Here is a 56136-nt window from a genome sequence, read left to right as displayed (position 1 = left end):
ACAAGTTTTATCTTAGACCGATAGTTTGAACAGTTAGTGTTAATTATCCTTATTGGACATTTAATATTGACGAAATATCTTTTACTTAACAAAGAAAAAACCTCTTAAGTGCTACCAACACGAAAGAGGCTTAATAAAAACAGGTGAGTCTAGAGGAAAAGTTTAAAAACATTGAATATCACAGTAAAGGTCACATTAAATACGAATGACAAAACAGCAAATAAAACTTGAATCTTTTCATGTGTTTTCATGTTTATCTCACCACCGATCTTATGAAGTTTACCATCTAGCCCATGGTAAACTTTTTTGTCGTTCTATTATGTCTGATGTTAACAATCAATTTGAATGACCGCCATATTAAATCAGATTAATAGAATTTGTTGCATGTTGTATTGATTCTAGTAAGTAGTTTCTCCATATATTGTATTACGTTTCAAAATACGACACAAGATATATGTATAAATTCTTTCTTTTTTTAACTTTTACTTTTCGACATGATAGCCGCTTTTTTTCAATACAATGCTTATGAAACAACATTCTAAAACTCATGTCAATAAAGTGCTTTTCAAAAAAGTTTTCAACGAAATTAACCTTATTTTCAAAAGAATAGTCGCTATTTTTTGTCATAAAATGGTAGATGGTGGAAAAAGTTTTTAGTCTATCAAATAGCATAAAAAGCCCTAGTTTTTTTTACACCAGGGCTTTTTATGCTGATATAAACTCTTTTTATTGCTGTTTATTCCAGAATTGAACGTATCTATGCAGGGCCTCAACGCTTTTTAATCCCAAAAATGCTTTAATTTCAATGGGTTTCATGCCATTCTGTAGTGCATTTAATATAAAACGGTTCCTTAGCATAGTAGGCGTTATATGGATTTCAGCGCGTTTCGCTTCTTTCTGTAACATGCGTTGTACAGCGATTCGAGTTAAAGCAGCAGGTTGATCGTTTTCATAGTCCCAGCGGAACGTTTGCGGGCCGAAATCAAAAGCCACAAAAAAGGGGTCGCCCGTTTGTGGGCGCGGTCTTACAAGGTTAGGAATCTTGTTGTAATAAGATAAGGCAAGTTTTACATGCTCTTTTGAAAGGGTAATAGATCGTTTGTGGGCGTGTAACCCTCCTGGGGTAATCGTATTTGTCCCAAAGTGTACATCATGCATAGAAAGCGTGAGTATGTCCTGGATGGATAGTCCGTAATCTAACATCAAATGGATCAATAAAAGGTTACGTTCTAGAATAAACTTTCTTCCTGACGCCTGGTAGTCGGTTAATCCGTTATAACTACGCATGACGCGGAATAGCTTTTTTATTTCTTGATCCGATGCAAAGTGTTTAGAAGTTAGTCCAGGAGGGGAGACATCACTTTTTAAATCCTGGGCCGCGCCATGAAATTGTAAAAAGTTAATCAGAATACCTCGTACACGCTTGATGTTAGAAGTTGACGCTCCACGTTCCTTTTTAAGAGCTTTTAAGTATCTTTCCAATACATTTGCATCAAATGAATAAAAAAATGATTCTGGAGGTAATTTGACGTGTATCTGAATCCATGATGTAAAAAGGGTGAGATCGTAGCGGTATTGTTTAACGGTGGAAGATTTACGGCCATGTTTTAACAGATCAGCAAGGAAAACATCAACGGAAAGTTCCCAAGTCATGTCTATATACTCCTTCGTCCTAAAAATTGTGTACCGCAATTATATACGAGAACCATACAAACAAGCAATAGGGGATTCTAGCTCGAGATGTTTTCTTTGGGGCTTGTGGGATTCCAGAGCCAGGACATTGCGGGGATATGCGGAGACATATGGGCGTGGCTAGACAGGGCGTAGAGTTGTGATATAGGTGGATATATAGATGTGTAGGAATGAGTGGAAGGCGAATGATGGGCCGATGTTGAAGGAGGACGATATGTGAGGAATGGGAATGGCCGCCGCCCCGTCTACGTAGTTTTTTGAAAATCTGCCTGGCAACGGAATCTGATTCATAGCTGAATCAAGATACCCTTACCAGGAGAGCTTCAAGATAAATCTAAGTTTCTAAATATCCCGCGGAACCTAGTTCTATCAATGAGTTTAAGATAAGAATAAGTTCAGAATAACCTAAGTATGTTGTCGCAACTAATTCTGTAGATTTATCTCATATTATTCTGAATTAATTCTGAGGTTATTCTTTTTACTGAAATGCTCATAATGAACAGAAATGATCGTTTGTTTTTAAAGTGCTGTACTATATATTTAAGGTAAAAATCACGAATATTAGTATTTATACTATCTACAGATATTCGGTGTTCCGTAGATTTGCATATTAAGTGATAAGAAGAGTTCTATTTTGATATTTAGTTTGATCTGGGGTTTATGTTTAAAAATCTAGAAAAATATAGTTCCCAATATGGGATACTTTTTATAATAAATCTTGTTTTAAAAAAAATTAAAACAATTAAATACATTAGGATTTATTTTTGCTCAATAAGCCTTACTCTCACAAGGGATTAGAAAATTCTTCTTATTTAATTACTGATTTAAAAGCAGGTTTAATTCGAGTTTAAATTCATAGTGGATTTGTTGTGAAGAACATCCATGATTTATAAAAATATAATAGATTGATAATATGTTTAATCTATTAAAATAAAGAATGGCATGACAAAAAGCCTTGTTAGGGATGAATTTTTTGAACAAGGCTATAAAATAACTATTTTTTTGTGAAAAATACGATTTAAGCGTTTGGATCAAGCATCTTTTTGAATAAATCGAATGGGATTGTACTCTTATTTGATTTTCTCAATCCTATATTTCTTATGTTTTCTCTCGATTGTTGCTGTCTACGCTTCCTATTTGCAGTTAACTGTTTTGTATAGATTGTTACGAAATGTGCAGGCGTACTTTCTTGTGATTTGTTTATCTCAAAAAACTGTACACAATCCTCAAAAGTCTTTCTTGCTTCCCAATCTACGTCTGGCGGCATACGCAATGCGATTGTATAAGCATCTTTTTCAGTAATATTTGTATCTTTACTTATGATATACATATAGAGTTTCTTTTGATCTTCACTCATAAACTCATCCATTTCGCGGAATCGTAGTTCTAACTTTTCAACCAAATCAGGGGCATTCATTGGCTGTTTTTCTTCTACTTCTTCATTTAAAGGAGCAACAGAATCTAATATATCTATTCCCTGGCATGTAGGCACAGTTGGTTTTTCGGCTTGTTCTGTAGATTTCTCCTGTTTTTTACTTAGTTTTTTAGATAGAAACTTTGTAAATGTAGAAAAAATATCAATTGAAAACGCCCATTTTTGCTTAAAATATTCAATGATTTTTAAATAATTGGTATTGAGGCTTAATATGTAAATAGATGGTGCAATCTTACCATGACGTCTTGTTTTGATTTGATGACATACTTCAAGGTCCTCTAACCAATTCAGAATAAAGTTGATGATCGGCACAGAAATACCCGATTTTTCACTGATTTGATTTTGTCTCATTTGAGAGTACCCTTCTTGTACTAGGTAAGATAAAACAACTTCTAATGCCTTATAGCGGCGTGGCGTTTGTATGAAGAAATCTTTAGTGGTTTTACCTTCTGTCTCTAAAAGAATTGTATCGATAGCCTTAATTACTTTTTGTACTGTTTTATTGATAGCACCTTGAGGAACATGAACCAGGTGTGGGCTTAATTCTCGTTTTGCTGTACTTAGTAAAAAGTTATTTAGTAGCATAAAAAAACCTCCTATTTTTCCACCACAAATAAACAGGAAAAACAGAGGTTTTATATTCACAATAGATATACGTTATGGTATAATTTTAGTATCAAGTTTGATACTAAAGAAAAACACATATACCTATAGTGTGAATTAAAGCCCCTATCTCTTGGAGTTTTTAATTGGATTCTAGTTTGGCGACCGGGAACCAATTAAAAACGATGCGGTGGGGTTTTATTTTTTTTATTTATATCCAGCGTACTTTCTGGAAAATTAATGATACGAGTAAGTTATTTTTATTTTACAATTCTATTTGAATAATATCAACACTATAAGTTCATATTTGACTATAAAATATGAATTTAAATGTCTAAACATGTCTACGTCTAAAATTTTTTGAATATTCTGAAATAAGTTGAGAAAAACAGAGGTTCGCTCAATATGGTATAATTTTCTTACTTACATGTACGTTTCTGAATATTCTTAAAACAAGAAGAGGTGACAATATATGAAGAAGTTATCTAAGGAAATCGACAATTATTTATCGTCTAAAAATAAGACATATACAGATTTAGCAAAAGAAATTGGAGTTGCCAAATCTACAGTTTCAAACTGGATTAATAAAGATAAAGAGTTATCTGTATATACTTTTTCTAAAATTACAAATGTGGTTTTTACAAACGATAAAGATAAACAAGAACAGAAAATTATAGAGTATTTAAAGACTTTAGATGATAGGTTAAATATTAATGTAAAAGTAGCGTTTGCACTGGCTCATTTAAACGATCATTCTACACTAATGGAACAGATTTATGAGATGTGTAAAGAAAACAATGATCTGGAAATGAAACGATTAGCAAATGTTTTTAATTTATATATTGAGCGTTTAAATGGAAAGAATGTTAGAGAAGTGTATTTAAATATTGAAAAGGCACGAGCTAAAAATAATAAGAAGAATTACGATATAGAAATTTTTTGTGACATACTTAGTATGTTGATTTTATGTGATTTGGGCGATTTTGGATTAATGGAAGGTTATAAAATTAGGATTGAGGATAATATTAGGTTTGTGACTAATGTTTACTTGAAACAATTATATGGATTTTGGGTAAAAGAACTTTGGAGTTATGCAGTATTAAGGAAAGATAAAAATTTAGAGTTTGAAAGAGAAAATAGACAACTAAGAACATCTAAGGATTTGAACTTTTTCCCTGTTATGGAGGCTTTGTTGAATATTAGAAGTGGGGAAAATGTTATGTTTTCCGATTACAAAAAAGCTTTATATTTCTTCCAAGAAGCATTGTATGTATTAAATGGTGCGAAAAGTAGTTTGAAATACAACATTGCATTAAATGATATTAATTTCATTAGGATAGTTTGGTGGAAAGATTTAGACAAAATTGATTTTGAAAAACTTCATCTTGCAGAATATGCATTATACTTGATTAAATTAGGGAAATTCCAACAAGCAATATACATATTGGAGCAAATAAGGCTGAAAAATGGTGAACTAACACCACTTCAAACATGTTATATGGGTATGGCTAAAAAAGATGTACAGTTAATAAAAAAGTCTATTGATATGTTCAAAGCGAATAACGATTTTTTATATGTAAAATTTGCAGAAGGAATATACAATGAATATGCAGAAAGTATAATATAAGATTAAGGGGAGGAGAGAACCAAGTGAAAAAGTTATATGCATTGATGGTAGTTACTTTGCTGTTATTACCCATAGCAAATAGTTCACCAAGTAAAGTGGATGCGAAACAATATTACGCTAAAGTTGAAAACTTAGAAAATCAAAAACAATTTTATAGAATGATGGTCGATCCAGGTGGTGGAGGCTGATTCTTAATTTAAAATTTAATTTATATTTTTCAAAAGACATCGTTTAAGCGGTGTCTTTTGTGATTTTATAAACAGTTTTACAAATTCCTGGATAGGATTTTGTGAAACTATTGTATGTTTTTTCACAATATAATACTAAAAGCGGAGGGTTAGTTATGGGGACAAAAGGATTAGGTGTAAATGAGTTGATTGAAATTGTAAAAGAAATAGACTTACAAACTTTTAGTGAAATTATAGAATTATGCGCAAGCTATGAAAATGAAGAATAAGAGAGTCTCATTATTGAGGCTCTCTTATTCTTTTTGTTCAACTTCCATTTTTAATTTAGTCGCGTATTTCAATAATTCTCTCTCGATCTGGGGCTTATATTCATCTGGCACACTCATGTATTTTTCGTGAAGAAGTCGTGCTAAACGCTCAACAGGATCTTCACCTTTTACTGTTTTTAATATTTCGGCATCTGGAATTTCACTTTGTAACAGTGATGCAGTGTTTACTCCTAGATAGCTTGCGATTTCTTCTAATTTATTAAGGCGAGGCTTCTTTTCACCAGTTATCCAACTAGAAACGGTTCTGTAAGTTGTTCCTAAATCTTTCGCCATTTGTTTGCGATCTACACCTTTTATTGCTATTAATTTCTTTATGTTTTTCCCTAAAACATTCTCTGTAATTTCCATTTTATATCACTCCATTTTTAGACGTTTAACATAACAAGAAAAAATTATCACTTAAAGTGATAAAAATATGAACTTTAAGTGTTGACTTTCGGCTTAAAGCCGAATACAATGTAATTAAGGGAAGGGAGGGTGAAAAAATGCTAGCGTCACATGAAAACAAAACCGTTGTACGAGAATACAGGGAATCCAAAGGTTTAAGTATTAAGGAAGTTTCCAAAGGCGCTAAAATTCCGATCGGCACATTATATGATGTTGAAATTGGAAGAAGGAGTCTGAAAGACAATAAAGCTAAAAAAATAGCTGATTTCCTTGAAGTTCCGATCGAGAAACTTTTCAGACCAACATATTATCGTGCAATACCCATCACAGAATGAATAAACCTCATGTTATTGATTACATCTATCTAAGTGTATTGTAAATGAAATTCGGCTAAAAGACGAAATAATTATGACTAAAGTATATTGTTCTATATTTAGAAAGATAAAATTCTAAATATTCTGTCCTTTGAAAACTGAATAATCCTAAAGGAGCTGTAAAAAATGGTTTTGAAACGATCGTATCAAACGCTACTACTCTTTACGAGTGTACTTTTATTCATTATGAGCTTCTTGATTCCACTGAATCAAGCCAGTGCGGAGGTTATCAATCGAGAAAGGTATCAGATGGATTGGGCCTATAGTCCGCAGTATGGGAAAGATGTTCGTACAGAGCTTCTAAAGAACGCTAGTGGTCAAATTGCGTATTGTCTGGTATACGGTTTAAAATCCCCAAATGGAGAGGATTTACCCGAAGCGGGCAAAACAGATGATGTATCCTATCGTGTCTTAATGAATGGGTACCCACAGAAAACACCAGAAAATTTAGGAGTTTCCAATTGGAAAGAAGCCCATTACGCAACCCAATTAGCTCTTTGGAATGCACTTGGCCAGATTTCTGTTGATGAATTACAGTTCAAAAATGCAGCTGTTCAAAAAGCGGCAAAGAACATCATTCATGCGGCAAATCAAAGCCAGGATACACAAGATGTCTGGATGAATGTTATTCCAACAGATAAACAAGAAGCACAATTAAACGGTGAATATTTTGAAACAACAACATATAACGTTCAAACAAATGCGAAAAAAGGTACATTTCAAGTACAAATGAACAATGCGCCACAAGGCACACGTATTGTCACAGAACAAGGTGAAGTGAAAGAAACATTCCAACTAGGAGAAAAGTTCCGTATTCAAGTACCAAAATCCTCTAAGAGTAGTGAACTATCTCTAAAAGTCGTTTCAAATCTAACGAATGTTCATGCAATCGTATATAAAGGAACAAGTACGATTCAGGACGCAACTGTATTGTTAGAGCGTAGCACAGAACAAGTAAGCACAGACTTGCAAGTAATCTGGAAAGCAAATGGCGCCTTAAAAGTCATGAAAGTGGACGAAAACAAAAAGCCGCTATCAGGCGCAGTATTTGAAATCGCAAACAGCAATCAACAAGTTATGGGAACGATTACAGCTGACGAAAACGGTATCGCTGAAATGGGTAACTTAGAACTTGGCACATACACTGTAAAAGAAGTGAAAGCACCTGTTGGATATGTGTTAGATGCTACACCAAAGCCTTTTGAAGTAAAAACAGGTGAAGTTGCTGTTATTGAAATGAAAAATGTACAAATTAAAGGCAATATTGAGATCAAAAAGGTAAGTGATACAGGCAAGATTCTCCCAGGCGTTGAGTTTAGTGTATTTACGCCAGAAGGAAAAGCAGTCACAAAAGTAACAACAAATCAAGAAGGGATTGCGAAAGTACATTCTCTTCCGTTTGGAAAGTATTACTTCCAGGAAACGAAAGGATTAGAAGGTTACTTATTAAATCAAACAAAGTATCCATTTGAAGTAAAAGAACATAATCAAACACTTACGTATGAAGTGAAAAACGATCAAGTAAAAGGAAATGTACAGCTCTTAAAAGTAGATGAAGATGGAAAAACGAAATTAGAAGGTGCTGTTTTTATCCTAGCTGATGAAAAAGGTAAGAAGATCAGTGAGCATAAGACAGACAAAAACGGGTTAATCAAAATTGATAACATCCCATTCGGAAAGTACCAATTCATTGAAAAGACATCACCAGCGGGCTATGTGCTGGTAAAAGAGCCGATTCCGTTTAGCATCACTGAAAATGGGAAAACAATTGAGCTAGTTGCAAAGAATACGAAGATTAGAGGATCAATTGAAATTACAAAAGTAGACGTAGCCGATGGAAACAACAAGTTACCAGGTGCAGAGTTTACGATTTATAACGAGCAAGGCCAGGAAGTCGTGAAAGGAAAAACGAACGAACAAGGCATTGCGAAGTTCGATAAACTCCCAGCAGGAAAGTACACATACAAAGAAACACTTGCACCACAAGGTTATGTGTCGCATGAAGAAACATTCTCCTTTGAAATTAAAACAGATGGTGAAATTATTAAACACACCGTAAAAAACAAAAAGATTGAGGGTAGCTTAGAAATTACAAAAGTAGACGTAGCTGATGGAAACAATAAGTTACCAGGTGCAGAGTTTACAATTTATAACGAGCAAGGCCAGGAAGTTGTAAAAGGAAAAACAAACGAACAAGGCATTGCAAAGTTTGAGAAATTACCAGCTGGTAAATACACTTATAAAGAGACATTCGCACCAGAGGGATTTTTAATCAATGAAGAATCATTCTCTTTTGAAATTAAAACAGATGGTGAGATTATCAAATATGTTGTAGCAGATCAGAAAAAAGAAGTTCCACCAACACCAGAAACTCCACAACCAGAGGAACCGGAACAACCACAGCCAGAACACCCAAAACCACAACCAGAGAAGCCACAAACACCACAGGTCATTGAAAAACCTGTACCAACACCAGAGAAACCACAAAACATTGTAAAACAACCACAACTGATGAAAGAGCAACCTAAGAAAGTAGAAAGCCATTTACCAACAACAGGCGGCAAAGCTGAAAATCCATATTGGAAATGGATTGGTGTTACATTTGTCGTTCTTGGTAGCATCCTAGCTGTTTACGTAATTAGAAAACGTAAGAATCAAGAAGTGTAAAACACTCTCAACTGATAAGGGAGGGCGGGATTCAATGTGCATATTAGATGTACATTATCAGATGGATGGGACCAAATACCAAAAGTCGTATTTGCTAGCATTACCTGAAGATGGGTTTCAGTTGCGAAAAAATATCCAACATGTTCTGTTTCAAGAGCACCAACAAGAAATTAAGATTCTTTCTACAGATTTAGAGGAATTAGATTTAGTAGCTCCATAAAAACTGATACGAATGGAAAGGTGAGATTGCTATGTGTGGAACATTTATTGGAAGAAGTGCACAAATCCCAGCATTTATAAAACCAAAATGGTATGACATGAGTAAGTCAAATTCCATTGTCATAGAGAATGAAGGGAATAAAATGAATCCTCAATTTGTATTTGAAGAAGAAAATAGAAATATCCTGGTACGAGGTGGAACAGGAAAAGGAAAAACAGGTTTGATGAAGCAACTCCTTAACCTTGTCATAGCAGATCATCAACAAGCGACTGTCTTAGATGGGGATGGAGAATATAAAGAATACGAAAAAATGGGTACTCACATTATCACCTTTACATCAAAAGATTCTTTTCTAAGCCAAACAGAAATAGAAACATGCAAACAATCGGATGTCGTTATTATAGATGAAGGATTAAGGTTGTATTCCAATAATCCAGGCGGATTCATTGATCTTTTAGAAGAACTAGAAGAACTGAATGTAAGAGTTTTTGTAAGTTTTCAAGCGATACCAGAAGAGTTATTGCACAGATTTGATGTGTATTTAGAATTGGACCCACTCATCGCTTAAAACTATACAATATTTCTATTTAGCAATATAGAAAGATAAAACAATATAGGAGGTTTTCTTATGAAACCAATTAAGCATATGCGAAGTAAACGTGGGTTTTATATTGGTCGAGTTCCACATACAACACATACACCTTCAACAAATAAGCGTACAGAAGAATGGACGGGAAGAATGGGGAAGAGCATGATTTTCTCTTCTCTCTTAGTCACGCTAGACCCCTATTCTAAAGCTCATAAATTTTATAAATAAACAACCTTAAAGGAGTGAAGAGTGCTTTTTCTAAGAGCATTCTTCACAAAAACAATCTAAAAATGAGAGGGGTAAATATGATGATGCAAAACGAAAAGAGCGTTGCAGATAAGGTATTAGAACAATTAGAAAGGAGAATTGATTTAATTGCCACAAAATTTATGAACGGGAAAAGTGATAGATTAGAAAGTCAAAAAGAATTAGAAGGTATCGAAGGAATCTGTAGAGATATTCTAAATACACTTTATCCGATTGCTGAAGAAAAAACGAAATCCATACATGGGCTGTTTATGAAAACATCGGAATTACTGAAGTGATGAAGGTAAAATCGATTTAATTGATAGCTCAGTAGTTTCACAACAATATTACTTTGAATGGAAAGGTGGAAAAGCAGATGCATACGAACCGTCATGATTGCTGGGAAACGTTCTGGAAAGAACAAGTAATGGTAGATGGTGAATTAGATATCGAACAAGTAAAGCAAGAACTCTTCAATTATAAAACACTCTTAGATCAAATTAATCAACCTCAAAACGGGATCATGCAACCTCAAATTTTGATTCAACTAGCCGCAGAAGAACGAACAGAAAAGCATCGTGAAAAACGATTCGCCCTTGCATAAGGCCATTTCAAGGATAGAAAGGAAGTGAAGAAGTGGCGCACAGCAAGCTCGACAAAGAAATTGAAAACTTCATAGAAAAGAACTGGAAAATGCTTTTAGGTATAGGAGCTGTCGCATTTGTCTGGTTTTCTAAAGAAAAAATCCTCACAGAATTGATGAAGCTGGTGCCAACTGTAGTCGGTGTGTTTCGTGGGATTGCCTTATTGATCCTGTTAGGAATTGTCATACGAATTGTCTTACATGGCATCTATTTATACCTAGAAAAGAAGCGGTATCGATATGTATTATTCATCCCTCACATAGATGATGAAGTTACACCAGATAAGCTAGGGCAAATGATTCGGCATGTACATGGTTCAGGGCGAAAGCCTTTAGAACGCCTGTTAAAAGGGCGCGATTGGTACCGCATGACGATGTATCGTCCAGAGGGAGAAAATGAGCGTGTTCGCTTTTATGTAGGTGGTCCAGAAGATAAAATCAAACAGGTTGTGCAAGCCATACAAAGCGCCTATACCCACAGTGAAATTTATACCGTCCCAAAGGAAGAAATGCCATTTCCAACAAGGAAAGCGGTAGGAGGACGGATGGTATTAAAGAGAAAGCGGCTAGATGCCACGTTATCACTCGCACGCTATACACGTGATGTATTACCGATGTTAGGAAGTGCAATGGAGGAAAAAACATGGATAGACATTACTTTCTCACCAGATAACGGGTATCAGCTGACAAAAGGGATTCGAAAAGCAGAAAAGGCCATTCGAAAGAAGAAAAAGCATGGGCTAGATGCCTTTGAAAAAGAAGAAATTCGCGCATTAAATAAGCGATTTGCCAAAAATGAAGTGGCATTTCAAGTATCTGTTTCATTCGCAAGTGACTATTATCCTGGTGTACCTGTTATTAAGAATTTAGGGCATATGGTAGCAAGTATTATGGCTGATGTGAATGAGCTTAGATACAGAAGGCTTAGACGCAGTATGCCAGCTGTACCACATCCCGTATATGGAAAAATGATATGGACGGGATCAGAGCTATTAAATTTGTTCCATCTTCCCAACGTAACAGGGGATAAAAATAGCAAGACAGAGCGCAACATTTTGTATCTAGATAAAGGGGAAAACATGATACCAAATGATTTATTAGCCGAAGGCATTTCAATTGGTCATGTGATGCATCCCTACATCAAGGATCGATTAGTAAAAATTCGAGAAGACTTTTTCAAGAATCATGGTTACATTACGGGGAAAGTTGGGTCTGGTAAAAGCACCATTGCCATGAGGTTGATGCAAAGTGTCATTGATAAATGGCTAGAAAATCCGACTGAAGCGGGTGGATTGTCTCTATTTGATCCAACCGAAGATTTGGCATATGTAGCAATGAATCGACTCTTGAAAGCGGAAAAGGATGGGAAAGAAGTGGATTGGAGTAAGGTTCACTTTATCCGTTTTCGAAACACAGATCATCCACCAGCTTTGAACTTGTTTCATCGTTTTCCAAATGAAGATATCCAAACAGTGGTTGAATCCATTATGGAAATGATTAAGTTAATGATTCAAGGGCAAGCACAACAAACAGAACGATTACTAAGGGCCATTATTGGTACGTTGCTTTGTGATAAGAGTCAAATTCATACGATTTTAAGTATCCCACTCTTTATTAGTGATGAACTGTTTCGAGCAAATGTAATCGCCAATTTACAAGGGCCAGAACAAAAATATTACTCTCACTTTTGGAAATATGAAGTAGGAAGCGCATTAGAAGACAGCACACAAGCAATTTTAAACCGATTAGATATCTTCCGTAATACGCTGTATTTAAAGCGTATGTACGGGCAAACAGGCTTTTCCTTAGAAATTCGGAAGTGGATGGATGAAGGCCACCTGATCTTTTATGATTTAGCGGGCATGGGAAAAGAAGATACATTACTAACAGTCGGTTACATTTGTAATCAATATCACCGTATCGCCCAACAGCGGCCGCATGGTTCTAAACTACATTTAGGTGTGATCGATGAAGCGCATGACGTGCCAGTACCCGTTCTTCCGAAAATCATTGCGAAGGATCGAAAGCATGGATTTGGATTATGGGTGATTACCCAGCAAGTTTCGGGACAATTAGACAGAGAGCTAACAGACATGTTAACAGAAGCGGGCGGAAATTACTTTGTATGTAGGCAAGGCCATAATTCCGCGAAAACGTTAGAGGGCATCATGCAAAAGCAATTCCGTACAGAGTATTTGCAAAACCTTCCTAACTTAGTTGTAGCGATTCAAACACAAGATTATATCAGAGGTGAGGCAAAAAATGTGTGGTGTACCATACGTGTTCCACCATTAGACCGATACCTACCAAATGGGAAAGCAGCAAATTATAAAAACGAAAAAGAAATCCATGCATCAAATGAATGGACCAGAGCAAAGATACAGTCTTTAGAGCAACAAAATGGGAAAGCAGGATCAGAAATCGACAAGGAAATTGATGAGTTTCTATATGGAAAAGGCAAGTATCTACAAGCTGAAAAAGTCGATTTAACTAAAGAAGAACCTGTTGTGACATCGGGGCTAGATGAATTAGAAGAGAAACTATCTTCTCATGAAGAAGTGAAAGAACCTGTTTTAGAAACAGAGTCAGTCGAACCCACACATCAAGCACAAATTATTCCATTCCGAAAACAAGTTAACACAGCGGTAAAAGTGAAAGAAGAAAAAGAAGAAGTAAAACAGCAAGAAACAAAAGAAATAGAGCTTCCAGAAGACACACCAATCATCGAATCACCAGAGGTTAAAGGCGAAATGGAGGAAGATAAGAAAGGAGAAACAAGCATTTTCGATATGTGGGAAAAGGAGTAGAGACTATGTGCAGTATGTTGTTATTGGAAGAAGACCAAAACTTACTCATGGATATACACAATCACATCTATGTTGATATGGAGTATATAACAGAAAAAGTATATCCGAACCATAAGAAAAAATCAGTATACTACCGTTTGAATCGCTTAGTACAAGAGAAATACTTGAAAAATGAATTACTTCCCCTACCTGTTTCACGAAGCCAGGTTCGTAAATCTGGCCGACCGCAAAATGTATATACACTTGCGGCAAAGGGGGTAGAAATGGTTCGTGGATTAAGAGGGAGTGTGCATTGGAAAAATAGTTGGTCCCAGCGTTCGGCATCATTTGTGTATCACAGTTTAATGTTAGCAAAGATTGAATGTGCCATGACATTAATATCGAAACGAGAAGAAAGATTGGAACTAAAGGAATGGATCAATGAACCGCGGGCAACGTTTCAATACGCAAAAGGGAAAAGTCGTGTTATACGACCAGATGGGGTTGCGGTAATTGGTTTAAAAGAAGCGGTTGATAAAAATATTGGTGTATATATGGAAATGGAGCGTTCTTACGGATCGAAAGAAGTATTGGAAAAAAAGATTATCCGTTATAACGACTTTATGACGCAAGAAGGGAAAGAGACAGACTATCGGACGCATATGGGCATGGGATATGGAGTATTGGAATGGCGTCTTGTATTTATTGCGGGTAGTGAAAGTAGAGAAAAAGAATTGATTCGCTATTTAAAAGGGGTAAGTAGTCCAGCAATTCCAGTGTTTATCACACTGTTTGAAGATATCTTACGAGATCCATTTGGGAATATTTATCGGAATATTCGGAATCCTGAAATGAAAGTGAGGCTGTAAAAATGTGTTTCGATTTATTTTATCGATAAGCGCCAGTATTTTTCTGTTAGTAGTCTTTTCAGATTGGTTATTTGAAAGAGTACCAGGATCAAGAGAAGCCTGGGAAGCAGTGAAAAGTAAAGTGGTGGAAATTTACTATACGCAAGGATGGGAAGGTGTCTTGCTTTTCTTCCTGGTCGTAGTGGGAATATGGAAGATGGCGGATAGTCGATCATAAGGGGGAGATAAACGATGTTTACACATAAAAACACTTATGAAAGAGGAAATGTGGGAGAAGTTGAAGCTCAATTTCTAGTGGAAATCTATGAGGGAATAGGTTGTGAGGAAGTACATGAGATTTGTTTATCTCAAACAGATGTATATATGCAGAAATTTTATCTGATGGAAAACGGAAAAATTATCGAAATAGAAATCGGATTAGATACAGATGAACTGGAATGGAAGTGTGATGGAGTAGAAGTTACAAAAGACAAAGCCATGTTAGAAATTGAGCGTGAAATCAGCTGTTATGACATGTTCGAGCAAGCAAGGATAGACAAAGGATGGATGTTCAAAGAAAAGGCACAAAAGTTCCTTACAGCTTTAAGAGAAAGGGAGAGTGCATGATGGACGCATTGGAAGGTTTGGATTTTGTAAGAGAATTTCGGGCTACAGATGGAGCGTCCTTTGAGGTGGGGAGGGATGGAGACAAACGGTATGTGGTTCATGCTAGATTCCCATATATTACAGGCAGTCAAACGAAACTTAATAATTTTATCAATTATGCAAGAAACGAAATAAAAGATGAATCAACCGCAGTTGGCATGGCTTCATTCGCTCGTGATTGCTACGAACGATCTTTACGCCAGTACCGAAATTGAAAGGGGGATGCATATGTTTCAAAAGGTGAAACAGTGGTTTGCAAAAACATTTGAAAGTAAACAAGGGAAGGCAAGGAAAGCCACAAGGATTCCTTCTTATAAAGGTCGCTTAATTGGAAAATGGGCCTTTTGGCTCCTGTTTTGTTGGATGCTGATTGTATCCATTACAACCGTAGTAAAAGGAAAGGGAGATACGCAAGCAAAGGCCAGCACCACTCCAAAGGAAGTCACACAAAAACAAAACCTTGCCTCACGTCCAGAAGCGATTGAATTTGCGCGTGGATTCGTAAAAGAATACTTTACATGGCAAAGAGGGGATGAAGGCAAGAAGAAGCGTTCAGAGCACTTGCAGCTCTATATACCGAAAACACTTGATCCACAAGTTGGTTTGGATTTTGCAAGTATTCAATGGGATTCTAATTTTCTATACGCAACTGTATTAAAAGTAGATGAGGTCACAGATAAAGAAGCAAACGTAATTTTTAAAGTGAGATACAAATTAAGCCGCATGAAAGCAGATAATAGCGGTCCAGAGGATAAGGAGGTGATCCAGCAAGTGTCGGTTCCTGTTCAATCAGATGGAAAGGCTTTTGTTATTAGTGGATTCCCTCAAATCGTGAAGGTGAATGAAAAAGCAGAAGTACCAGAAGGGAAAGAAGAGAAAGACCGAGAGGAAGTCCATGAACTCACTGTAAAAGAAGACATTCGAGAATTTTTGCCAACCTTTTTCAAATCCTATACAACCGCAACACAAAAAGAACTCGCGTATGTGCTAGCTAATACGGATATTAAAGGGTTAGAAGGAGCCATGAAATTTGAAAATGTACTTTCCTCTAAGATTTATCCAGGAAAAACAAAAGGCACATATGAGGTGCAAACAGAGGTATCTATGATTGATCCACATTCTGAAACAAAAATGAAAACTGGTTATACGTTGTTTGTCAAACAAGATGGAAAGCAATGGGTTGTAAAAGACTTAAAAACAAAATAGGAGAGGGGCATGTATATGTTCAATATAAATCATTTTGTGTTAGGAATCGGGCTGGAAGGATTTTTCGAAATGATGAAGACACAAGGAACATACGCGTTATATTGCGCGTTTATCATTGTTATCTTGATTGTAGCGGCAAAGCGCGCATGGGGAAAAGCGATCACGTTAATTGTTGGCGGTGGGATTGTTGCATTCTTCATTAATAAACCAGATGCATTAAAAACAATCGGAACGTGGCTAGGCGGATTGTTTGGCGTCTAAGTAAGGGATGGAAAGGAAGAGGGCTACATGAAGGAAAAAGAATCAAAATCTATCATTGTCTATTGTTTCGGAAGCTATATGAACTATATGCGAAGACAGTACGAAATTATGGGGTATCGTCTTCCGCGTGCGGTTACATGGAGGGCACTTGGCTATTTTGCGGCGGTAGAAGCGGGGCTTGTAGCCTTCCGCTTCCTTCCTCCCTTTAAATGGATATTTGGGGATATGATTGATCAAGTTTGGCTCATGTATTATGGTGTGATTCCTCTTTTCCTCGTATGGGGAGCTGATAAATATAAAACGGATGGAAAATCACTTTTCTCTTTTGTTCGGTCCTGGATTACATTTCGTTTACGGAAGCATCAAAGCAGTCGATTGGTGAATGTACCCAAACTTAAAAAACATATGTTTTATGGTCATATATGTGTACAACATGACGTCAAAGATTTACCAATTGTACATTCATTCAGTGAAGAAGAAGAGAAAGACATACACGCTTATGATGTAACATTTTTACCCCAAAAGGAGGAAGTTGAATATGTTGAAAACGATGAACAGACCACCACTAAAGCACGTTGAAAAAAATTTGGCGTTTAGTACAGATGGAAAAGTATCCGCAGTGTATGAAGTAGACGGATTTGAATACGATCATCAAGACGAAAGTACGAAAAAAGTATATTATCGCAATCAACTCGCTCTTTTTACCCATCAAGAATATGATATCCACATGCTTGTGATTCCTCGTACAACAAATTCAGATGAAATTCTGGATGAACATATTTCCACTTTAAAAGGGCCAATGGCTCCAACTGGACGCTTTCTTTTTAAAAAAGTAAAAGAATACTTACGAAATGCGGCCATTGCGAAAGAGAACATGGAATATCGATTTTTCGTTTTAGTACAACTGAATATGGAACAGAAAGAAAGACAAGTTCGTAACCCTGTTGTAGAAACTTGGAAGTTTATGAAGAAGGTAAGAGAAGGATTTGCAGAGACAGCTCAAAACATATCGGGTATGAATGTGACGGATATTTTAGAAGAAGAAATCGAAAATTATTTAGAAGTAGAAGACGTGTTATTTAGCCAGGTTAGAGGAGCCTTTCATAATACAAGACGTGCGAAACCGTCTACAACGCGCTTTTTATTCCATCATAACTTTAAACGTGGCATGAAAGCACTGAATCGGGATCAAAACTGGAAAGTAGGTTCTACAGTTACGTTGCAAAATGAAGAAGGAAAGACGATAAAAGTACGCCGTCCAGATTTACAAGAAATGGTGCACTTAACAGATACGGTAATCGATGAAAGCCCAGGGCGTTCTCTTATACTCGAAAGACAAAATGAAGAGGGGGAAATCGAAACCTCTCATGTTGCTTTTCTTGCGGCGAAAAGTATGCCCGAAATATCAGCTTTTCCTGGTGGAGAGTGGATATATCGCATTCAATCGCATTCGTTAAAATTTCCTGTTGAAATGAGTATCCGAGCGTATCACTTAGAAAATCAGATGGTTACACAAAAGCTTTCAAATAGTGAACTGGAATTAAACGATCAACGCCAACAAGCAATGGTAGGCGGCCGCACAACAGATTTAACAATTGATCGTAAAGCAAGAGGCGTCAAAATTGTAAAAGATCGATTTGAAACAACGGGCGCCCCTGGATATGAACTAAGTGTACTGTTTTGCGTATATGCCGAAGATGCGAAAACATTAAAATCACGCGTTAATACGCTGATTACAGAATATCGCAAAATGAAAATTGAATTGGTCAATCCATATGGAGAACAGTTAGCATACTTTTACGAGTTCTTACCAGGTTCTAAGCGTTATAATACGGATTTCAAATTGTTTGTGGAGCCAGGTGTACTTGCACAAGGAATGTTCGGGGCGACAACACAAATTGGCGATAATCAAGGGTTTTACATTGGAAAGACAAAGAAATTAAATCGTCCTGTTTTTATTCGTCCAGAACTCGCGGCGAAAGCATTAGACAACATTGTAACAGCGTTTGAAAGTTTATCGGTTATGTTTGCGGGGCAAACAGGGAAAGGGAAATCCTTCTTAATGAATTTACTCGCCTTCTGGATTGTTATGAGTGGCGGAAGGGCATTTATCATCGATCCTAAGGGGGATCGCACAAGATGGCCAGAATTATTGCCAGGGTTCAACGCGGATACCTTGCAAGTATGGACGCTTGGGAAGGGTAAAAAGGATGCGGGCTGTTTAGACCCATTCCGAATAAGCGCAACAATAGAAGATGCAAAGAGTTTAGCACTTGAAATTTTAACGTTCCTATCGGATGTAGGATTAGAAGATATCCGATATGACTATTTATATAAAGCGATTGAACGAGTAGCAAAAAAAGAAGACGCATGTTTAACTTTGGTTCGTAAAGAACTAGAGGAAATGAAGAAAGAACCTAACTTATTGCCAACTGAATTAGAACGATTAAACGCTCTTACAAATCGTTTAGCAACTTTAGAAGGCATCCAGTTAGGAGATTTATTGTTTGGTAGACCAGGTCAAGATTACCGCGTATTAAGCCTAGAACGTCCGTTACAAGTATTACAAATTCAACACTTACGCATTCCAAAATCAGAGGACAAGAATGAGAGTGTTACAGACAAATTATCTCGTAGTATCTTAATTGCGTTAGCTGCATTTGGTAAATCCTTAATGCATTCCGACCGTAGTATTTTCAAAGTATATCTACAAGATGAGGCATCTAGTATTTTGAAAAATAAAGAGGGTGCAGCGTCTTCTGACAAAATCATTCGAGAAGGACGTTATCACAATATCGGCTTGTATTTAGGAACGCAAAATGCATCCGATTATCAATCTGAAAACAAAGAGGTTGCCAATGTGGGGATGAAGTTCTGTTTTGCATTGAAATACGATAAGGAAGCGGAAGAAATGTTGCGTTACTATAACTTACCGGTCACAGAAGAAAATATCTTAATGTTACGCCAGCTTAGACGCGGAGAAGCCTTATTCCAGGACATTTTTGGGCGAACCGCGGTTGTAGAAATTGATCCTGTTTTCCAAGAATTAAAGACTGCATTTGATTCCTCTACGAAAACAGACGAAGAACGCGCACAACAATTGGCGTAATTCGTATTACAATACAGATAAGAGTATTCTAAATTATCTGTATATGGAGGATGGAACGATGAAAAAATTACGTATGTTATCGGGATTATGTGTAGCAGGAATGTTAATGGTATCAGGGGTTGCGGGTTGCTCAAATGAAACAAAAAGCAATGCAAATCAACAAGAAAGTCAGAAAGAACGTGATATGAAAGAAGCGGATAAAACGGTTATGGATTACGTTAAAGCTGAAATTGAAGTGGACTATGGAAAGTTAGCAACGTTAGTTTATGAACCATTAAAGGATGAGGATAGAAGTGTACGTCATCCGGGAGCTAGTAAGGGTATGGGAAATAGATACGATTTATATAGATATAATTTAGAGGAAGGGAAAAATGAACTCTATTACGCAGTAAAATTCTATGATCCTGTAAAGGATGGGACAGTAAATATGGAGTTAAAAATGGTGAAAGATAAAAAAGACGGGAAATGGAAAAATTATAGCTGGACTTGGAATTGGCAACATAATATCAAGGACATAGTTGGAAGTGTAAAACCTGTACATGTCCATAAATGGGGGCAAAAGGAATGAAAAAACTTTTCTCTATTTGTATGATTCTAGTATTCTTTTTACTACCGTTAGGGCCTCATATGGCCCTAGCGGAAGATCAAAAAACGGAAGAAAAACAGGAACAAAAAGGGGCACGAATTTCCGAAAATTTATTTAGTGGGTACACAGATGGAATTTACAAAGATAAGTATTACGAAATTGATACGTACCAGCCAAAAGAAGATGAAAAAAATGTGTTTCAAAAAGTTGGTGGGTACTTATTTGGTGATGATAGTGTAGGCAAAGACTTACAACGGATGCTGTATACAACCTGTCAATGGTTTGCGAATATGGCCTTTCAGTTAAATGTCATTCTGGGGCAATTAACCATCTTCTTAGTCGATCAAGCGTTGAACCTGGACATTGTAGATACGGTTGCGGATAAATTAGGCGCGGCTATGCAGAATATTGCTGGTATTGGAAAAGGCGGCTTTTTATCTTCTGGACTCTTCCCAGCAATTATCGGTATTGCGTGTGTGTTATCCGCTTGTTATGCGGGGTACATCTTCTTTATTAAACGCCAACCCTCAAAAGGTCTAAGTGAGTTAGTGAAAACAGTATTTGTTATTGCTTTTATTGTTACGTACATTGGAAATGCAGGTACGATTTTAAAGAGTGCGAATACAATTAGTTCTGAAATTAGTGTAACGGTATTAGCGAAAGCAACAGGAACGGTTGCGGGTGATCCAGGACGTTCCAAAGCAGATGCGATTTTTTCAGTGAAAAAGCAGATTTGGGATTTGTTAGTTGAACGACCGTATTTGTTTTTACAGTATGGAGAGGATTCGAAAGAAAAATTAGGTGCTAAACGAGTAGATGAACTATTAGCAACACCTATGGGAAAAGATAGAGATGAAAAGATAAAAAAGGAAGTTAAAGACGGAAACCAAATGATGGTTATTTCTTCTGTAGGAGAACGTCTTGTATTTACAGTCATGTATTATGTGGTAAATACATTCGCAGGTGTTCCAGTAATCGCGTTTTGCTTATTAATTGTAGCATTCCAATTATGGTTCCTTGTCATGAGTATTATCTCACCAATCGTCATGGCGGTGGCTCTACTGCCAGGACATCGTAGAGTCATTGAAAGCTGGGCTTCACAATGGATTCGCCCATTAGCATTAAAAATCTTTATGTCAGTTATGCTTGTCATTATCTTTACGGTGGCAGAATTGCTATACGTGTTACCAGAAGCGGGCGTTGCAGGGTATGTATCTACAATGATTTTCCAAATTCTTGTTTTTGTTCTATGCTATCTGTTTAGAGATAATATTACAGCGGCTTTTAAGCGAGTGAAAGGTGTATATGAGACAGTCACAAATATATCTCTTATGACTGAAAATGTTGTAGACAAAGGAAAAGAGTATGCTGGAAATACAATGTCTTATATTGGAGACAAAATGGGAGCACACTTTAACAGCGCGGCAGAATTAGCAGCGGCAGGCGGCCAGTTAGAAAATACTGGGACAGATGATGAAAAAACAAAAGCCAATCCATTGATACAAGCAAATATACCGAATGAATTACCAAATAATCAAACGGAACAAGAAAAAGAAGAGAATAAAAAGAAAGGAAAGCTTATTTCCCTACAGGATCATGACAAAGAGGGGAATTTACCACAGCAAGAAGAGGAAGGAAAAGAACAACCGACACCAGGTGAAGAAGAAGCGCCAATGCAACAAGACCTTATCAGCTTAGATAAAGAAGCATTAGAACAAGAAATGGAAGGACAACAAGAAGGAACAGAAGTAGAAGAATCAGAAATGGAGGTTCAACCAGAGTTGGTATCTTTACAAGACGAGGAAATTCCAACAGGAGAAGAAGTGCCAACTGATATAGAGGGATATGAAGAAATCCAGACAGAAGTACCAGAGCAAGAGGTACCATTAGAAGAGGTTCCAACTGATATAGAAGCATATCAAGAAATTCAAACAGAAGTACCAGAACAAGAGGTACCACTAGAAGAGGCTTCAACTGATATGGAAGCATATGAGGAAATCCAAACAGAGGTGCCAGAACAAGAAATACCACTAGAAGAGGTTTCAAGCGATATGGAGGCATATGAAGAGATTCAAACAGAAGTACCAACACAAGAACTTCCATTAGAGGAAGTGTCACCAGATCATGAAGCATATGAAGAAATCCCATCTGATATCCCACAACAAGACATTCCAACAGAAGAAATTCCGATGGATATTTCAAGAGAAGAAATACAGCCAGAACAGGAAACTTCAACACATATTCCACAACAAGAAATCTCAACACCAATTGAAACAGAGGCAAATGAACCTTTAATACCAGACACAATTCGTGCAGATGTAAATGAAGAAGGTGTCATTGTACCTCATACAACAGAAACAACAAGTGCAGATATTCCAGATGCTATTCCTGCAGAAGTGAATGAGTCTGGGGAGATTGTTGCAAAAAAATCTGATATAGATGTCGAGTCAACTGTACAAGACACAAATTCTTCTGATTCATTTATCCCAACGGAACCTATTTCTTCTGATTTGACACCAGTAAATGAGAAAGAAGTAAGCAAAAATGAACCGATTCAAGAAGAAGCGGAAACAATTGATATACAGTATGAAGCTGTAGCCGCTGGAAGTGAAAACTGGATTCCGCCTAGTGATCCACAAGACTTAGACGACTTAGATGATTTAGAACCACCGAAAAAAGATGAGTAGAGTCCTAGACTTTTAGGACTTTACTATTTTTTTACGAAAAAAGGAGCGATATAGCTATGAAACAATGGGGATTAACGTGTATGAAAATGGTGAGTATCAGTATTTTTCTTTGTATCGGGTGTTTAGGTTGGATGAACATAATCATTCTTTTCATACAGAGAGAATGGCCAACAGATTTATTAGGATGGATTGGTTTAGGATTACTTATCTGGTATACGCTTATTCTTCTAACTCTTCAAATTATCCATAATGAGTTACGTTGCCTTATTGATGACAGGGCCAAACTAGCATTTTTCATTTGGTTTGTAGGAATCGGTCATTTTGGATTATTAGACTTTATACAAAATCAGCAATCTACTGTTTTAACGTTTCTATTTCATACTTTTGCGATTATACCCATTCTTTTAGCTCTTGCATATGGGCTGATTATTCGAAAGTATTCCAATCAATCTTGATACATGTTGCAAAGGGGGAGGGATGATATGAGACCAGAAATAAAAGAAGTCGTAGACAAAACGATACAAGAAGAGATTGCGCAAGAACAAAAAAAGAAGAAGAAAAAGAAATCCTGGTTACTGACATTTCTTTTTGGGAGTTCCACTTTCACGATAGGATTGTTCGTCTGTATTGGATTTCTTTTATTTATCGTTTTGGGGCAAGGCATTGGTAAAAAAGAAGAGGAAGCGCCAGCAACCATCCCAAGTAATGGAATGACGGTTTGTCGGCCAGGTGGAAAATCAGTGGCACCAGAAGAATTACAACCCCACCTAGGCGGCGTTTTTACAGGGAAAGCACAAGCTTTTTTAAATGCAGGAACACAAAACCAAATCGATCCCGTTTTATTAGCAGCCATTGCAAGATTGGAAACGGGGAACGGTACTTCTAATGCAGTAAAGAACTATAACAACCCTGGTGGCCTCATGGACCCTAGCAGTTCACAAATGAAAGGGTTTATGAAATTTGCCACTTTAGATGAAGGAATCAACGCTATGGCGCGAAACTTATATAAAAACTATATCGGTATGGGGATTACAACAATAGAAGCAATTGGAGCGAAATATGCACCACCAGGCGCCGCAAATGATCCGCATGGCACAAATGGTTTATGGCCAGTATTAGTAAAAAAATTTGTGGCGCAAATGGGCGGACTTACTTTCAATTGTGAAGCGGGAAAGCCAGGCGGCGTTGTAGATACCGGATCAGCAAGCTCACAAGGATTTATTCGTCCTATCGCTCAAACGACGATTACAAGCCCATTTGGACCACGCTGGGGCACCATTCATAAAGGTATTGATTATTCTTGCCAGGACGGTGTCACCGCAATTGCCGCGTCGAAAGGTGGCGTTGTAGAGTGGGCGAAATTTGGCGCTTCCGGTTCAGGGTTTGGCGGATACGGAAACGTAGTTGTTATCAATCATGGGAATGGATATTGGAGTTTATATGGTCATATGTCGTCCATTACTGTACAAGAAGGACAAAACATTGGAGTCGGGCAACAAGTAGGTGTTTGCGGAAGAACAGGGCAAGTAACAGGGCCACATCTTCACTTTGAGATCAAAACATCTTTGAGGTTTGGTCAAATCGACCCAGCACCTTATTTGCCGAAATAAGCGGAAAGAAAGGGAGGATTAGGGATGAAACAGGGAATCGTTGGTTTAATCATAGTTGTACTAGTGGGTATCAGTGTATGGTTATGGAATCAAAATCGCACCTTACAGTATAAAGTTGAGCAGACAGAAAAGAAATGGACGGAACAAGTAAAAGAGCTAAAAACAGAGAATCGAGCATTGGAAAAGCGTGTAACAGTTTTAACAGAAAATACCCAAGATAACGGGCAAGAAGTAGCAAAACAGTTTGTAGAGCTGCTAATACAGAATGATAACAAGCAAAAAGAAAAGCCAGGATTTGAGAAGATCAAAGAAATGATAACAGGGGAAGCAAGAAACAAATTATTAAACGCGCCAGGGGATGCACATAACCATATAGAAGATGATGGCTCTATGCATATTCAAACCAAAGCAAAGATAACAGATATGTACTACATCAAAACCGCTGATAATAAGGCGGATGTAACGGTTAAATATGATTATCTTGTAACGGTTGATGGAACAGAACAACAAGAAAAACACACTATGAAATTAAATTTAGTATTGGAAGGTGAGAAATGGTTTGTAGAAAATTATGAGTTCCAAATCAATACAGGAATTGAAGGACCATAGAGAAAGGAATGAGGGAGTTGGTGAATCAAAATGTATTGCATCATATAGGGTATGAAGTATTGCAAGAAACGTTTGTATTGATTCGAAATGTATTTTCCTATTCAAATCAAGATGAATACAGTGTGACATATGTACGAGAAATTGCGGATGCCTTGCATAATATCCCGCATTCGATTCAGAAACAGCATGATAAATTCCTAGAATTTGAGTTTAAATTGCTAGAAGAAACATTAATGCAAATGGACTTTGGAAAGGTTGCCGCGCAAAACATTCCCTATTTTAAAATGTATGCGGCACGTATACAGCAATTGTTACAGAAGCGCTATAACGGGGGGGAATTAAGGGGAAATGGGGCGATAAAGAATGATTGTATTTGGAATTGGGCTGTCAGTTTTGCTGATAGCCTTTTTGTTTATCCAGGTGTATCCGTTCCACGAACAAAAATTAGAACAAAGAAAATATGATGAATATGGAATTTGGATCATTATTTGTACAGGGGTATGCCTCTACGTATCGCATCATTTTTTACAAGAAAACACGTGGCAATGGGGATTGAAAATCATTGGTGCAACTTTTTTTACAGGCTTTTCAATGGGATGTGTCGGAAAACAAAGTATATATGATTTTCAACACAAAAAGTTCCCCTTTCAGAAAAAATGACGTTTCAGATTCGTTTGTAATTGATTTTAAAGGAGCTATTAATACATTTAGTATTGAATGAGGTTACGTCTTTTATTCGGTCTTTTGAGTGGTTTAAATGAGTTTTTAGAGAAAAGGGGGTGTGAGGATGATTTTTTTTAAGGTTATTGCATATATTTTGCTAAGTATAGGAGTTTGTACGCTTGTTTTGGCAGGAATTGCCGCGATTGTAAAGAAACAAATGATAATCGCAAATATAAACCTATTATTGGCCATGTATTATTTTTGTTCGGGAAGTCTTCTGTATTTGTGCACGTTATGGGAAACACAAGATATTTTCCTACAAGCCTTTTTGATTTTAATTGTGGGAATTGCGATCATCCGATTAAGAAAAAGCTGGTATGTACCGCAAATGCGTACCTATCTTCAAAAACAACAGGAGCAAGCGACAAATAAGAATGATCTGTGAGGAAATCCATGAAAAAAGGAGTGGAGAAATCTTGATACATCAATATGAATTGAACTTTTCGGTGATGTATAGTGGCAAGGTAACAGGCTCACAATCTACAATTATTCCAGCAAGTTCTTTAGAGGAAGCAAATGAAAAATTACAATCGGAAGTAAAGCGGCGATTAGGAAAATGTAGTATAACAGTGAATGAGGCAAGTTTATGTGTTTCCGAAGATAGTCGATATGCAATCGAACAGAAATAAAAGGGGAAAAGTCTTGTTTATACAACAAGGCTTTTTATTAGTTTATGGGACTATTATGTGATGCTGGACAATAATTTTAAAAATTGGAGCACAAATCTTTTTGTTTGGATAAGAAATGAAGAAAAATGGTGCATTAATAGGTTGATTGGATAGGATTTTACACGAAATGAAAAACGACATAACTTTTCAATTAATTCAACAAAATCTTAAAGTTGCGAAATGTTGGTGCTACCCCGTGTAGGAAGGAGTGATATATATGGGGTTTCACCAACATTTTGAAGCACCCCGTTAAGATGTCTTTTAATTACTGGCGACGAGATTTACCGTATATACTACCTCGATTTTGTGGCCATGTGTAGTGTTATAGGGAACAGAGAATGTTTGGAACCCAGCGATATCGTCAAATCGTACCTTGAAGCTGTACGAGCCAAAATATAAATCCTCTTCAACGTGCCCAAGGACAACATAGCGTTGCTTCAGGTCGTACTGAAAGACCAACATTTGATTAAGGTGCCCTGGGCTCTCCTCGCCGAAGTGATGAACAGTAAGTCGCTTATTGACGCCGATAGTCAGACTCTGACCTGGCAGAATGCCCATTCCCCCATTGTATATGTTCTCTGACTGAAATATCTCGTCATCGTTTACAGCGCGGACAATCCTGCCCCAAATATTGCCCTCTGGTGAGACGCGCTCAGATCCTGTGTTTCTTATAGTCGCGATTGAAACGTCAATAACCTTGGTTGCCATAGGCGCCCCCCTAAATATTGTGATCAAACTACAGGCATTTGCCTGTAGAGGTAAAGATTTATAATCGGTTTTTACTTCCATGCCAACGAACTGTGAACTGTATGGCTTAGCCGCACATCGGCTTGCCTAATCGTCCTTTCCCCCAATCGCAACTTTACGAGGATACACCCTATAATGGCCAGGTTGAAAACATGACCTATTCATTATAATACCTTCTTATTTAGCTAAAAGGGTGCTTAAATGAAGAAAGGTATTATAAACGGATATGGTTTTGAAGTCAGATGGTTGTAATAGTAAAAACATCAAACTCTTCGGAATTCATAAACAGCTTCAACTACTTGGCCATTGTCAGAAAATCTTACAGGTTTCTGAAACGTACTCCCCCTACTCATATTATTAAATTCATTGAAACTTATATTTGGTCTATGATCTCCAAGATGATCATCTGAGGAAAAAGCATCCTCCTCCATTAAGACACCACCTATCCACACAAATTCATTAGGATGAACAGCCAATTGCTTGCTAAGATTAAGCACATGGACTCCACCTCCAGTATACGGAGAAATCTCAATACCAGCACCATCTGCTTTTCTAAAAAGAGTGTGTGATTCTCGATTTCCCGGCGGAAATGCTGTTGTTCCTACACTTACACCTAGACCACCACGGATTTCTAATTCAGTGGGTCTCTCAGGCCAATTATCTCCACTAGAATCAAGGCATCGAAGTTCTTTTAAATTAACATCAATCGTTACAGACATAAAATTTCCTCCTTTTTATAAAATTTGTATATCATTAAGTATTTAGCTATCTGATTCAGAATATGTAACACAGTAATGAATTTTACAAAAGATACAGAATGTTAAACTGATAAAAACCCATTGATCTCAGTATGTGTACATGAGGTCAATGGGTTTTTATTATTATGTGTTCGAAGATATGGGAAGTATTTTGTGTGTCTATAAAGGTGTACTTTTACAGACATATGTCAACCTATGGAAAACAACATCTGTAAATATTGTTTTTTAATTTTACAGATGTCTGTTTACTTTTGATACATTTACAGATAAAAATGGTATAATAATTGATGAGGTGCAATGAAATGGGATATAAAAAATTTGGATATGTACGAGTTTCTAGCAAAGATCAAAATGAAGAACGACAAATTCGAAATATGAAGGATCTAGGTATAGAAGATCGAGATATTTTTATTGATAAACAGTCTGGGAAAAATATGCAACGTGAGAATTATCAAATGTTGAAACGCTTGGTTCGTACTGGAGATACCATTGTGTTTGATTCTTTAACAAGACTTGGAAGAAGTATGAATGATGTCTTAGAAGAATTCAGATATTATGAAAAGAACCAAATTAATTTGGAATTCATAAAGGAGCCATTTATTAATGTTAATTACATAGGTGAGAGTACCAATGATGTGATTCAAAGTGCAATCCAAAAGGCAACTCTTACAATTTTATCTGCTTTCGCAGAAAAAGAGCGGCATGATATTAAACAACGCCAGGCGGAAGGAATTGCTCTTGCAAGAAAACAAGGTAAACGTTTAGGGCGTCCTCCTGTTGAAATTACGGAAGAATTTATTGCTGCTTATACAGAATGGAAGTCTGGTACAATTACAGCAGTAGGGGCCATGAAGAAGTATGATATAAAACGTTCTTCATTTTACAAACTTGCTAAACAGTATGAAGAAAACAAAGAAGAATAAAAAGGTATTCGATGAATCAATTATGATTTAGGAGGTTGTCATATGAAAAATATAACAACAGTAAAAATCGGAGATTGTGTTCAATTCCCATATCGTAAGAATCCTTCTTTGCAATTAACCGGATACGTAGTAAGTGTATTAACAAATACAATTGTTGTAGATGTTTCAGATGTGTTGGGAACTGAAACAAATGAATTAGTTGATGTTAGACAGGTAGTGAAGCATGGTTGTTATAAAAAGATTGATAAATATATAAGAAGAAATGTCTCGTAAAAATGCTAGATATTTATAGTAATATAAAAAAAGAACTTGTAGATAAAACTACAAGTTCTTTTTGATTAAAGGGTTTATACATTTAGTTGGTTTATATTTTAATTCTACATATTCTTAACAAAAAAATTAGCTAAAACAAATAAAATATTTTCTTGATTAAGAGAAAAATAAAATTTTATATTAAGACCAAATCCATCGATCATCTTGATGAGATTGAGTATTGGTTTTATCAATTTTTTGAATATTATCTTTAACAGTTGCATCTGCATTAATATTACCGCGACCAAAAGCAAATTCCATATTAATTCTTACTTTATCTCCCAGGTTAAATTTTTGTCCTTGAGTTAAACGAACTTCTATAATTTCCTTTTGACCAAATTGATTGATATAAGGAACTATTACGTAGTTAGAGTCGTTAAATCTATTTCCTATTTCAATAATTTCACCTGTTACATAGCCATTTACTTCACGGTTTAAAATAGGATCATTTTCAACTTTTCCAACAGACTGTGCAATCATATAATCCTCAAAATTACGCATCATTGCACCGGTAGCTGTTATATAATCACCAGTTTTTACATTAGGGTTAAAGTTAGTTGTAGTAATACTAAAACGATTAGCATTGTCAATATGCTCGTTAGATTCTTTTACTTCAATATAGATAGTATTTCCTGTAACTTCCACTACACGACCTTCAATGGTTGAAATATTTGATTCAACAGCTGCACTAGCTTTTGTTACCTCTAATCCTGGCAAATTTGTACCTGCAAGGGTTGCAATTCCTAATGCACCAGCTAAAATGATTTTTTTCATATCCTAAAACATCTCCATTCATGTTGTATTTAAAAACATACTTAGGCTTAGACAATATATAACTTCACCTGTAACTATTATAATTACAACGAGAATTATTATCAACTATAAATTATATGTAATGTTGCATATCTTGAAATATACCTATACCAATGTGACATATAGGTTAATATAAAGTTATTAATACCCTTCTAATCTATTTTTCTATGTATTACTATTTATTTATTAGCCTCTTGAAGCGAAGCCTTTTTAGGGATTCGTATTTTTTATTCTTAACATTTGAATATTCATCTACCAAAAAGTAAAAAGACAGCAATAAATTAGCTGTTTTTTTACACCAAAAATATATTTATTACTTTTGATGAGATATACACCTTTTATAAGGCCCAGTACCGGCGTGTAGTAAGTGTTTTAATAAACACAATTGTTGTAGATGTTTCAGATATGTTGAAAAATGAAGTAAATAAGATAGTGGATGTTAGACAGGTAGTAAAGCATGGCTGTTACAAGATGAATAAACATGTTAAAAAATGTTTTAGGGGTACCGCCCCACATTTTAACGAAAATATACGCTAAGCAAATTTCGACATAAAATAAGCCGAGCTTCCACTCCTCTTTCCATCATCTTATGTAATTGACGTTGTTCATTTTGATCTTTTGTACTTACACATATATATCCATAAATATTTGCCATATTTAATATGCTCCCTACATTTGTTACCACAATTATACTACTTTCGTTTATAAAGGTGTTCACTAAAAATAAACGTTTACAAAATAATCTTAATGACCTTTATAAACTTGATGTTTCAATGTTTCATAGATGTTCTTTAACTGTTTGTAAAGGTATACCTTTACAAACTAAAAGAGGAATTGTTCATTATTGCATGTATAGATGTTATTTTTTAAGATAATTTCCACTAATTTAAGTCTTAATTTTTCTAAAGTAAGGTAAATATATCTGGGGGGAATATACATTGAGTATATGGAAATAAAATACACTTGATAAGTTCATACATAATATATTAAAAAATATAGATACAGAATAGCAGTAAAATTAGTAGTTATTTGTTTTAACCATAATTTTGTTTTGTTGTGCAAACTTATGTTTTTTATAGTTGGGAATTCTATATTAAATTTATATGATAATATATATTGATACAAATACATATCAGGAGGTTATATAATTAACATGGTATTTTGTTATTTTCTCATTTTATATTTTTGTACTGTAGCATTTGGGATTCAAATGGTTTATTTTGCAGAGCCGCTTTTCACAATATTTTTCGCTCCAGATTCAATAGAAATCTTTCTCTGTATGTTAATAATGGCTAGTATTTTCTCTATTCTATCATCTATAATTTTACACTTTATTTATATTTGGAGATACGATTCGGAAATATTCTTGACGAAGTTTTATCGAGTACATTTTTGGGTTACCTATTTTTCAGGAGCTTTTTCATTAGTTATGGCCAGTGAAAAAGTTTTAAAGGAATGGGGATTCAAGGGAATTATAGTAAATGAAAATAAAAAAGTAACCTATCTTATCTTATTTTTCATTGCTGTATCAAATAATGCTTTTTATAAGGCTTTTGAAAAGATGCTTACTGAAAAACTTGAAATTATCAAAATAAAAATTCAAGTTTGGATAGAGAAAATAAAAATTTAAAAGTAATAGTATAATTTAAATTAGATTAGGTTTTATAGTTCTATTGTGAGCATTTCAAAAGAATGAACATACCATTTTGTAAGTATAATATGGGAATTACTTGAATACGGTTTTGGGATTTATTCCGAGTATATTGCTTAAGTACCATAGTAATTTTTCTTTAGTTACTTGATTGAATTACTGATATAATGGAAAAAAAAGGGGGGAGGTTACTTTGGTTGAGTAAGAGGGATCACAATATCATTATTGAAAATTTATGCGGGACGGGCTAAAAATTTTTATCATTACAACATTATTTAATGTTTAATAGATGTTTTAGAAAGATAAAAATCTAAGTTTAATTGAACATTGATTTGTTTACACACTGCAAAAACATAAGGTTTTCTGGACAGATAGCTCTTAATGTGTAGTAAATGTTTAAAATGTGTCTAAATGTACAAATTCCTCGAAATGATATGGTGACCCCTAATAGGAAATTAATATCTATTAAGGAGCTTATTAATATGGAGAAAAACCTTCAAACATTCATCAATTCTGATGACAAGGAAATTATAACTGAGTCTTTTACTATAAAAGATAACATTTTAAAATTTAATGATATTACTTTAAATTTAAGTAATATAGCGCTTTTATATGCAGGTAAAAAGAAATTTAAAGTTCCATTTATCGCTATTTTTATTTTCTTAATTTCATTCTTTATATTATTTGAATTTTTAATGGTTGGATTAATTGGATGTGGGCTTTCTGGTATGTATATATGGTTAATGTATCAATCATATTCAAGTAATAGACAATACTTAAATTTTCAAATGAATTCAGGAAAATACTATCGAATTTATTTTTCAGACAAGCCTTTTTTAGAAGAAGCCAAGTCTGTTGTAGAGAACGCTTTTAACAATAAACATATGGAATCTACAGTAAATATAAAAGAACAAAAAATAATTTATGGAAATGATTATCAAGTAAGCGGAAATAATAATGTTTTTGATGCAACTATCCAAGAAAACTCTAATGTAAATTCACATAATGCAAAAAGTTTTAATAAACATAATGAAGATAATTCTGTCAATATTAGAGATATTAAAGGTACTTCTATACAAGGAGCGAATTTCGGTAACAATAACCATTTAAATACTAGTAACATACCCCCGAATTTTAATTGGGAAGAAATTATTTCTGATTTAGAAAAAGTGATATCTTCTATCAAAATCGAATCCGATGTAAAAAAAGCAAGTATTGAAGCTCTTGCTGCCAGTAAAAAGGAAGATATTTCTCTTTTTGAATCAATTATTAAAAAATATAATAAAGAATTCTTATCTGATCTCTTTCAAAATACTGCGAGTGGTTTACTTGTTCAAATAGTAAGTAAAATATTAGGTGTTGTATAATTATAAATTTAAAGCTGTGTGAATTTATATCTGAAAATCTGTAAATAGAAAACAAAAATAACAATCCTTATTAGATTGTTATTTTTGTTTTCTATTGTTTGATAAGTTTAATGATAACTAAAGGTATTATTAATAAAATAATAGTTTTTTATATGGATATTGGGTGGTTGTTTTCAAAAATTATGGATGAACTTAGTTTTCTTTTTCTTTGTTATATAATATTTATATGATAAATGTTAAATTTAACAAAGTAGGCAATTGAATCCTGTATTATCTCATATCTCAAATTTTGATTCATAAACAAAACATTTCAAATAAACATTTGTTTAATTTTTCCACAACTAATTTCTTCATCATTTAAGTAAAAGAGATAAAAACATTCCATTTACATATATTTAAGAATTATATGTAGTTATAATATGAAGATCATTTTCCTATAGTTAATTAATCCAGAATATAAATATACGTATTTCTATAAGAATGCACCATTCTTCTTTATTTACCTATGTATATATTTTTATTAATTTATTATGATATCTACGTTGATTTAAAACGGTTTATATAAAATCAATAAATGAGATTTTTAGAGGAAGGGTGGACCTTTATTGATTAATTCACATAATTTTCAAACATCAAAACCCGAGATTTTAATATTTGTTATATAATGGAATCAAGCCGTAATCAATATGGTTTCCCCGTTATGAATAATGAAATAATTTATGTGTCCCGTGTATTCGCTTTAAAGCAAAAAGAACTTGTAGTGACTTCTACAAGTTCTTTTTGTTTTTCTGCTTAAATAGTAAAGAATATGTTAACTATTCATTTTCCATAAAAATAGCGAACGCTTTTTGATCTACCTAATTAATTTATATCGGGATCTTATTATTAATTATCAATTTTTTTATAAATGATCAGACTTCTTTTAAAATCATCAATCATTATTTCAAACCAACACTAGTATCAAATTTTAAATATTATCTTGGCTTAACATTAATATTTACTGATGAATAACTTTTTATAATTTCACCATTTCCATAAAAAAACAGGTCCTTATGTACTTTAGCATAAGGGCCTGTTTTACAAATATAAGTAATTAATAGATTATGTTTTATCATACTAAGTATACTCGTACATATAGCCATATATAAGAATTTGATGGACTCTCTTTATTTAAATATGTCCTTCTTTTTTTAGATTGTTTTTAGTCTCATTTACTCGATCTTCAATTTCTTGCAGGGCTTCATTATATTCATTTATTCCTGCTATTTTTTTAATCATTTCTTTGTTTTCCTTTGAAATAACAAAATTATCAATCACAATAATTTTGTTATCGTTTATGATATTTCCATAATCATCAAATGAAATACTTACATTAAAATCAGCGTCATTTTTAAAACCAGGATTGAGTTTTACAGGAACAAAGGATGAACCATTGCCATTTTTTTGTTTAATGTAAACAACATAGTATTTATTTTCTTTAACTGGAATCGAGCTTGTATTTGAACTTTTTTCTTGTTGATAACTTTTTTCATTATTTGTATTAGTTACTTCTTCTTTTTTTTCTAAAAAGAAGAAGTAAAAGTAAGCTCCTAAAGATAGCAGGAGGATAATAATTAAAAAGCTAACCGTTATCTTTTTATTATTCACCCATTTAATCTCCTTTTTCAACATTATTTTTCTATAAGTATCTGTTTCGTAATATTATATTCTTTTATGCTTAAAATAATACTGATTAATATTATGTCGAAAATTGTAAGTCCTATGATTGTTTTTACAAGTAATAAAGTGTTACTTGTATTAAAAAAGCAAATCGCAAACGTAAAATTCCAAAATACCAATATTACCAAGTAAGCGAGATAATGTTTCTCGAAAAAGTTATAACCAAAAATCCATTGTAATGCTAATGACTTTTTGTTCATTTCTAAATAATACATAGAAGAGAAAAATAGTAAAACAGCTGCCAAGATTACAAATAGACTACAATAAATTGTGGCTAATTGTAGCAATTCTTTGTTATTTGCTATCTTTAATTCCACATTAGAATAAGCTACAGAAATAGGTTGCCAAACCTTATCAAAATTATGCTTCTTTAAAGTATCTTGTGTTACTTTGAAAGGATTTTCACGATCGCTATTTTTAGTATAATAACCATATCCCATAGAAATGCTAGTTGCCAAAATACGTGGATCAAATTTACTATTTACTATTATAGCAATTGGATCAGTTATTTCATAGTTATTCTTTTCTGCCATATTTGTAGAGAAGGTAAAGTAAGATTGATTATTTTTAACATATAAAATATTCACTTTGGGAGGGATAGAATCTGTTTCATTATATATACCTATATAATCTTTTGCTATAGTACTTTTAATATCATTTTCGTATTTCTTAAATTTTTTTGGTACAATGACAGTTATTTCATTAGAATTAGGGTCATCTGAAATTTCCACCCGTTTATTATCAACTCCAATAATCGGATTTACAGATAGATAATTTTTGTTAATTTCAACTTTCTTTCCATCCATTCCCCAAGGGTTTGGGCCTATAGGAATTTCAGAACTATCCATATAGTAAGCAGATGGAGAAATATAAAAAGCTCCCTGTGACTCTAGTTCTGTATATAATAATTGAAACTGTCGCTTTTCTTCCTCATTTTGAGACTTTAATAGTCCTGGTTCAGATTCTGAGATTACTCCTAAATAAGAGTAGTCTTTTAATAGAGACCATTTTTTTTCTTTATCCACAGTACTTTTAAGTCCAAGAAAAGAACTAATTCCTTGTTGTAATCCCAATGTAAGAAAAATAGCTAATACAAACCGAATAATAATATTTATATAAAACAATGGTTTTATAGGTTTTTTATTTTTAATCATTTGAGAAATATTTATGGTTTTGGTCCCTAACCATGTAACGATAAATATTAGTAAGATAATTAAAATTAATGGAGTTATATTGTTTAACCAAAAATATAGAAAAGGGAACAATTGTTGGAACCCGTTATAAAAATATAAGTATACTAATAGCCCTGAAATTCCTATAGATAATGAACTTAGGAAAACTATAATATACTTCCTAAATAAAAAAGCCCCTATTTGCCAGAAATTATATCCTAATAAATATCTAACTGCTATTTCTTTATAGTTATTAATTACATCATATAACATTGCAAGTGCTATTAATAAGCATAATATTAATGATGCTTTGTACATCATATCTTGATAAGGATATTGGGTAATTGAACTTTGAGCTTCCTCTTTTGAAATTTTTACAATAAATCCATATTCAGATGCTAGATCTTTTAATTTTTCTGCGTTTTCTTTTCCATTTAAAGTATATGTACCTTTGATGTCCTTTGTTTTTTCAGCGGCAATCATTGGACGAATTTCTATTGGGTCAAAACTATGAAAAATTTCAAGTTGACCTACTTGATGATTGTTATGAGTTTTTATAGTTGACATAAAATCATTTTGATCGCTATTTATATTTAAAAATTTACCAGCCTTTAATTTTAATCCCTCAAAGTATTTATCATTTTCAAAAAAGGCCACATAATATACTGTCTTATCTTTGTTATTTTTATCCTTTTCATAAGATATTCTTTGGAAGTTTACGTTCGCCTGTTTTGCCATCTTTTCTAATAAACGAAAATTTTCAAATTTGCTTTTTTGAGAATCCCCATTTTCCACAATTAGATTCCATTTTTCACCTGTACTATCATTATTAAAAGATTGAAATTGAATATATTCAAATTGTTTTATAGATAAAAAACTTATAACTATAAAAGTGGTTATAAAGAGAAGAAAAATTAATTTTTTCATAACCATTCCTCCCTTATAATTCTATTGTTCTTGAAAAGAATTTAGTTAAATCTTTGTCATGAGTCACCATAATAATTGTTTTTCCCTGTTTATGTAATTTCTGAAACAAGGATACAATAATATCTCGGTTCTCACTATCCAATGATCCAGTTGGTTCATCTGCTAAAATTAAAGAAGGATCTTTAAGTAGCAATCTAGCGATTGCAACACGTTGCTGTTCTCCACCACTCAGGGTATGTACTATTTCCTTTTCATAATCAACAAGACCTACTTCTTTTAATACTAAAGATATAGCATCATGTTTTTGTTTTTTCTTCAATTTTTTATGTTTGAGAGCAATTTCTAAATTTTCATTTACTGTTGCGTTATCTATTAAAGCGTAGTTTTGAAAGATAAAACCTAAGTGATTTCTTAATAAAAGTCGTTTTATTTTTCTTTTATGTATTTCTTTACCCATTATTTTTACAATACCTGAATCAGCTTCTTCTAAAGTACCCATTATATTTAAAAGAGTCGTTTTCCCCTGACCACTTTTTCCGACGATACCAATGAACTCGCCTGATTTTACTTCTAAGCTAAAATCTTTAAAAATAGTTTTTCTATTAAATGCCTTGCACATATTTATTATTTCAATCATATATTTATCACCTTTTCAAAGCAAAAAGGGATTTATTAATATATATAAATCCCTTTTGGCAACTAGTATTATAGAACGTGCTTATTATAACTAACAGCGTATGGTCCGTTAAAATCTAAATTTAACATCGACCAACCTCCAGGATTTGCAACTGGTCCATAGTAAGTTACACCGTTTTTGGTAATTGTACCATAGTGTTTTAACGAAGAATGTAAATAATGGTTATACCACTGCATTTTTGATTGATTATATCCATAATCCCATGTTTCTGCAGCTTTTGCTGTTATTGGTACAACAGAACCTACTGCTAGTAATCCCAATAAAGCAAATGTAATCGCTTTTTTCTTCATGCATATCTCCCTCTCTTTTTGTTAATATATTACATGGATAATTATACCATAAGTATTCCAAAAAACAACAATATTCTAAAAATTTCTCGTGTAAGGCTATTATGATTTATATTTAAGGAGAAGAGTATAGATAGTAATAGATTTCTAGAAAAAATATATTTTAGTCTAAACATTTGGCGGATAAAATCTTTGTGATTTTAGAAAACCTAATTACTTAAGTCAATCAGATCCTTATTTTCTTTTTTATTTAATTTATTAGTAAGATTTATTCATTTTTCTCTTTCTAAAAGTAACTTTTTTAATGATTCTTTAATTTTTAACTTTTCATATTCAGTGCATGGTTTTTCTTCTACTTCTGTGACAAGCGGATAAACTTGTAGCAATAATTCATAAATATCTTTCATTTACTATTCAACTCCTATATATTTTATCTTTAAACCGCCATTATACATTTTTCTTACTTTGCATAACAAAAAAATTATTTCATTGAATAACTATATAGAGATAAATTTTTCATTTAGTAGGACCCCTTGATGAGTATATTTGATAACCTAATTAGGTGCAAAATGAATTGGGTATATTCTCTATTTATCTTAGTGATTCCTATGTATCTTAATGTGATTTTTGATGTAATACGATTTAATATTGTATTTCTACCTATTGTAGCACATCCAATGTGAATGAAATATAAGCTTTACAAAACATACAAAATGTTAAACTCACAAGAACCTGTGATATCATGCGTTTTTCTATGGTATTACTGGTTTTTTTCGCTATAAAATGAAAAGAAAAAGATTGTCAGTTTAACAAAATGAAGTTATAGTTAAATTAAGTTTTACATATTATAGGTAACAACATCGAATTAGGAGGTCGTGTTTTATGGCGAAAGGAGGACGAAAACCTGGATCAAAAGAGCCGATTCGTTCATTAGAAAAAATTGAACAAATGAAAGATTGGTTACTACAAAATTCCTCATATCGAAATTACTTTTTATTTTACTTTGGAATTAATACAGGTTTACGTATCAGTGACATTTTACGATTACGTGTAAAAGATGTTCGTGGAAAAGATGTCATGAAAATTAAAATGGAAAAAACAGATACAACGGTAGAAGTGTATTTCAATTCAGTCTTACAACAAGAAATCGCGAAATACACAAGTAATCGTGCTGATTCTGATTGGCTTTTTCCAAGTCGTCAAGGAGATAAACCCATTACAAGACAAATGGCTCATACTTTTTTGCATAAAGCGGCCGAGGCTTGCGGTATTGATTCAGAACAGTGGGGAACACATAGTATGCGAAAAACGTTTGGATATCACTATTACCAGAGAAAGAAAGATGTGTACTATTTGATGAAACTATTTGGCCATGCGACACAAGGGCAAACTTTACAATACATTGGTGTGGAAGCAGATGAAATTCGTAAAACAATGGAGGATTTCACACTATAGAGTAAGGGGGATAACAAATGGAGTCTGTTGAGTTTGAAGTATTAAAGCAATGTGGATCACCAACGGTTTATTTTTGTGAACATGAGATGAAACATAGTTGTTTGATTGCAATTCCATCCTGGAATTGGAGTTTCTTAATGGATTACACGATTAATTTTATAGGTGAAAAGCCTATGTTAATGAAAGCATTGGAGAAGTATGTTTCTTATCATCTTGTGGAGAATGTTGCAGATGCATTTTATGATTACGTGTTTAGCCAATTCGATTAAGATTTTCATAAGGGGGAGCATAATGAATTTTAAAGGGGCGGTAAGTAGTTTTTTAGTAATGGGGTTACTATTTTCGGGATGTTCAGCAATTCAGAATTCAAATCCTGCAAAACAAACAAGTGGAACACAAGAAATTGCACAAGTTATAGAGTTTCCATCAAATAAGTATCCAGAAACCGCGGCACATATTAAAGATGCGATTGCAAATGGCAAGACAGATATTTGTACAATTGATCGGGATGGAGCCGCAGAAAGGAGAAAACAGTCTTTAGCAAATGTTCCAACGAAAAAAGGGTATGATCGGGATGAATACCCTATGGCTTTGTGTCGTGAAGGTGGAAAAGGTGCGGACATAAGACATATAAAACCAGCTGATAATCGTGGTGCTGGTTCGTATATAGGTAATAAAGTTGAGAAATTACCAAATGGAGCAAAAGTGAAAATTGTTGTGAAATAACGGGTATGGAGCTATGTATATACAGGAGTATCGTCAGTATTTTAGAAAAAAACCACGCTAAACAAAAAAGCTAGCCTCCACAAAAGAGGCTAGTTGACGTGAAATTCGTTAGCGGAAGTTTTTTTAAATTAATTTTCACACGTATCTCAGTCCTACCCCAAGATAATAGGTCCTTGCCAAGGACCAGTATTGACTACCCACATCACGTTTACACGTCCATATTTGTCTACGAAAAACAAGTCAATTTGCTCGTCCGTTTGGCGCGCAGTCACTAAACGCGTATCCCGTGGAACGTAATTCGGTTCAGTTAGGGGAACCGGTCCTTGCCAATTTCCCGTTCCTACTACCCACATGACATTTGCCCGTTCCTGCTTGTCCACGAAAAACAGATCAATTTGCTCATCCGTTTGACGTGCAGTCGCTGGACGCGTAATAATTGGGACGAAATTCGGTGTAGTCAGAGGAACTGGTCCTTGCCAACTTCCTGTTCCTACTACCCACATGACATGTACACGTCCCTGATCATCCACGGCGAACAGGTCAATTTGCTCGTCCGTTTGGCGTGCAGTCGCTCCGATTCGACTGAAAAACGGATTGAACGGTGCAGTCAGGCGAACCGGTCCTTGCCAATTTCCTGTTCCTACTACCCACATGACATTTATACGTCCCGAGGTGTCCTGGAAAAATAGATCAAGTTGCTCGTCTGTTTGATGTGCAGTCACAAGATTCGATCCCGTATTATAAGTATAGTACGGCGCAGTTAGAGGAACTGGTCCATTCCAATTCCCTGTTCCCACTACCCACATGATGTTTACACGTCCCTGACTATCCACGAAAAATAGATCAAGCTGCTCATCTGTTTGATGTGCGGCTACTATATCCGAACCAGGAGAGGCGAAATTCGGCGCAGTCAGAGGAACTGGTCCATTCCAATTTCCTGTTCCCACTACCCACATGACGTTTACACGCCCCTGACTATCCACGAAAAATAGATCAAGTTGTTCATCTGTTTGATGTGCGGTTGTTAATACCGCATTACGTGGAACATAGTTCGGTGCAGTCAGAGGAACCGGTCCTTGCCAATTTCCTGTTCCTACTACCCACATGACGTTTACACGTCCCTGTTTGTCCACAGCGAACAGATCAAGCTGGTTGTCTGTCTGGCGCGCAGTTGCTAGTGAACCACTAAAACCATGGCTCTTCTCCCAAGAAGTCCACCAAAAATCTACCAGTCCATGTATTTTGTAAAACAGCGTGCTTTCTGGTGAATGAAAGGTTCCAACAATTGGTTCATTGTATATAATCGATGATGCACGATGAAGAAATCGATTATGTATACCTAATTCAATAAATAATCCAAGTTCATCAGCTGATGCAAATGGTGGATTATTAGTTAGGATTCGTCTTTCAGCATCTATCCATTGAGAGTTCCATCCTGCATTTGCTACTTTTAGCTCCGGTGGAATTGATGTCCACGGTGCAACTGCATTTTGATCGGCAAATGGTTGGGAATCGTACCACTGATGAAATTTACCTATGAAATCGCGGTGAAATTGGAGAAATTCTAAACCTGCGCCAGGGTTTGGAGGTAAGATCCTTCGTGTCGGAAAATTAGGATGAGCTGATGGCTCATGCCAGGCATGATGTTCATGATCGAGATTTTCCGGGAAGTTGGGTATTATCGGCATTTCATTTCCTCCTTTTAGGAAAATATTTGCACTTAAAATAATCACATTTCTAATGTGCCAAATTTATGATTATTTATTCTTGTAAAATCCATATTTTGTATATCGTATTCATTTGAAGTTTACATAATGTCTCATTATCAGTAGCAAGGGAAAGGTGAATTCCTATTTTCAAAAGGAATTCGCCTTTTTCTTTTTCTATAACCCTATTCATCTTTTTATACATTCCTATCCTGGCGTGGGTTTAGGGTTCTTGTTTGTTACTGTATTAGCAAAAAAACTGTATACAATCTCGCATACACTTAGCATGGTTATTTTCCAAAATGCTGGCGGTACTCCTATACATAGCTTTTTTAATTTGTCGAAAAAATAAGAAATAAAAAAACAAAAAGTAGTTGATTATAGGACTTATAAGTCCTATAATTGAGTTATAGAAAAACTTAAAGAAGGAGGATAAATAATAAAATAAGCCATTATCAATGTGATAAATGGCTTCGGAATGATATTAGGATTTATCATGGGGAACCTAGGAATTCCCTTCAATCCTTCTACAAATATTATAGCAAAAGTATTGTGGAGGGAAAAGAATTATGAAAGCAATTGATAACTACATGACACCTAGTGAAGCCGCATTCTATTGGAAGATACCAGATTCAACTTTAAGGAACAAGTTACAAGAGGGAATTTCTAAAAAAGCGGATCAAGAAAGAGAAGTTATGATTCAACAGGGCTTAATCAAATGCTTTATTAAGCCGAATGGAAAGAGAAAAGAATGGATTATTACTTCTGAAGCAATGATAAATTGGTTTGGAGAACGAAAAAACTAATATTTTAAAAGAAAGATGTTCCCTAGCCTGCCAGCTCAAAAAACATCTTTCTCTAATACAGAATCATAATTTAAGAAAGGAAGAATGGCTATGAAAAAAATCCTTATTAAAATTACGTCTGGTGAGCCTATTTTAACACAACCTCACCTTAAATTTAAATTCCTCAAAAAATTTTACCTATAAATTTCAGAAAATTACAAAAAAGTTAAATCGTTATTTTGGTATTGAAGAAAATGTTTCCGATCAGATTTGGTTTTATGGTTTCTTTGCAACCTCCATTTTTATGATGCTTTTCACCTACTTATTTTCGGGTATTCTATATGGGTTTTAAAGGGAAGCTTTATGGAAGAACGCCTATTTTCAAAACAATCCCTCTAGAAAGGAGATAACATATTGATTCAATCATTAAAGAGTACCATGCAATTTATTGGTTTGATCTTAATTAGTGCGTTGATTGCTGTCAGCTTAGTGAATTAGTCCTTTAAGAAAGAAAGGAGCAATCACATGGAAGATTACAAATGTAGAGCGTGCGAAGAGATTGCCGCAGAAGGATTTGCGTTAGGAAGACTATGTTATTACTGCATTGAAGAAGTTGTAATTCACATAAAAAAACATTTAGAAGACAAAGAGATTTCTTGTACACATGTAGATAATCAAACAATCGAAATCAAGGGGACAGATGAAGCTATAAAAGTTTGGCATGAGTGTGGAGAAGAATTATAAAAGGGAGGCAAGAAAATGAAAATTGGTGTATCTGTATGGAGAGTTCTTTGCAAAGAAACAAAGTTGAAATTGCTTCAGAACGCTATGCAAGAAAGTAAAAGCCGCTTTACAAAACAATCCCTTTCCATTGCTATAAAGCAACAGAAAGGGGAAGTGTGATGAGTGATCGTATTGGTGAAGGGCACAAGAAATAAGATGCCTTCAAAAATATTTTAGCATGTTCATTTAGGAAATAAAGGGGGAATTTAATGTGATGAAGACAGTTCAATTATTGAAAAGTGAAGAATTTGAAATTGGTACAACAGATAAAAACGGGCACAAATTAAGACAGTCTGATTTTGTTGTTACACAAGATGATTTTGAGGGTATTAGTATTTGTCAAATCCTATACAACAGTATTGCAAAAGAGTTTGTGGCCATGAGTGATTCTAATTGGTGGATACCGTATCATGATTTATCTGTTGCAACAGAAAGGCTAGATTATGTCATTGCAAAAGAGTTTTTGGGGCTAGAAAAATGCGGTACATATTGGGGGAAGAATCGTACACCATTTATTAGAATGCCGATTGAATATTTCAATCCTGTTGAGGAATCCACTTTTATTCTAGAAAAATTAGGGCGGCAATATGACGATCTATTGAGCGTAAAAGAAAATGGGTGCTGGTACCTAACAGTGAACAAGAAAATATATAGTGAAAAACGTCTAGGGATAGCCGCCTGTTTAGCCGCTGTTGATACTGTAAGAAACAATAAGTAGGAAAGGAAGAAATACAAATTTAAATTATAAATAGGGGGAATTAAAATGTTACATGCAGTTATGCAAGAGCAACAGTATTGGAGAGGTCAAAAGCAGAAGTTTCGAAAAGAAAATAAAAAATTATTGATTTCTTTAGAACCACATTTATATGAAAGATTGGAAGAATTAGCACTTTATAATGAAAGCTTAGATCAAATCGCATTAGAGTTAGTAACAGAAGGGTTAGACTATATTTATATGGAGGATGTGCCTGTTCAGCAGTCTCATGCTTTTCAGCATTTTATCGAATTTGAATTAACACCATTTCAACATAAGCTCTTACAACAATTAGCGATAAAACGAGGATGTTCAGCAAGAAAAATGGCATATACAATATTACGTTTTATGCTCAAAACAAAGTAAAAGAATCCAATCATAAAAGAAGGATTCTTTCACCAGGTATTCGTTGGCAAATGACTTCACCGAAGGAATTGAGTCTGGTACACTCAATTCCTTTTTTATGTTATAAAAAAGAATGTAATTTGTCAAAAAGCATTTGCTATAGAATAACAAATGCTTTTTGTTGAACTTGAATTGAACACTTTCAGAAAGTATTTATATTGTTTGCCTTTTTCTCTTGAAAAATTGTACCCTCAATCACTAATTTTAACATAGAATATAGAAAATGTAGCGTTTTAATATAAAAAAACCCATTGGTTTTATATGGATTATTTCTTTATAATAATGAAAGGCAGTTCCCGAATGTAAATAGGCTCTCATGCAAAAAGCAAGAGAGCCTATTTACATAAAAAAAGATTGGATATTTGCCAACCTTTTTCGTGTAAGGGGTTTAATCACAGCTTGTTACTACAACTCGATTTTATTTTAAAACGATTAATCAGAAAGTTCAATCTAGGTTGTTTTTGCCCAAATCCCCGAAAGGGGGCATTAGCTAAATTTATTTCAAAAATACAACTTATATTTATTTGAAACATGTCAATTAAAATGTATATGTTTTGACATATTCATTTTTAAAAGAAATAAAAACCTTTATTTTAAAGTATTTTTTGATACTTTTTTTGCTATTACCCCTTTTCGGGGGGATGGGCAAAGAAACCCATATAGGGGGAAAACGAAAAAGGACGCTTAACCCCATAGAGTTAAACGCCAAAAGTGAATAGATAAATTAAAATAAGTACATAGAAGGGTAGTGATTCCCTTACTTATTATGAGTATATCACAGAATCAGGTTATAAAGAAAAACGAATGATAGTTAAGGTGGTTAAATGATGAGGGGAAAGGTAGAGTAAGAGAATAAAGATCAGGAATCAAAATAAGATTCTAGAAAAAAATTATATGGAAACACTTGTTTGATTAGGCGGAATTTGAGATAATATAGGTACGTGAGTAATTACTATCTAGGGTAGATATCGTTTGATAACGTGGTCGACAGCACTTTTTAATAAGTGTACAAAGAAATATTGTCGAATTATAAAGGAATTTTTTAATTTATATCGAATACAAAATACGACACGGAGTTTTGTAGATGATAAAGTTTTCGTATAAGAAGGACTCAGAGAAAACAGAAATTTCTTTTCATGCTAATTTTGAGGTTTTTATTTCTGCTGTATTTGGGTCTACTGGATTGTTTGAAGTTATCAAACAATTATTGAACATATAGCAATTTGAAAAGGGAATGTGGAGATAATCCATGTTCCTTTTTGTATGTAATGCTATCATTATAGAAGGGGAAATTTATTAAAACTAAGGGGGATGAAATAAATGACTATTGATATAAGAAGGGTATTTCCTAAGTTTTATCGTGTTATTCCAGTAGAAGTACAAGAAGATAATGGGGAATCTAGAGAATATTCTTGTTTAGCTGATGAAAGAGGAACTGTTTATTCAAAAGAAGATGTAAAAGCATTGTTTGAGGAAATTAAAGAGTTTTATATGCGTGAAGATATGCCTAATATAGATGACTACAATAAACATATGCAGTTATTAGATTATATGAGGTGTGTATCTATTTCATTAGAAGAAGATGAAACGGGTAAATATTTAATTCCTAAGGCTAGGTATACATATAAAAAGTTTAATAGTGATAAAAGAAATTGGTCTTTTAAGTGTAATTGGTGTGGTGAGAAGGTATCTAGTAAGATTGATGAAGGTTACTATTCAGCATATGACCGTAATTTTAAAGTTGATAATTTTGATAGAGGTTGTTCGGAGGATTGTGCTAAGTTAATTTGGAAAGACAATTTTAAACATTGGGCACATGAACATGGGTATAGTAAATTCTTTGCATAAACCAGAAATTCCCCTACCAATCAATTAAGATCGGTAGGGGAAAGTATGGAGATAGGTTGTTTTTGCCTAAATCCCCGAAAAGGGGGAATTAGCTAAATTTATTTCAAAAATACAACTTATATTTATTTGAAACATGTCAATTAAACTGTATATGTTTTGACATATTCAGTTTTAAAAGAAGTAAAAAACTTTAGTTTAAAGTATTTTTTGATACTTTTTTTGCTATTCCCCTCTTCGAGGGGATGGGCAAAGAAACCCATCTAACGTTTTTTCTCAATATAGCTTTTCATATTTTTGAATTATAATATAATTAATTCTTTTTATTTCTATATCTGTTTCTTATCTTCCCGTTATGAATCCTTATTGAAAGGATTCTTTTTTTATCCTAATTTTTTGGTCTAATTGATATTTCCCCATTGCTTTATAGATTAAAAGGTCTAATTTTTGACTAAAATCAATTACTTTTTGATGGCTAAATCCATATTTTTTTACAAGATAGCTCAATTCTTTTTTTTGATCTTCGATCATGTCATGTAGTAATCTCATTTCCACTTTTTCTTTTAAACTCCTTTATACATAGAATCTCGAAAAAATTGTACCCAAAAAATTGCAAACAAAAAACAAGGCTGAAACCAGCCTTGCCCTAAAGGAAAAAAACTAACTCTTATATTTAAGAGTACATTAAGTATGGGAATTTTTGAAGTCGATATCCCATAAAAGGATAAAAAAGTTATTATTGTAATATTCTTAAAGGTTTTTTGTTTTATAAAGAAACAGTCGAAATTGCTTGTTTATAAAGGAACTGTTGCTTTCCATTGCTTAAAACTAATACCGAAAATTTATCAACAGCGATAATTTTTCCAGGTACTCTGACACCATTTATTAGAAAAATCGTTACTTCTTTTTTCTCTTCTATTAACTTCTCATAAAACTTCTCTTGTGTATACATCATTTAGATGGTTGCAACCCCTCTCCTTTTTTGGAACGGTTCATAGCTTCTAAGAATACATATTCTTTTACTGTTAGTTCAACTGTTGGACAATATTCAACCTTTGATAATTCATGAAATAAAGAAAGATTTTTGTGTAGTTTTTGTATCATTGCGTCTAAAGTGATATCTCCTACACCATACTCGATGACTGGATTTAAAAATACGTCTACATCTATTAAACTTGGTTCAATTAGGGAAATAATCTCTTGTACCTTTGGTAAAATAATTGTTTCATAACGTTGTTTGAATAGTTCTAAGTCCTCTGGTGCGGGTTCATTCTCACATAGCTTTTTAAAAGATATTACACGAATGTCATTTTGTAATGAATCAATACGCTCTTCATAAAAAGCTTTGTTAAATCCTTCTTTGTCAGCAACATCATAATGAAGTTCTGTTTGTGATCTACGCTTCTTCTTATAAGAATCCATGAGGATTTTTTCTTTTGCATTAAACATCATGATAAAAACAGTACGCTCTAAATTCATGACTTGGTTTGCTACGCTTAATGTTTCATCTAACACTTTTGCCCGTTCTTCTTCACTTAATTTTTTCATAGAGGATGGAACGAGTTTTTTGACATTCTCAAACGACTCGGAATTAATAATGTGTTGAAGAGAAAATTGAGCAACCTCTGGTAAACAAGGAACAGTTGTTTTGTCTAAGAGTAACAAATCTTTAATCGTTCGCACTGTATTTTTGATCTCTTTTTGAGCTTGTCGAACTTTTTCTATGCTTCTTTCTATGTATTCTGGTTGTTTAAGACGATTGAAAATGTATTCTCTTCTTTCTTCAAAATGTTGCTGTAAAAGTGACATAGTTGTTTCCCCTCTCTAAGTGTCTTACGGTTTTAAAATCCTTCTCATGGATGCAAAAGGAACAGTATAATTATAACATTTTATACTTTGATACGATTTTAAAATTCTTATATTTCGGAATTTTTGAGAAGACGCTTCTTTTTCGTGTTGTACTTGCACAAGTTTCATACTGTCGGCATATAGCTAATAGCGTAAAGCACGCTGATAGCTAATGATTAAAAATGTGGCCTAAAAGGGTCATTTTTTTATGGAAAAAGTGATATTACCGTTCATATCGATTAAATAAAAAAGTAGAGAATTTTTTTGTATAAAAAGGTGAATAACGTACAAACAGAAAGGAATACGTTTTAGTAATACCGATATTATCGGTCACATCGGGGAGGGTGAACAGAATGGAAAGATCAAAGTTTAGTAAACCTGTAGCATTTAATAAGAAGAATGAAAAGGATCGGATCATGTTACAGCATGTAAAGCGTAAAAATTTTTCGGGTTATGTAAAGAAATTGATCTGGAACGATATACCCGATAAACATAAAAAAATAACATGCGAAGAGGATAGAAAACAAGTACATTCACCAATTCGACAAGACGAACAGAGTGTAACAGGAAAGAAGAATTTAAGTGCCGCGGCACGTATTGAACAAATTAAGGCACAAACAAAAAGACAGGAGCCTTCAAAAAGCTCACTGCCTGTATTTTTACCCAACAAAAACATTAACAAGTGATCCAATAATCGCGCCTACAGCGACAGCAATTGCAACATGCATATCGTTAGACCTCCTACTTTTCGTTTATAAGTAGTATGTGTAGTTCTTTTAAAATTATACGAGGGGTGTTGCATCATGACTAAGACAGAAACGATTTCTTTTCGCTCTTTTATGGACCAAAGTTATAAAAAGAAAGCACATAAAGAAACAAATAGTAAGAACGTACTTAAAAAGGTTTTTACCGCTACAGGGAGTTCATTAATATTAATACTTCCAAAGGTAACATTTGCCGCGGGAGTTAACGGGACGTTTGGTAATGTTCATAGTGCCATTATGAACGGGTTTGATGCGGGCGTAGTTTTAGTTATTATCTTTTCGGGCGCGGCCTGGGCATTGGGTCACCGTACAAAGGCAATAGAAATTTTAATTGGTGCATGTTGTGGATATATCTTGGCTAGACATGCGGTTGACATAAGAGACTTTTTAAAGGGAATTTAAAAGGAGGGGTCCTTGTGAAATTCATTTTAGAAGGTGGAAAAATGATTGCGGCTAATACAGCTGGGTATATTGGAGAAAAAGCAAAAGAGGGTTCTTTTTTAGATCAATTAAATAATTTTAGTGATGCTATTGTAGGGAAGGAAATGGAATGGATTTTCAAGCCAGTTGGTGAATTTATGATTGATATAGTAAGCGAATTAGGTCATTGGTTTATTCTAAATTTGCCCGATATTATGGGATATAGTGCATTGGTGACAGCTGGATTTATCATGATAGGTTCAATGACAAACAAAGGCGGGATGATGAAGCCGCTTGCCTATTTTGCAGGCGGACTTATCTTAGCAATATGTATATTAGGAGGGGCCTAAAAATGATACAGGGAGAAGGCTTTATTATATGCGATAAAGAAAATACAAACCTTCCTGTTTTGGCCCAAAATGAATATTTGCCAGTATTATATGAACCTAAGAAAATAAAAAAATCCTGGTTTAAAAGAAAAGAGATATATTCTTTAAAACAATTTTTACAAGTAGAAAAAAACAAAATGGTTGTATATCGAATTATTCCTCATGCGGATGTATCTAATAATACAAAGCGTTTATGGCGGGCGATCCATAAGATGTATGAAATGTACGAAAGTATGGGAAGTCGTATAGAAAGAAAAGGGATTACATTTCATTATCGTGAAAAGGACTATTTCTGGTTTGATGTTGTTTTCAAACAGGAAAAGGGCCAGAAGAAAATTGAATTTTATGTAGCAACTAGCGAATATCAAGCATTAAAGCTCAAAAGAAAACTAGAGAACAAAATGAGTGTGACCATTAAGGAAGCGGAAATATCAGATTTGCAAATTTCTAATGAAAATACAATAGTACAAGAAATGCGATATTTGAAACATGATATCTTTTCCTTAAATACAAATAGCAACGATACAAAAACGCCTATTGGTAATATTTTAAGTGTTATTGATGAACTAAGTTATGATGGAGACATTTGCCGATTGAGTATCTGTAATGAAGCGGAAAACCGTCAGAAATGGGTAAAAAACGCTTCCTGGGCCATTGAAAAGTTAAAGAAGGGGAAACCACCCCAACGGGTTAATATGAGCGGAAAACGACTTGTAACAGGGGCTAAAATTGGTGTTGCGGCTGTTATTAATGAAATAAATGATTTATTAACTGATACATTCCAGGCGTTCTCGAACGCTTTTTTTAAATCAGATAAAAAATTTAGCAAAGAGTACATCATTAAAAAGGCACATACAACCGCTGATGAAGTTGGAACAAATCGTGTGAGTTATGACAAAGGAAATCAGCCTGTTTTTAAAACGCGTATACGGGTGGCCTCACATTCCCATGATCGGTTAACCAGGGAGACAATGGGGGAAACCTTAGCACTTTCTATGATGGATTTATCAGAAACGAATGAATTACATGGCGTAAAAATAAGAATGAGAAAACGCCAAACAGAAATATTACAGGAATTAAATACATTCGAACTATCAAGCAAGACAAAGTTTGATCCGAATGTAAATTTGATGAGTACCGATGAAATGAGCAAATTAGCTTTGCAAATGCCTGTAAAAGAGTTGCAACGAAAATATGCAGATGCATTGAGTGTAAAAAAGAAAGTTGAAATTGAGATACCAGCGATTATGCGGGATGAGAAAGGAATATTTTTGGGACATTCGGAATTGAAAGATCAAAAAATAGCAATCTATATGCCAATAGATAATCCAGATAATTTTTATAGAGGTTACGTCTTTATAGGAGGACAGGGGGCTGGTAAAGATACAGCAATTAAGAATTTTGTTATTGAGGGAAATACAAAACATAAGATTAGTTTTATCATACCAGATGCAATTGTAGAAGAAGGTGGGCGGGGTATGGCAGACGGGATTCGTGATGCATTACCACCAGAAAACATTATTGATCTGGATTTAAACGACAGTGATTATATCCCACCTCTAGATTTAACAGAAGTAATTACAAAGCTAGGGCGGAACGGTGCTTCAAGATTTGCGGATGAAATGATTGATTTCATGCAAATTGAAGGATTAAGCCGAAGTGAAAAATATTTAACGGATGCGGCCAAAGCAAGTAAAGGAAGTTTATTTAATATTAAACGTATTATAGAAGATGAGGACTTTCGGGTAAATCGTATTCAAGAATTAGTGAATGAAGGGAATTTGCGTCTTGCGAATGAGCTGATACAGTGGGGAGATAATGAACAATTAGGGAATAAGTGTGATCCCATCATAACCAGATTAAACCGCTTTTTTGGAAATGAAAGATTGTATGATATCTTTGCACAAGACCCATTGAAAGAACTTGATTTTGGTAAATGGATGCAAGAAGGAAAAGTTATTATTTTAAGGGTTCCAAATGCTAGGGGATTGGGGGAACATGCAGTAAAAACCCTTGTTCACTGGATCACTCTAAAAACCTTCATGACCAGGCTATTAATGACTAAAAAAGAGCAAGAAAATGGGGCGTTTATCATTTTTAATGAACCCGAGCAATATGAAAGTGAAGGATTAACTAAATTGATGGGTAGAGTGGGTACAGAGGGCAGAAAAGAGAGACTAGGAAGCATCTATGCATTTCACCATTGGAACAAATTGAAAGCGTCATTACAAGAGAATTTACAAGGTGGCGGCGTACAGCAATTCCTATTTATGAACGATCATACAAAGACATTTGAATTATCTAAGTATCGATTTGAGGATACAATTTCACTAGAACAAGCATATAAAATACCAGCACATCACGCGATTATCAGTGTAAGAGCTGGGGGAGAAATGCAACCATCGTTCATTTGTAAAATGGCGCTACCGGTTAAACCAAAATTTGATAATAGCTTTCTAACAAAAAGGCATTCTCGCATGTATGGCCGATCCTGGATCGATTTACAAAAACAGTACGGATAAATTAAAGGCACAAGAGCAATGGTTCTTGTGCCTATTTACATTTTCCAAAAATCATGTGGTTGTGCGTAAGGGTCTATTTTTCTAATAACTTTCAAGAGTTTTTTCATTACAAGGGGTGTTGGAATATACGTTTTGTCACGACAAGCCTTTGTCATTGTTGGTAAAGAAATACCAGCAGTGCGTGCGATTTTTTGTTGTTCTATTCCATGACGATCCAGCCATTTTTTTAATATGGTTTTATTATCTTTGAAAAACACTTTTCATCTCTCCTAAACTTGTATAATTTGGTTACAAGTTTGGACAGATTTTTTAGAATCTATTCTATAGAGTTTAATATTTTTTTAAATATGGGGAGAAAGTAGAATTTTTATGAAACAATCCAACGAACGATTCTGTTAATTTTTAACTAGTAATCTGGTATACATATAATGCAAAGATTTGACTTACGCATCATACAACAAATCTTTGCAAGGCAGCTTCCAAAAACATTTTGACATTTACATGCAAGAAAATATAAAAAAAGTTTTAAATTGCAAAACAGCAAATTAGAATTTAGTTTTGAAGAAAAATAATTTGTGTAGTGGAACAAAAATAAAGACGCATGATGTAGTTTTTCATCATGCGTCTTTATTTTTTGAAAAGAGCCTAGACCAGAATCCTTGTTTTTGCTCTTGGGTGGACGCTATAAGTTTTTGTGATTCACGCATTTCATCAAAATCACGTTTCAATTGTTCATATTGCAATAACAGAGTTTTATTTAACTCGTTAGCAGACTGTAATTCTTGGAGAATTTGTTGATTTGTTTTTTCTTGTTCTTGAAGCTGTCTCATAAAAGCTTCTAAAGTTTGAGCGACTTGTGAGCTATTCAAAGTTAGTTCATTTTCTTGATGAGCGGGGGGCGCCCAATCGCTCGTTTTTTCTTTAAACTCTTCTACAACAGCTGTTGCGGCCTCTTCCTTCTTTACTCTTTGTTTTTTGGTCAAATACCTATACTTTTCTAATGCTTGTATATCTTGAGCGGTAAATGCACGACTGTCATTTGCACCTTTTGCGAATTTATACCCGCTCACTTCTAGTTCATTCGCCCAGCGCTTTAAAGTACTATCAGATATTTGTAGTTTTTCAGATACTTCATGTGTCCAGTAAGCGCGTTCTTGTGATGTGGTATCATTCATATGTTTATCCTCCCTCGCTCAAAGGTCGTTCAATTCCAATTTTGAAGTGTAATCTTTGTTTAATCAAGTCTTTGTAAGTATTTTCTTTAATAAACTTCATAGCTTTCAAATCAACACAAAGATAATCCTAATAAAAAAGAGTTGCTCTGATAAAAGAACAACTCTTTTTTTATTAGGATTATGCGTATGGATCATCTTCTAAATCATTCAGTTTATTCCACGATGTATTTTCTTCTTCATCATTGGATTCCCCAGGATTCGTTATTTCTTGACTTGTTTCGATATGAGTTTGATTCGAAACAGGTGTATGAACAGTTTTTGAACCTTCATCATGTTCGATTGGTAAAGGTTGTATTTCGTTATCCAGTGCAAATGTATATTTACGTGGTAAAATTTCCGCTACATCTACATTACCAATTTGTTTATGAAGTTGTTGTGCCGCATACAAAAAGAACATTGTAAGATCACTTTGTTTGTTAATAAAATCGATCATGTCTGGTGAAATGTCTTTCTTAATATAGACATTTGCTCTATCACCAGCTTTGTATATTTTACGGGCCATTATTTTTCACCGACAGGAGCAAGTGCTTTTTCTTTTAATTCTTCAAATCTTGGAGAGCATGTGTACACAAGTAATCCGCGTGCATTTACGAAAAGTGGGTCTTTTAAGAAAATAACATTTGTTAGACGTCCTTTTTGCTCTAAAATTTGCTGTAGGCTTTCTTTTACGATTGCGGCACCGCCACCATAAATGAATACATACGGATCATCTTTCATATCATCAATTTTATTAATAATATCAGTTGCAATTCGATTTGCTAAACCTAATAATGCGCCACGTGATGCCTCTTTTAAACGAATATGACGAGGATGTTCAGAATCCAGATAAATTGCATTAAATTCAGCAATACTGTCTATTGTCTTTTGTTTATTGTTTAAGTTCCAAACCTTGATAATATCAAGTAAAGTTTCTTTCACTCCATATGGTAAACCACGACTCATTTTATGTTTAAAGCTAACACCATGAGAAACAACTTCTTCTGTCGTACCAGCGCCAATATCGAAAGATAATATTGTTTTGTCAACAAAGTCTATTTCTGTAGTTTTGTCTTCTGTAGTTTCTACTTTTCTTTTAATGGTTTTACCTTTTTCATCATAAACGATTCCCCATGAACCCGCCGCGCCTTCTGGTAAACACTTGCAAAATTCAATTTGGATATTAACTACTACTTCACGTCCGCTTGGATGGTGGAATTTCACTGTATGATGATTCATATAACGTTCTACAAATTCCTGTGCTGTTTGAGGTGTGATTGTTGCGACAGGTAATGCAACAGAAAGATCATAAGTAACATCAATTTTATTTTTATTTGGCTGTTTTTTCATAGCGGTAATTGCTAAACCGGCTAATGTAACAAGTAGCACAAGATCATCTTTCGATTTATCCGATTTCTTTTCCATTTCAATACCTTTAATGTTTTCATCAATCACTTTTTGACCAATAATGTAACGCAGATTGTTTGCTTTTAAGGTAGGTGATGAAATTGTAACATCAATATTGTTTTCTAATTCTTCAACAGAAATATCCTCATCACTCAAAATGTTTGTAGCTTCTCCAATGTGATGTGAATAAATACTTGGTATGAATAAAGGATTAAGACCTAATACATTTAACTTTAAACCACTGTTTCCCGCGTCTGCACCAGCTTTAAGAATTGCCATATATAAAAACCTCCTAAAGATTATTTTTTATCGATTAACTTAATTCCATTATATGCTAAACCACTATAAAAAGTCAATACAATTACATACGAATAAATACAATTTAATACAAGTAAATACAAAAATATCGGTAAAAATCATTAAAATGCAAGTATTTTTCATATTGATTCATATTAACTTGTATTCATTTGTATTGACTTTTTATTGATTTTCATATGATTTAATAATTTTTTTGATGTTTTTGCCCACCCAAAAAAAGGGGGAGTCAAAATGCGTTCCTCAGTTTCATGAAAAAAGAGAAGTTAATAAGATATTGATAAGTTGAGTATATTTTGGAATATATGAAGGGAAGAAAGGCTTAATACTAAGGGTTTTTTGTTTACAGTAGTTTACGTTGCTTTAAGTTTTTGTACAAATTCTTTTGTGAATTTGGAGTTCATATCTTGAAAAAAGGGAAGCATTGAACGTATAATGAACTTAAGGTTAGACTGATAGTTTGAACAGTTAAACTGACAAGTTTTATCTTAGACCGATAGTTTGAACAGTTAAACTAACAAGTTTTATCTTAGACCGATAGTTTGAACAGTTAAACTAACAAGTTTTATCTTAGACCGATAGTTTGAACAGTTAGTGTTAATTATCCTTATTGGACATTTAATATTGACGAAATATCTTTTACTTAACAAAGAAAAAACCTCTTAAGTG

The 56136-nt window shown here is 34.2% G+C and carries 63 protein-coding genes and 2 pseudogenes; 45 read left to right on the top strand and 20 right to left on the bottom strand.

The window, feature by feature from the left end:
• Window positions 1–726: 726 nt before the first annotated feature.
• Together MR143_RS29385 and MR143_RS29380 are read right to left on the bottom strand one after the other, a co-directional pair.
• Entirely contained in the window at window positions 727–1653 is a 927-nt protein-coding gene (locus MR143_RS29385; protein ID WP_242281208.1) for a tyrosine-type recombinase/integrase, read from the bottom strand.
• Window positions 1654–2710: 1057 nt separating this feature from the next.
• Entirely contained in the window at window positions 2711–3712 is a 1002-nt protein-coding gene (locus MR143_RS29380) for a Replicase RepFR55 (protein ID WP_242281207.1), read from the bottom strand.
• Window positions 3713–4202: 490 nt separating this feature from the next.
• Between MR143_RS29380 and MR143_RS29375 the strand changes: the two genes are divergently transcribed.
• Both MR143_RS29375 and MR143_RS29370 read left to right on the top strand, forming a co-directional pair.
• Entirely contained in the window at window positions 4203–5357 is a 1155-nt protein-coding gene (locus tag MR143_RS29375; RefSeq protein ID WP_097842850.1) for an AimR family lysis-lysogeny pheromone receptor, read from the top strand.
• 23 nt (window positions 5358–5380) lie between these two features.
• Entirely contained in the window at window positions 5381–5545 is a 165-nt protein-coding gene (locus MR143_RS29370) for a hypothetical protein (RefSeq protein ID WP_000737805.1), read from the top strand.
• Window positions 5546–5838: 293 nt separating this feature from the next.
• On the opposite strand, the gene MR143_RS29365 is transcribed toward MR143_RS29370, so the two are convergent.
• Window positions 5839–6222 (bottom strand): helix-turn-helix domain-containing protein, encoded by a 384-nt coding sequence (locus MR143_RS29365; protein WP_023523901.1) that lies wholly within the window; start codon window positions 6220–6222, stop codon window positions 5839–5841.
• A gap of 137 nt (window positions 6223–6359) precedes the next feature.
• Here MR143_RS29365 and MR143_RS29360 point away from each other — a divergent pair, with 137 nt between their 5' ends.
• The 25 genes and pseudogenes from MR143_RS29360 to MR143_RS29250 all read left to right on the top strand — a co-directional run bounded on the left by MR143_RS29360 (window position 6360) and on the right by MR143_RS29250 (window position 26720).
• The gene (locus MR143_RS29360; protein ID WP_000881199.1) at window positions 6360–6596 is read left to right on the top strand and encodes a helix-turn-helix domain-containing protein; all 237 of its coding nucleotides are present in this window, start codon (window positions 6360–6362) and stop codon (window positions 6594–6596) included.
• A 165-nt stretch (window positions 6597–6761) separates the two neighbouring features.
• The gene (locus MR143_RS29355; RefSeq protein ID WP_242281206.1) at window positions 6762–9302 is read left to right on the top strand and encodes a SpaA isopeptide-forming pilin-related protein; all 2541 of its coding nucleotides are present in this window, start codon (window positions 6762–6764) and stop codon (window positions 9300–9302) included.
• A 34-nt stretch (window positions 9303–9336) separates the two neighbouring features.
• A complete protein-coding gene (locus tag MR143_RS29350) occupies window positions 9337–9522 on the top strand; it encodes a hypothetical protein (RefSeq protein WP_242281205.1) in 186 nt (61 codons plus the stop codon).
• A gap of 31 nt (window positions 9523–9553) precedes the next feature.
• On the top strand, window positions 9554–10090 hold the full coding sequence (locus MR143_RS29345; protein ID WP_242281204.1) for a type IV secretion system DNA-binding domain-containing protein: 537 nt from the start codon (window positions 9554–9556) through the stop codon (window positions 10088–10090).
• 60 nt (window positions 10091–10150) lie between these two features.
• Window positions 10151–10339: a hypothetical protein gene (locus MR143_RS29340; protein WP_242281203.1), complete on the top strand. Its 189-nt coding sequence runs from the start codon at window positions 10151–10153 to the stop codon at window positions 10337–10339.
• 80 nt (window positions 10340–10419) lie between these two features.
• A complete protein-coding gene (locus tag MR143_RS29335) occupies window positions 10420–10656 on the top strand; it encodes a hypothetical protein (protein ID WP_242281202.1) in 237 nt (78 codons plus the stop codon).
• Window positions 10657–10733: 77 nt separating this feature from the next.
• Window positions 10734–10961: a hypothetical protein gene (locus tag MR143_RS29330; protein ID WP_061529214.1), complete on the top strand. Its 228-nt coding sequence runs from the start codon at window positions 10734–10736 to the stop codon at window positions 10959–10961.
• Between the two features lie 32 nt (window positions 10962–10993).
• Window positions 10994–13807 (top strand): type IV secretory system conjugative DNA transfer family protein, encoded by a 2814-nt coding sequence (locus tag MR143_RS29325; RefSeq protein WP_242281201.1) that lies wholly within the window; start codon window positions 10994–10996, stop codon window positions 13805–13807.
• A gap of 5 nt (window positions 13808–13812) precedes the next feature.
• On the top strand, window positions 13813–14655 hold the full coding sequence (locus MR143_RS29320; protein WP_242281200.1) for a replication-relaxation family protein: 843 nt from the start codon (window positions 13813–13815) through the stop codon (window positions 14653–14655).
• A 4-nt stretch (window positions 14656–14659) separates the two neighbouring features.
• Window positions 14660–14872 (top strand): hypothetical protein, encoded by a 213-nt coding sequence (locus MR143_RS33325; protein ID WP_000488221.1) that lies wholly within the window; start codon window positions 14660–14662, stop codon window positions 14870–14872.
• 14 nt (window positions 14873–14886) lie between these two features.
• Window positions 14887–15261, top strand: a complete 375-nt coding sequence (locus tag MR143_RS29315; RefSeq protein ID WP_242281199.1) for a hypothetical protein — start codon at window positions 14887–14889, stop codon at window positions 15259–15261.
• Complete coding sequence (locus MR143_RS29310; RefSeq protein ID WP_242281198.1) at window positions 15258–15515, top strand: hypothetical protein; 258 nt, start codon at window positions 15258–15260, stop codon at window positions 15513–15515. Before MR143_RS29315 ends, MR143_RS29310 begins: the two co-directional genes overlap by 4 nt.
• Before the next feature lie 13 nt (window positions 15516–15528).
• The gene (locus tag MR143_RS29305) at window positions 15529–16506 is read left to right on the top strand and encodes a conjugal transfer protein (RefSeq protein WP_242281197.1); all 978 of its coding nucleotides are present in this window, start codon (window positions 15529–15531) and stop codon (window positions 16504–16506) included.
• A gap of 9 nt (window positions 16507–16515) precedes the next feature.
• Window positions 16516–16767 carry a TcpD family membrane protein gene (locus tag MR143_RS29300; protein WP_043938597.1) on the top strand — a complete coding sequence of 84 codons (252 nt, stop codon included), beginning with the start codon at window positions 16516–16518 and terminating at the stop codon, window positions 16765–16767.
• 27 nt (window positions 16768–16794) lie between these two features.
• Window positions 16795–17346: a TcpE family conjugal transfer membrane protein gene (locus MR143_RS29295; RefSeq protein WP_142761467.1), complete on the top strand. Its 552-nt coding sequence runs from the start codon at window positions 16795–16797 to the stop codon at window positions 17344–17346.
• The gene (locus MR143_RS29290) at window positions 17306–19876 is read left to right on the top strand and encodes an ATP-binding protein (RefSeq protein WP_242281196.1); all 2571 of its coding nucleotides are present in this window, start codon (window positions 17306–17308) and stop codon (window positions 19874–19876) included. The genes MR143_RS29295 and MR143_RS29290 overlap by 41 nt, the downstream gene beginning before the upstream one ends.
• A gap of 43 nt (window positions 19877–19919) precedes the next feature.
• Entirely contained in the window at window positions 19920–20444 is a 525-nt protein-coding gene (locus MR143_RS29285) for a hypothetical protein (protein WP_242281195.1), read from the top strand.
• The gene (locus MR143_RS29280) at window positions 20441–23149 is read left to right on the top strand and encodes a CD3337/EF1877 family mobilome membrane protein (protein WP_242281194.1); all 2709 of its coding nucleotides are present in this window, start codon (window positions 20441–20443) and stop codon (window positions 23147–23149) included. The genes MR143_RS29285 and MR143_RS29280 overlap by 4 nt, the downstream gene beginning before the upstream one ends.
• Window positions 23150–23205: 56 nt before the next feature.
• Window positions 23206–23604 carry a hypothetical protein gene (locus MR143_RS29275; RefSeq protein WP_221818539.1) on the top strand — a complete coding sequence of 133 codons (399 nt, stop codon included), beginning with the start codon at window positions 23206–23208 and terminating at the stop codon, window positions 23602–23604.
• Window positions 23605–23631: 27 nt separating this feature from the next.
• Entirely contained in the window at window positions 23632–24759 is a 1128-nt protein-coding gene (locus tag MR143_RS29270) for a peptidoglycan DD-metalloendopeptidase family protein (protein WP_242281193.1), read from the top strand.
• Window positions 24760–24783: 24 nt separating this feature from the next.
• Entirely contained in the window at window positions 24784–25368 is a 585-nt protein-coding gene (locus MR143_RS29265; RefSeq protein ID WP_242281192.1) for a hypothetical protein, read from the top strand.
• 8 nt (window positions 25369–25376) lie between these two features.
• Window positions 25377–25694: pseudogene (locus MR143_RS29260) on the top strand (hypothetical protein); the annotation flags it as partial.
• Between the two features lie 37 nt (window positions 25695–25731).
• Window positions 25732–26028: a hypothetical protein gene (locus tag MR143_RS33320; RefSeq protein WP_042868099.1), complete on the top strand. Its 297-nt coding sequence runs from the start codon at window positions 25732–25734 to the stop codon at window positions 26026–26028.
• Between the two features lie 127 nt (window positions 26029–26155).
• Window positions 26156–26476 carry a hypothetical protein gene (locus MR143_RS29255; RefSeq protein WP_074569886.1) on the top strand — a complete coding sequence of 107 codons (321 nt, stop codon included), beginning with the start codon at window positions 26156–26158 and terminating at the stop codon, window positions 26474–26476.
• Between the two features lie 31 nt (window positions 26477–26507).
• Window positions 26508–26720, top strand: a complete 213-nt coding sequence (locus MR143_RS29250; RefSeq protein WP_074569906.1) for a hypothetical protein — start codon at window positions 26508–26510, stop codon at window positions 26718–26720.
• A 300-nt stretch (window positions 26721–27020) separates the two neighbouring features.
• On the opposite strand, the gene MR143_RS29245 is transcribed toward MR143_RS29250, so the two are convergent.
• Window positions 27021–27467, bottom strand: coding sequence for a hypothetical protein (locus tag MR143_RS29245; RefSeq protein ID WP_242281191.1), 447 nt, complete (start codon window positions 27465–27467; stop codon window positions 27021–27023).
• A gap of 302 nt (window positions 27468–27769) precedes the next feature.
• Entirely contained in the window at window positions 27770–28225 is a 456-nt protein-coding gene (locus tag MR143_RS29240) for a hypothetical protein (protein WP_242281190.1), read from the bottom strand.
• A 341-nt stretch (window positions 28226–28566) separates the two neighbouring features.
• On the opposite strand from MR143_RS29240, the gene MR143_RS29235 reads away from it, so the two are divergent.
• Complete coding sequence (locus MR143_RS29235; RefSeq protein ID WP_242281189.1) at window positions 28567–29187, top strand: recombinase family protein; 621 nt, start codon at window positions 28567–28569, stop codon at window positions 29185–29187.
• Window positions 29188–29229: 42 nt separating this feature from the next.
• Window positions 29230–29460: a DUF2187 domain-containing protein gene (locus MR143_RS29230; RefSeq protein WP_000790462.1), complete on the top strand. Its 231-nt coding sequence runs from the start codon at window positions 29230–29232 to the stop codon at window positions 29458–29460.
• A gap of 180 nt (window positions 29461–29640) precedes the next feature.
• Here the strand turns inward: MR143_RS29230 and MR143_RS29225 are convergent, their stop codons facing one another.
• Window positions 29641–30273 (bottom strand): hypothetical protein, encoded by a 633-nt coding sequence (locus MR143_RS29225; RefSeq protein ID WP_242281188.1) that lies wholly within the window; start codon window positions 30271–30273, stop codon window positions 29641–29643.
• A gap of 592 nt (window positions 30274–30865) precedes the next feature.
• Window positions 30866–30997: pseudogene (locus MR143_RS29220) on the bottom strand (recombinase family protein); the annotation flags it as partial.
• A 744-nt stretch (window positions 30998–31741) separates the two neighbouring features.
• On the opposite strand from MR143_RS29220, the gene MR143_RS29215 reads away from it, so the two are divergent.
• Both MR143_RS29215 and MR143_RS29210 read left to right on the top strand, forming a co-directional pair.
• A complete protein-coding gene (locus MR143_RS29215) occupies window positions 31742–31942 on the top strand; it encodes a hypothetical protein (RefSeq protein WP_242281187.1) in 201 nt (66 codons plus the stop codon).
• Between the two features lie 503 nt (window positions 31943–32445).
• Complete coding sequence (locus MR143_RS29210) at window positions 32446–33330, top strand: hypothetical protein (RefSeq protein ID WP_000414403.1); 885 nt, start codon at window positions 32446–32448, stop codon at window positions 33328–33330.
• 1170 nt (window positions 33331–34500) lie between these two features.
• Here MR143_RS29210 and MR143_RS29205 read toward each other — a convergent pair.
• The 5 genes from MR143_RS29205 to MR143_RS33085 form a co-directional block, all read right to left on the bottom strand.
• Window positions 34501–34977 carry a hypothetical protein gene (locus MR143_RS29205; RefSeq protein WP_061884971.1) on the bottom strand — a complete coding sequence of 159 codons (477 nt, stop codon included), beginning with the start codon at window positions 34975–34977 and terminating at the stop codon, window positions 34501–34503.
• Window positions 34978–35000: 23 nt separating this feature from the next.
• Window positions 35001–37148 (bottom strand): FtsX-like permease family protein, encoded by a 2148-nt coding sequence (locus MR143_RS29200; protein WP_242281186.1) that lies wholly within the window; start codon window positions 37146–37148, stop codon window positions 35001–35003.
• A gap of 13 nt (window positions 37149–37161) precedes the next feature.
• Window positions 37162–37785: an ABC transporter ATP-binding protein gene (locus MR143_RS29195; RefSeq protein WP_242281185.1), complete on the bottom strand. Its 624-nt coding sequence runs from the start codon at window positions 37783–37785 to the stop codon at window positions 37162–37164.
• A 68-nt stretch (window positions 37786–37853) separates the two neighbouring features.
• A complete protein-coding gene (locus tag MR143_RS29190; protein ID WP_061884968.1) occupies window positions 37854–38135 on the bottom strand; it encodes a lactococcin 972 family bacteriocin in 282 nt (93 codons plus the stop codon).
• Window positions 38136–38404: 269 nt separating this feature from the next.
• Complete coding sequence (locus MR143_RS33085) at window positions 38405–38539, bottom strand: hypothetical protein (RefSeq protein WP_255446532.1); 135 nt, start codon at window positions 38537–38539, stop codon at window positions 38405–38407.
• Window positions 38540–39014: 475 nt separating this feature from the next.
• Here MR143_RS33085 and MR143_RS29185 point away from each other — a divergent pair, with 475 nt between their 5' ends.
• Genes MR143_RS29185 through MR143_RS29175 form a run of 3 tightly spaced genes read left to right on the top strand, consistent with a single transcriptional unit; the run spans window position 39015 to window position 40313 of the window.
• Window positions 39015–39587, top strand: coding sequence for a tyrosine-type recombinase/integrase (locus tag MR143_RS29185; protein WP_061658228.1), 573 nt, complete (start codon window positions 39015–39017; stop codon window positions 39585–39587).
• 17 nt (window positions 39588–39604) lie between these two features.
• On the top strand, window positions 39605–39856 hold the full coding sequence (locus MR143_RS29180; RefSeq protein WP_242281184.1) for a hypothetical protein: 252 nt from the start codon (window positions 39605–39607) through the stop codon (window positions 39854–39856).
• Between the two features lie 22 nt (window positions 39857–39878).
• Window positions 39879–40313 carry a NucA/NucB deoxyribonuclease domain-containing protein gene (locus MR143_RS29175; protein WP_242281183.1) on the top strand — a complete coding sequence of 145 codons (435 nt, stop codon included), beginning with the start codon at window positions 39879–39881 and terminating at the stop codon, window positions 40311–40313.
• Between the two features lie 152 nt (window positions 40314–40465).
• Here MR143_RS29175 and MR143_RS29170 read toward each other — a convergent pair whose 3' ends face one another.
• Entirely contained in the window at window positions 40466–42001 is a 1536-nt protein-coding gene (locus tag MR143_RS29170) for a PLL family lectin (RefSeq protein WP_242281182.1), read from the bottom strand.
• A 587-nt stretch (window positions 42002–42588) separates the two neighbouring features.
• Between MR143_RS29170 and MR143_RS29165 the strand changes: the two genes are divergently transcribed.
• The 7 genes from MR143_RS29165 (at window position 42589) to MR143_RS29135 (ending at window position 46594) form a co-directional block, all read left to right on the top strand.
• Complete coding sequence (locus MR143_RS29165) at window positions 42589–42825, top strand: helix-turn-helix domain-containing protein (RefSeq protein ID WP_000643706.1); 237 nt, start codon at window positions 42589–42591, stop codon at window positions 42823–42825.
• 193 nt (window positions 42826–43018) lie between these two features.
• Complete coding sequence (locus tag MR143_RS33585) at window positions 43019–43156, top strand: DUF3961 domain-containing protein (RefSeq protein ID WP_225989288.1); 138 nt, start codon at window positions 43019–43021, stop codon at window positions 43154–43156.
• A 173-nt stretch (window positions 43157–43329) separates the two neighbouring features.
• The gene (locus tag MR143_RS29155; RefSeq protein ID WP_242281181.1) at window positions 43330–43548 is read left to right on the top strand and encodes a hypothetical protein; all 219 of its coding nucleotides are present in this window, start codon (window positions 43330–43332) and stop codon (window positions 43546–43548) included.
• A 15-nt stretch (window positions 43549–43563) separates the two neighbouring features.
• Window positions 43564–43707 carry a hypothetical protein gene (locus tag MR143_RS29150; protein ID WP_000690451.1) on the top strand — a complete coding sequence of 48 codons (144 nt, stop codon included), beginning with the start codon at window positions 43564–43566 and terminating at the stop codon, window positions 43705–43707.
• A 94-nt stretch (window positions 43708–43801) separates the two neighbouring features.
• Window positions 43802–44305, top strand: coding sequence for a hypothetical protein (locus tag MR143_RS29145; protein WP_098839558.1), 504 nt, complete (start codon window positions 43802–43804; stop codon window positions 44303–44305).
• A 45-nt stretch (window positions 44306–44350) separates the two neighbouring features.
• Entirely contained in the window at window positions 44351–44707 is a 357-nt protein-coding gene (locus tag MR143_RS29140; protein ID WP_000902066.1) for a hypothetical protein, read from the top strand.
• A 1359-nt stretch (window positions 44708–46066) separates the two neighbouring features.
• On the top strand, window positions 46067–46594 hold the full coding sequence (locus tag MR143_RS29135; protein ID WP_242281180.1) for a hypothetical protein: 528 nt from the start codon (window positions 46067–46069) through the stop codon (window positions 46592–46594).
• A 360-nt stretch (window positions 46595–46954) separates the two neighbouring features.
• Here the strand turns inward: MR143_RS29135 and MR143_RS29130 are convergent, their stop codons facing one another.
• From MR143_RS29130 to MR143_RS29120, 3 genes are all read right to left on the bottom strand, one after another.
• Window positions 46955–47140 (bottom strand): aspartyl-phosphate phosphatase Spo0E family protein, encoded by a 186-nt coding sequence (locus MR143_RS29130; protein ID WP_242281209.1) that lies wholly within the window; start codon window positions 47138–47140, stop codon window positions 46955–46957.
• A gap of 217 nt (window positions 47141–47357) precedes the next feature.
• Window positions 47358–47546 (bottom strand): RNA chaperone Hfq, encoded by a 189-nt coding sequence (gene hfq / locus MR143_RS29125; protein WP_016123539.1) that lies wholly within the window; start codon window positions 47544–47546, stop codon window positions 47358–47360.
• Entirely contained in the window at window positions 47543–48400 is an 858-nt protein-coding gene (locus tag MR143_RS29120) for a hypothetical protein (protein WP_242281179.1), read from the bottom strand. Before MR143_RS29120 ends, hfq begins: the two co-directional genes overlap by 4 nt.
• A gap of 392 nt (window positions 48401–48792) precedes the next feature.
• Between MR143_RS29120 and MR143_RS29115 the strand changes: the two genes are divergently transcribed.
• The 4 genes from MR143_RS29115 (at window position 48793) to MR143_RS29100 (ending at window position 52534) form a co-directional block, all read left to right on the top strand.
• Entirely contained in the window at window positions 48793–49125 is a 333-nt protein-coding gene (locus MR143_RS29115; protein ID WP_242281178.1) for a hypothetical protein, read from the top strand.
• Between the two features lie 117 nt (window positions 49126–49242).
• Complete coding sequence (locus tag MR143_RS29110) at window positions 49243–49605, top strand: hypothetical protein (protein WP_000167718.1); 363 nt, start codon at window positions 49243–49245, stop codon at window positions 49603–49605.
• 14 nt (window positions 49606–49619) lie between these two features.
• Complete coding sequence (locus tag MR143_RS29105) at window positions 49620–49973, top strand: hypothetical protein (protein ID WP_242281177.1); 354 nt, start codon at window positions 49620–49622, stop codon at window positions 49971–49973.
• A 2-nt stretch (window positions 49974–49975) separates the two neighbouring features.
• The gene (locus tag MR143_RS29100; protein WP_242281176.1) at window positions 49976–52534 is read left to right on the top strand and encodes an ATP-binding protein; all 2559 of its coding nucleotides are present in this window, start codon (window positions 49976–49978) and stop codon (window positions 52532–52534) included.
• 35 nt (window positions 52535–52569) lie between these two features.
• Here MR143_RS29100 and MR143_RS29095 read toward each other — a convergent pair whose 3' ends face one another.
• The 4 genes from MR143_RS29095 to MR143_RS29080 all read right to left on the bottom strand — a co-directional run bounded on the left by MR143_RS29095 (window position 52570) and on the right by MR143_RS29080 (window position 55431).
• Entirely contained in the window at window positions 52570–52791 is a 222-nt protein-coding gene (locus MR143_RS29095; RefSeq protein ID WP_000465160.1) for a helix-turn-helix domain-containing protein, read from the bottom strand.
• A 360-nt stretch (window positions 52792–53151) separates the two neighbouring features.
• A complete protein-coding gene (locus tag MR143_RS29090; RefSeq protein ID WP_242281175.1) occupies window positions 53152–53709 on the bottom strand; it encodes a MerR family transcriptional regulator in 558 nt (185 codons plus the stop codon).
• Window positions 53710–53887: 178 nt separating this feature from the next.
• On the bottom strand, window positions 53888–54271 hold the full coding sequence (locus MR143_RS29085) for a hypothetical protein (protein WP_062821407.1): 384 nt from the start codon (window positions 54269–54271) through the stop codon (window positions 53888–53890).
• Window positions 54271–55431, bottom strand: a complete 1161-nt coding sequence (locus MR143_RS29080) for a ParM/StbA family protein (protein ID WP_242281174.1) — start codon at window positions 55429–55431, stop codon at window positions 54271–54273. Before MR143_RS29080 ends, MR143_RS29085 begins: the two co-directional genes overlap by 1 nt.
• Window positions 55432–56136: the final 705 nt, after the last annotated feature.

The organism is Bacillus cereus group sp. BfR-BA-01347 (assembly GCF_022663835.1).
GTDB classification, from domain to species: Bacteria; Bacillota; Bacilli; order Bacillales; family Bacillaceae_G; genus Bacillus_A; species Bacillus_A thuringiensis_K.
The sequence above is the reverse complement of the archived record's forward strand: the minus strand, read 5'-3'. Positions and strand labels throughout refer to the sequence as shown.

What these genes read in the sequence shown, in the direction of transcription:
- MR143_RS29120 (WP_242281179.1), bottom strand. Translation starts at nt 48,400, where the DNA reads ATGTCACTTTTACAGCAACATTTTGAAGAAAGAAGAGAATACATTTTC.
- MR143_RS29115 (WP_242281178.1), top strand. Translation starts at nt 48,793, where the DNA reads ATGGAAAGATCAAAGTTTAGTAAACCTGTAGCATTTAATAAGAAGAAT.
- MR143_RS29360 (WP_000881199.1), top strand. Translation starts at nt 6,360, where the DNA reads ATGCTAGCGTCACATGAAAACAAAACCGTTGTACGAGAATACAGGGAA.
- MR143_RS29145 (WP_098839558.1), top strand. Translation starts at nt 43,802, where the DNA reads ATGAAGACAGTTCAATTATTGAAAAGTGAAGAATTTGAAATTGGTACA.
- MR143_RS29100 (WP_242281176.1), top strand. Translation starts at nt 49,976, where the DNA reads ATGATACAGGGAGAAGGCTTTATTATATGCGATAAAGAAAATACAAAC.
- MR143_RS29150 (WP_000690451.1), top strand. Translation starts at nt 43,564, where the DNA reads ATGAAAATTGGTGTATCTGTATGGAGAGTTCTTTGCAAAGAAACAAAG.
- MR143_RS29215 (WP_242281187.1), top strand. Translation starts at nt 31,742, where the DNA reads ATGGCCAGTGAAAAAGTTTTAAAGGAATGGGGATTCAAGGGAATTATA.
- MR143_RS29305 (WP_242281197.1), top strand. Translation starts at nt 15,529, where the DNA reads ATGTTTCAAAAGGTGAAACAGTGGTTTGCAAAAACATTTGAAAGTAAA.
- MR143_RS29315 (WP_242281199.1), top strand. Translation starts at nt 14,887, where the DNA reads ATGTTTACACATAAAAACACTTATGAAAGAGGAAATGTGGGAGAAGTT.
- MR143_RS29240 (WP_242281190.1), bottom strand. Translation starts at nt 28,225, where the DNA reads ATGTCTGTAACGATTGATGTTAATTTAAAAGAACTTCGATGCCTTGAT.
- MR143_RS29130 (WP_242281209.1), bottom strand. Translation starts at nt 47,140, where the DNA reads ATGAGATTACTACATGACATGATCGAAGATCAAAAAAAAGAATTGAGC.
- MR143_RS29190 (WP_061884968.1), bottom strand. Translation starts at nt 38,135, where the DNA reads ATGAAGAAAAAAGCGATTACATTTGCTTTATTGGGATTACTAGCAGTA.
- MR143_RS29365 (WP_023523901.1), bottom strand. Translation starts at nt 6,222, where the DNA reads ATGGAAATTACAGAGAATGTTTTAGGGAAAAACATAAAGAAATTAATA.
- MR143_RS29235 (WP_242281189.1), top strand. Translation starts at nt 28,567, where the DNA reads ATGGGATATAAAAAATTTGGATATGTACGAGTTTCTAGCAAAGATCAA.
- hfq (WP_016123539.1), bottom strand. Translation starts at nt 47,546, where the DNA reads ATGATGTATACACAAGAGAAGTTTTATGAGAAGTTAATAGAAGAGAAA.
- MR143_RS29385 (WP_242281208.1), bottom strand. Translation starts at nt 1,653, where the DNA reads ATGACTTGGGAACTTTCCGTTGATGTTTTCCTTGCTGATCTGTTAAAA.
- MR143_RS29270 (WP_242281193.1), top strand. Translation starts at nt 23,632, where the DNA reads ATGAGACCAGAAATAAAAGAAGTCGTAGACAAAACGATACAAGAAGAG.
- MR143_RS29225 (WP_242281188.1), bottom strand. Translation starts at nt 30,273, where the DNA reads ATGAAAAAAATCATTTTAGCTGGTGCATTAGGAATTGCAACCCTTGCA.
- MR143_RS29110 (WP_000167718.1), top strand. Translation starts at nt 49,243, where the DNA reads ATGACTAAGACAGAAACGATTTCTTTTCGCTCTTTTATGGACCAAAGT.
- MR143_RS29155 (WP_242281181.1), top strand. Translation starts at nt 43,330, where the DNA reads ATGGAAGATTACAAATGTAGAGCGTGCGAAGAGATTGCCGCAGAAGGA.
- MR143_RS29185 (WP_061658228.1), top strand. Translation starts at nt 39,015, where the DNA reads ATGGCGAAAGGAGGACGAAAACCTGGATCAAAAGAGCCGATTCGTTCA.
- MR143_RS29340 (WP_242281203.1), top strand. Translation starts at nt 10,151, where the DNA reads ATGAAACCAATTAAGCATATGCGAAGTAAACGTGGGTTTTATATTGGT.
- MR143_RS29350 (WP_242281205.1), top strand. Translation starts at nt 9,337, where the DNA reads ATGTGCATATTAGATGTACATTATCAGATGGATGGGACCAAATACCAA.
- MR143_RS29245 (WP_242281191.1), bottom strand. Translation starts at nt 27,467, where the DNA reads ATGGCAACCAAGGTTATTGACGTTTCAATCGCGACTATAAGAAACACA.
- MR143_RS29080 (WP_242281174.1), bottom strand. Translation starts at nt 55,431, where the DNA reads ATGGCAATTCTTAAAGCTGGTGCAGACGCGGGAAACAGTGGTTTAAAG.
- MR143_RS29135 (WP_242281180.1), top strand. Translation starts at nt 46,067, where the DNA reads ATGACTATTGATATAAGAAGGGTATTTCCTAAGTTTTATCGTGTTATT.
- MR143_RS29175 (WP_242281183.1), top strand. Translation starts at nt 39,879, where the DNA reads ATGAATTTTAAAGGGGCGGTAAGTAGTTTTTTAGTAATGGGGTTACTA.
- MR143_RS29375 (WP_097842850.1), top strand. Translation starts at nt 4,203, where the DNA reads ATGAAGAAGTTATCTAAGGAAATCGACAATTATTTATCGTCTAAAAAT.
- MR143_RS29290 (WP_242281196.1), top strand. Translation starts at nt 17,306, where the DNA reads ATGTTGAAAACGATGAACAGACCACCACTAAAGCACGTTGAAAAAAAT.
- MR143_RS29280 (WP_242281194.1), top strand. Translation starts at nt 20,441, where the DNA reads ATGAAAAAACTTTTCTCTATTTGTATGATTCTAGTATTCTTTTTACTA.
- MR143_RS29310 (WP_242281198.1), top strand. Translation starts at nt 15,258, where the DNA reads ATGATGGACGCATTGGAAGGTTTGGATTTTGTAAGAGAATTTCGGGCT.
- MR143_RS29380 (WP_242281207.1), bottom strand. Translation starts at nt 3,712, where the DNA reads ATGCTACTAAATAACTTTTTACTAAGTACAGCAAAACGAGAATTAAGC.
- MR143_RS29300 (WP_043938597.1), top strand. Translation starts at nt 16,516, where the DNA reads ATGTATATGTTCAATATAAATCATTTTGTGTTAGGAATCGGGCTGGAA.
- MR143_RS29265 (WP_242281192.1), top strand. Translation starts at nt 24,784, where the DNA reads ATGAAACAGGGAATCGTTGGTTTAATCATAGTTGTACTAGTGGGTATC.
- MR143_RS29180 (WP_242281184.1), top strand. Translation starts at nt 39,605, where the DNA reads ATGGAGTCTGTTGAGTTTGAAGTATTAAAGCAATGTGGATCACCAACG.
- MR143_RS29355 (WP_242281206.1), top strand. Translation starts at nt 6,762, where the DNA reads ATGGTTTTGAAACGATCGTATCAAACGCTACTACTCTTTACGAGTGTA.
- MR143_RS29285 (WP_242281195.1), top strand. Translation starts at nt 19,920, where the DNA reads ATGGAGGATGGAACGATGAAAAAATTACGTATGTTATCGGGATTATGT.
- MR143_RS29170 (WP_242281182.1), bottom strand. Translation starts at nt 42,001, where the DNA reads ATGCCGATAATACCCAACTTCCCGGAAAATCTCGATCATGAACATCAT.
- MR143_RS29085 (WP_062821407.1), bottom strand. Translation starts at nt 54,271, where the DNA reads ATGGCCCGTAAAATATACAAAGCTGGTGATAGAGCAAATGTCTATATT.
- MR143_RS29330 (WP_061529214.1), top strand. Translation starts at nt 10,734, where the DNA reads ATGCATACGAACCGTCATGATTGCTGGGAAACGTTCTGGAAAGAACAA.
- MR143_RS29195 (WP_242281185.1), bottom strand. Translation starts at nt 37,785, where the DNA reads ATGATTGAAATAATAAATATGTGCAAGGCATTTAATAGAAAAACTATT.
- MR143_RS33085 (WP_255446532.1), bottom strand. Translation starts at nt 38,539, where the DNA reads ATGAAAGATATTTATGAATTATTGCTACAAGTTTATCCGCTTGTCACA.
- MR143_RS29230 (WP_000790462.1), top strand. Translation starts at nt 29,230, where the DNA reads ATGAAAAATATAACAACAGTAAAAATCGGAGATTGTGTTCAATTCCCA.
- MR143_RS29335 (WP_242281202.1), top strand. Translation starts at nt 10,420, where the DNA reads ATGATGCAAAACGAAAAGAGCGTTGCAGATAAGGTATTAGAACAATTA.
- MR143_RS29090 (WP_242281175.1), bottom strand. Translation starts at nt 53,709, where the DNA reads ATGAATGATACCACATCACAAGAACGCGCTTACTGGACACATGAAGTA.
- MR143_RS29140 (WP_000902066.1), top strand. Translation starts at nt 44,351, where the DNA reads ATGTTACATGCAGTTATGCAAGAGCAACAGTATTGGAGAGGTCAAAAG.
- MR143_RS29255 (WP_074569886.1), top strand. Translation starts at nt 26,156, where the DNA reads ATGATTTTTTTTAAGGTTATTGCATATATTTTGCTAAGTATAGGAGTT.
- MR143_RS29165 (WP_000643706.1), top strand. Translation starts at nt 42,589, where the DNA reads ATGAAAGCAATTGATAACTACATGACACCTAGTGAAGCCGCATTCTAT.
- MR143_RS29295 (WP_142761467.1), top strand. Translation starts at nt 16,795, where the DNA reads ATGAAGGAAAAAGAATCAAAATCTATCATTGTCTATTGTTTCGGAAGC.
- MR143_RS29210 (WP_000414403.1), top strand. Translation starts at nt 32,446, where the DNA reads ATGGAGAAAAACCTTCAAACATTCATCAATTCTGATGACAAGGAAATT.
- MR143_RS29345 (WP_242281204.1), top strand. Translation starts at nt 9,554, where the DNA reads ATGTGTGGAACATTTATTGGAAGAAGTGCACAAATCCCAGCATTTATA.
- MR143_RS33320 (WP_042868099.1), top strand. Translation starts at nt 25,732, where the DNA reads ATGATTGTATTTGGAATTGGGCTGTCAGTTTTGCTGATAGCCTTTTTG.
- MR143_RS29275 (WP_221818539.1), top strand. Translation starts at nt 23,206, where the DNA reads ATGAAACAATGGGGATTAACGTGTATGAAAATGGTGAGTATCAGTATT.
- MR143_RS29200 (WP_242281186.1), bottom strand. Translation starts at nt 37,148, where the DNA reads ATGAAAAAATTAATTTTTCTTCTCTTTATAACCACTTTTATAGTTATA.
- MR143_RS29320 (WP_242281200.1), top strand. Translation starts at nt 13,813, where the DNA reads ATGTGCAGTATGTTGTTATTGGAAGAAGACCAAAACTTACTCATGGAT.